The 57,671-nt window shown below is 40.4% G+C and carries 56 protein-coding genes (1 of these 56 running past the window's edge); 44 read left to right on the plus strand and 12 right to left on the minus strand.

Annotated elements, in window-relative coordinates; genetic code table 11:
* Positions 1–253: 253 nt before the first annotated feature.
* The 7 genes from P5G49_RS15625 to dnaA form a co-directional block, all read right to left on the minus strand.
* Positions 254–1,342 (minus strand): HD-GYP domain-containing protein, encoded by a 1,089-nt coding sequence (locus P5G49_RS15625; RefSeq protein WP_301245297.1) that lies wholly within the window; start codon positions 1,340–1,342, stop codon positions 254–256.
* Positions 1,343–1,469: 127 nt separating this feature from the next.
* Positions 1,470–4,004 carry a DNA gyrase subunit A gene (gyrA, locus tag P5G49_RS15630; protein ID WP_301245298.1) on the minus strand — a complete coding sequence of 845 codons (2,535 nt, stop codon included), beginning with the start codon at positions 4,002–4,004 and terminating at the stop codon, positions 1,470–1,472.
* A gap of 96 nt (positions 4,005–4,100) precedes the next feature.
* Complete coding sequence (gene gyrB / locus P5G49_RS15635) at positions 4,101–6,029, minus strand: DNA topoisomerase (ATP-hydrolyzing) subunit B (RefSeq protein WP_301245299.1); 1,929 nt, start codon at positions 6,027–6,029, stop codon at positions 4,101–4,103.
* Positions 6,030–6,118: 89 nt separating this feature from the next.
* Complete coding sequence (gene recF / locus P5G49_RS15640; protein WP_301245301.1) at positions 6,119–7,249, minus strand: DNA replication/repair protein RecF; 1,131 nt, start codon at positions 7,247–7,249, stop codon at positions 6,119–6,121.
* Entirely contained in the window at positions 7,239–7,478 is a 240-nt protein-coding gene (gene yaaA / locus P5G49_RS15645) for a S4 domain-containing protein YaaA (protein ID WP_301245303.1), read from the minus strand. The genes recF and yaaA overlap by 11 nt, the downstream gene beginning before the upstream one ends.
* A 176-nt stretch (positions 7,479–7,654) precedes the next feature.
* Positions 7,655–8,791, minus strand: coding sequence for a DNA polymerase III subunit beta (gene dnaN, locus P5G49_RS15650; RefSeq protein ID WP_301245305.1), 1,137 nt, complete (start codon positions 8,789–8,791; stop codon positions 7,655–7,657).
* A gap of 171 nt (positions 8,792–8,962) precedes the next feature.
* Entirely contained in the window at positions 8,963–10,312 is a 1,350-nt protein-coding gene (gene dnaA, locus P5G49_RS15655) for a chromosomal replication initiator protein DnaA (RefSeq protein WP_301245306.1), read from the minus strand.
* A 532-nt stretch (positions 10,313–10,844) separates the two neighbouring features.
* On the opposite strand from dnaA, the gene rpmH reads away from it, so the two are divergent.
* The 11 genes from rpmH to P5G49_RS15710 all read left to right on the plus strand — a co-directional run bounded on the left by rpmH (position 10,845) and on the right by P5G49_RS15710 (position 21,036).
* Positions 10,845–10,979 (plus strand): 50S ribosomal protein L34, encoded by a 135-nt coding sequence (gene rpmH / locus P5G49_RS15660; RefSeq protein WP_147060480.1) that lies wholly within the window; start codon positions 10,845–10,847, stop codon positions 10,977–10,979.
* 177 nt (positions 10,980–11,156) lie between these two features.
* Positions 11,157–11,501 carry a ribonuclease P protein component gene (rnpA, locus tag P5G49_RS15665; protein ID WP_301245308.1) on the plus strand — a complete coding sequence of 115 codons (345 nt, stop codon included), beginning with the start codon at positions 11,157–11,159 and terminating at the stop codon, positions 11,499–11,501.
* Positions 11,502–11,571: 70 nt separating this feature from the next.
* The gene (gene yidC, locus P5G49_RS15670; RefSeq protein WP_301245310.1) at positions 11,572–12,342 is read left to right on the plus strand and encodes a membrane protein insertase YidC; all 771 of its coding nucleotides are present in this window, start codon (positions 11,572–11,574) and stop codon (positions 12,340–12,342) included.
* Positions 12,339–13,115 carry an RNA-binding cell elongation regulator Jag/EloR gene (gene jag, locus P5G49_RS15675; RefSeq protein WP_301245312.1) on the plus strand — a complete coding sequence of 259 codons (777 nt, stop codon included), beginning with the start codon at positions 12,339–12,341 and terminating at the stop codon, positions 13,113–13,115. The genes yidC and jag overlap by 4 nt, the downstream gene beginning before the upstream one ends.
* Before the next feature lie 222 nt (positions 13,116–13,337).
* The gene (mnmE, locus tag P5G49_RS15680) at positions 13,338–14,723 is read left to right on the plus strand and encodes a tRNA uridine-5-carboxymethylaminomethyl(34) synthesis GTPase MnmE (protein WP_301245314.1); all 1,386 of its coding nucleotides are present in this window, start codon (positions 13,338–13,340) and stop codon (positions 14,721–14,723) included.
* A gap of 30 nt (positions 14,724–14,753) precedes the next feature.
* The gene (gene mnmG / locus P5G49_RS15685; RefSeq protein ID WP_301245315.1) at positions 14,754–16,643 is read left to right on the plus strand and encodes a tRNA uridine-5-carboxymethylaminomethyl(34) synthesis enzyme MnmG; all 1,890 of its coding nucleotides are present in this window, start codon (positions 14,754–14,756) and stop codon (positions 16,641–16,643) included.
* Positions 16,644–16,703: 60 nt separating this feature from the next.
* On the plus strand, positions 16,704–17,420 hold the full coding sequence (gene rsmG, locus P5G49_RS15690; RefSeq protein WP_301245317.1) for a 16S rRNA (guanine(527)-N(7))-methyltransferase RsmG: 717 nt from the start codon (positions 16,704–16,706) through the stop codon (positions 17,418–17,420).
* Positions 17,421–17,618: 198 nt separating this feature from the next.
* On the plus strand, positions 17,619–18,482 hold the full coding sequence (gene noc, locus P5G49_RS15695) for a nucleoid occlusion protein (RefSeq protein ID WP_301245318.1): 864 nt from the start codon (positions 17,619–17,621) through the stop codon (positions 18,480–18,482).
* A 191-nt stretch (positions 18,483–18,673) separates the two neighbouring features.
* Entirely contained in the window at positions 18,674–19,435 is a 762-nt protein-coding gene (locus tag P5G49_RS15700; protein ID WP_301245319.1) for a ParA family protein, read from the plus strand.
* The gene (locus P5G49_RS15705) at positions 19,428–20,264 is read left to right on the plus strand and encodes a ParB/RepB/Spo0J family partition protein (RefSeq protein WP_301245320.1); all 837 of its coding nucleotides are present in this window, start codon (positions 19,428–19,430) and stop codon (positions 20,262–20,264) included. Before P5G49_RS15700 ends, P5G49_RS15705 begins: the two co-directional genes overlap by 8 nt.
* Before the next feature lie 64 nt (positions 20,265–20,328).
* Complete coding sequence (locus P5G49_RS15710; protein WP_301245322.1) at positions 20,329–21,036, plus strand: DUF554 domain-containing protein; 708 nt, start codon at positions 20,329–20,331, stop codon at positions 21,034–21,036.
* On the opposite strand, the gene yyaC is transcribed toward P5G49_RS15710, so the two are convergent.
* Positions 21,011–21,583 carry a spore protease YyaC gene (gene yyaC / locus P5G49_RS15715; protein WP_301245325.1) on the minus strand — a complete coding sequence of 191 codons (573 nt, stop codon included), beginning with the start codon at positions 21,581–21,583 and terminating at the stop codon, positions 21,011–21,013. The two genes, P5G49_RS15710 and yyaC, sit on opposite strands and share 26 nt — an antisense overlap.
* A gap of 95 nt (positions 21,584–21,678) precedes the next feature.
* Here yyaC and P5G49_RS15720 point away from each other — a divergent pair, with 95 nt between their 5' ends.
* The 3 genes from P5G49_RS15720 to ychF all read left to right on the plus strand — a co-directional run bounded on the left by P5G49_RS15720 (position 21,679) and on the right by ychF (position 23,988).
* Entirely contained in the window at positions 21,679–22,572 is an 894-nt protein-coding gene (locus P5G49_RS15720) for a mechanosensitive ion channel family protein (RefSeq protein ID WP_301245327.1), read from the plus strand.
* A gap of 23 nt (positions 22,573–22,595) precedes the next feature.
* Positions 22,596–22,799: a DUF951 domain-containing protein gene (locus P5G49_RS15725; protein WP_301245329.1), complete on the plus strand. Its 204-nt coding sequence runs from the start codon at positions 22,596–22,598 to the stop codon at positions 22,797–22,799.
* 88 nt (positions 22,800–22,887) lie between these two features.
* On the plus strand, positions 22,888–23,988 hold the full coding sequence (gene ychF, locus P5G49_RS15730) for a redox-regulated ATPase YchF (protein ID WP_301245331.1): 1,101 nt from the start codon (positions 22,888–22,890) through the stop codon (positions 23,986–23,988).
* Between the two features lie 39 nt (positions 23,989–24,027).
* On the opposite strand, the gene P5G49_RS15735 is transcribed toward ychF, so the two are convergent.
* On the minus strand, positions 24,028–24,588 hold the full coding sequence (locus tag P5G49_RS15735) for a DUF3267 domain-containing protein (RefSeq protein ID WP_301245333.1): 561 nt from the start codon (positions 24,586–24,588) through the stop codon (positions 24,028–24,030).
* A gap of 407 nt (positions 24,589–24,995) precedes the next feature.
* Between P5G49_RS15735 and rpsF the strand changes: the two genes are divergently transcribed.
* From rpsF to rlmH, 16 genes are all read left to right on the plus strand, one after another.
* Positions 24,996–25,283 (plus strand): 30S ribosomal protein S6, encoded by a 288-nt coding sequence (rpsF, locus tag P5G49_RS15740; protein ID WP_301245335.1) that lies wholly within the window; start codon positions 24,996–24,998, stop codon positions 25,281–25,283.
* A gap of 55 nt (positions 25,284–25,338) precedes the next feature.
* Positions 25,339–25,848 carry a single-stranded DNA-binding protein gene (ssb, locus tag P5G49_RS15745; protein ID WP_301245336.1) on the plus strand — a complete coding sequence of 170 codons (510 nt, stop codon included), beginning with the start codon at positions 25,339–25,341 and terminating at the stop codon, positions 25,846–25,848.
* A 43-nt stretch (positions 25,849–25,891) separates the two neighbouring features.
* Positions 25,892–26,128, plus strand: a complete 237-nt coding sequence (gene rpsR, locus P5G49_RS15750; RefSeq protein WP_147059474.1) for a 30S ribosomal protein S18 — start codon at positions 25,892–25,894, stop codon at positions 26,126–26,128.
* A gap of 193 nt (positions 26,129–26,321) precedes the next feature.
* Positions 26,322–27,260 (plus strand): DUF2232 domain-containing protein, encoded by a 939-nt coding sequence (locus tag P5G49_RS15755; protein WP_301245339.1) that lies wholly within the window; start codon positions 26,322–26,324, stop codon positions 27,258–27,260.
* 12 nt (positions 27,261–27,272) lie between these two features.
* Positions 27,273–29,243: a DHH family phosphoesterase gene (locus P5G49_RS15760; protein ID WP_301245341.1), complete on the plus strand. Its 1,971-nt coding sequence runs from the start codon at positions 27,273–27,275 to the stop codon at positions 29,241–29,243.
* A gap of 2 nt (positions 29,244–29,245) precedes the next feature.
* Positions 29,246–29,692 carry a 50S ribosomal protein L9 gene (rplI, locus tag P5G49_RS15765; protein ID WP_301245343.1) on the plus strand — a complete coding sequence of 149 codons (447 nt, stop codon included), beginning with the start codon at positions 29,246–29,248 and terminating at the stop codon, positions 29,690–29,692.
* A 16-nt stretch (positions 29,693–29,708) separates the two neighbouring features.
* Positions 29,709–31,064, plus strand: coding sequence for a replicative DNA helicase (dnaB, locus tag P5G49_RS15770; protein WP_301245345.1), 1,356 nt, complete (start codon positions 29,709–29,711; stop codon positions 31,062–31,064).
* A 258-nt stretch (positions 31,065–31,322) separates the two neighbouring features.
* Complete coding sequence (locus tag P5G49_RS15775) at positions 31,323–32,786, plus strand: peptidoglycan DD-metalloendopeptidase family protein (protein ID WP_301245347.1); 1,464 nt, start codon at positions 31,323–31,325, stop codon at positions 32,784–32,786.
* A 242-nt stretch (positions 32,787–33,028) separates the two neighbouring features.
* Entirely contained in the window at positions 33,029–33,739 is a 711-nt protein-coding gene (gene yycF, locus P5G49_RS15780) for a response regulator YycF (RefSeq protein WP_301245349.1), read from the plus strand.
* 6 nt (positions 33,740–33,745) lie between these two features.
* Positions 33,746–35,569 carry a cell wall metabolism sensor histidine kinase WalK gene (gene walK, locus P5G49_RS15785; protein ID WP_301245351.1) on the plus strand — a complete coding sequence of 608 codons (1,824 nt, stop codon included), beginning with the start codon at positions 33,746–33,748 and terminating at the stop codon, positions 35,567–35,569.
* Positions 35,560–36,888, plus strand: coding sequence for a YycH family regulatory protein (locus P5G49_RS15790; protein ID WP_301245353.1), 1,329 nt, complete (start codon positions 35,560–35,562; stop codon positions 36,886–36,888). Before walK ends, P5G49_RS15790 begins: the two co-directional genes overlap by 10 nt.
* Complete coding sequence (locus P5G49_RS15795) at positions 36,875–37,705, plus strand: two-component system regulatory protein YycI (RefSeq protein WP_301245355.1); 831 nt, start codon at positions 36,875–36,877, stop codon at positions 37,703–37,705. The genes P5G49_RS15790 and P5G49_RS15795 overlap by 14 nt, the downstream gene beginning before the upstream one ends.
* Before the next feature lie 12 nt (positions 37,706–37,717).
* Positions 37,718–38,506 carry an MBL fold metallo-hydrolase gene (locus tag P5G49_RS15800; RefSeq protein WP_301245357.1) on the plus strand — a complete coding sequence of 263 codons (789 nt, stop codon included), beginning with the start codon at positions 37,718–37,720 and terminating at the stop codon, positions 38,504–38,506.
* Between the two features lie 164 nt (positions 38,507–38,670).
* Positions 38,671–39,936: a S1C family serine protease gene (locus P5G49_RS15805; RefSeq protein WP_301245359.1), complete on the plus strand. Its 1,266-nt coding sequence runs from the start codon at positions 38,671–38,673 to the stop codon at positions 39,934–39,936.
* A 188-nt stretch (positions 39,937–40,124) separates the two neighbouring features.
* On the plus strand, positions 40,125–40,289 hold the full coding sequence (locus P5G49_RS15810; protein ID WP_301245400.1) for a CxxH/CxxC protein: 165 nt from the start codon (positions 40,125–40,127) through the stop codon (positions 40,287–40,289).
* A 79-nt stretch (positions 40,290–40,368) separates the two neighbouring features.
* Positions 40,369–40,848: a 23S rRNA (pseudouridine(1915)-N(3))-methyltransferase RlmH gene (rlmH, locus tag P5G49_RS15815; protein ID WP_301245361.1), complete on the plus strand. Its 480-nt coding sequence runs from the start codon at positions 40,369–40,371 to the stop codon at positions 40,846–40,848.
* A gap of 148 nt (positions 40,849–40,996) precedes the next feature.
* Here the strand turns inward: rlmH and P5G49_RS15820 are convergent, their stop codons facing one another.
* Together P5G49_RS15820 and P5G49_RS15825 are read right to left on the minus strand one after the other, a co-directional pair.
* Complete coding sequence (locus tag P5G49_RS15820; RefSeq protein WP_301245363.1) at positions 40,997–42,049, minus strand: DUF4179 domain-containing protein; 1,053 nt, start codon at positions 42,047–42,049, stop codon at positions 40,997–40,999.
* The gene (locus P5G49_RS15825; protein ID WP_301245365.1) at positions 42,033–42,596 is read right to left on the minus strand and encodes a sigma-70 family RNA polymerase sigma factor; all 564 of its coding nucleotides are present in this window, start codon (positions 42,594–42,596) and stop codon (positions 42,033–42,035) included. The genes P5G49_RS15820 and P5G49_RS15825 overlap by 17 nt, the downstream gene beginning before the upstream one ends.
* A gap of 487 nt (positions 42,597–43,083) precedes the next feature.
* Between P5G49_RS15825 and P5G49_RS15830 the strand changes: the two genes are divergently transcribed.
* The 6 genes from P5G49_RS15830 (at position 43,084) to P5G49_RS15855 (ending at position 49,844) form a co-directional block, all read left to right on the plus strand.
* Positions 43,084–43,839, plus strand: coding sequence for an SDR family NAD(P)-dependent oxidoreductase (locus P5G49_RS15830; protein WP_301245367.1), 756 nt, complete (start codon positions 43,084–43,086; stop codon positions 43,837–43,839).
* Positions 43,840–44,111: 272 nt separating this feature from the next.
* Positions 44,112–44,867: an SDR family NAD(P)-dependent oxidoreductase gene (locus P5G49_RS15835; RefSeq protein WP_301245369.1), complete on the plus strand. Its 756-nt coding sequence runs from the start codon at positions 44,112–44,114 to the stop codon at positions 44,865–44,867.
* Between the two features lie 158 nt (positions 44,868–45,025).
* The gene (locus P5G49_RS15840; protein WP_301245371.1) at positions 45,026–46,291 is read left to right on the plus strand and encodes an amidohydrolase family protein; all 1,266 of its coding nucleotides are present in this window, start codon (positions 45,026–45,028) and stop codon (positions 46,289–46,291) included.
* A 48-nt stretch (positions 46,292–46,339) separates the two neighbouring features.
* The gene (locus P5G49_RS15845; protein ID WP_301245373.1) at positions 46,340–47,578 is read left to right on the plus strand and encodes an amidase; all 1,239 of its coding nucleotides are present in this window, start codon (positions 46,340–46,342) and stop codon (positions 47,576–47,578) included.
* Between the two features lie 55 nt (positions 47,579–47,633).
* Entirely contained in the window at positions 47,634–49,094 is a 1,461-nt protein-coding gene (gene allW / locus P5G49_RS15850) for an allantoin permease (RefSeq protein WP_301245375.1), read from the plus strand.
* Positions 49,095–49,178: 84 nt separating this feature from the next.
* Positions 49,179–49,844, plus strand: coding sequence for an RraA family protein (locus tag P5G49_RS15855; RefSeq protein WP_301245377.1), 666 nt, complete (start codon positions 49,179–49,181; stop codon positions 49,842–49,844).
* Between the two features lie 97 nt (positions 49,845–49,941).
* Here the strand turns inward: P5G49_RS15855 and P5G49_RS15860 are convergent, their stop codons facing one another.
* A complete protein-coding gene (locus tag P5G49_RS15860; protein WP_301245380.1) occupies positions 49,942–50,904 on the minus strand; it encodes an aromatic acid exporter family protein in 963 nt (320 codons plus the stop codon).
* Positions 50,905–51,004: 100 nt separating this feature from the next.
* On the opposite strand from P5G49_RS15860, the gene rbsK reads away from it, so the two are divergent.
* The 8 genes from rbsK to P5G49_RS15900 all read left to right on the plus strand — a co-directional run.
* The gene (gene rbsK, locus P5G49_RS15865) at positions 51,005–51,910 is read left to right on the plus strand and encodes a ribokinase (RefSeq protein WP_301245382.1); all 906 of its coding nucleotides are present in this window, start codon (positions 51,005–51,007) and stop codon (positions 51,908–51,910) included.
* 21 nt (positions 51,911–51,931) lie between these two features.
* Entirely contained in the window at positions 51,932–52,843 is a 912-nt protein-coding gene (locus tag P5G49_RS15870; protein ID WP_301245384.1) for a nucleoside hydrolase, read from the plus strand.
* A gap of 105 nt (positions 52,844–52,948) precedes the next feature.
* Positions 52,949–53,857, plus strand: a complete 909-nt coding sequence (locus P5G49_RS15875) for a DMT family transporter (RefSeq protein ID WP_301245386.1) — start codon at positions 52,949–52,951, stop codon at positions 53,855–53,857.
* A gap of 87 nt (positions 53,858–53,944) precedes the next feature.
* Positions 53,945–54,832: a TIGR01777 family oxidoreductase gene (locus P5G49_RS15880; protein WP_301245388.1), complete on the plus strand. Its 888-nt coding sequence runs from the start codon at positions 53,945–53,947 to the stop codon at positions 54,830–54,832.
* Positions 54,833–54,914: 82 nt separating this feature from the next.
* Positions 54,915–55,313 (plus strand): VOC family protein, encoded by a 399-nt coding sequence (locus tag P5G49_RS15885; protein ID WP_301245390.1) that lies wholly within the window; start codon positions 54,915–54,917, stop codon positions 55,311–55,313.
* Positions 55,314–55,529: 216 nt separating this feature from the next.
* A complete protein-coding gene (locus P5G49_RS15890) occupies positions 55,530–56,345 on the plus strand; it encodes a YitT family protein (protein WP_301245392.1) in 816 nt (271 codons plus the stop codon).
* Between the two features lie 91 nt (positions 56,346–56,436).
* Positions 56,437–56,715 (plus strand): hypothetical protein, encoded by a 279-nt coding sequence (locus P5G49_RS15895; RefSeq protein WP_301245394.1) that lies wholly within the window; start codon positions 56,437–56,439, stop codon positions 56,713–56,715.
* A gap of 157 nt (positions 56,716–56,872) precedes the next feature.
* Positions 56,873–57,671, plus strand: partial view of a DUF4317 domain-containing protein gene (locus P5G49_RS15900; protein WP_301245396.1) — the 5' portion only. Its footprint extends 389 nt past the window's final position; 799 of the gene's 1,188 nt are visible here — the first part of the coding sequence; the start codon lies at positions 56,873–56,875; its stop codon lies beyond the right edge, outside the window.

Genomic DNA, 57,671 nt, shown 5'->3' on the forward strand with positions numbered 1-57,671 from the left:
TATTTGTTGACGTTTTGCTGTTCAGTTTTCAAGGTTCATTTGTTAGCTGCTCTGTAAGAAGCAACTCTTATATAATACCATGCTGTATTTCCGATGTCAACAACTTTTCTCAAAAAGTTTTAAGCTATTTTGAAGTGGTTTGTTATTTATCGGAAAAGCAACGTTATCTACTATAACATCTCTTCTATTTGATTGCAATACTTCTTTTTAAAAAAGGTTTTGCCGTGTAATCAATACAACGGCTAAACCTTTTTCACTCTAAAATGCTATCAATCGTTATGTCACGATTCGTAGATAGGTCAATAATTAGACCGTCTGAATCCTTCTTTATCATCGGTCTTAATGGTGCATCCCGATGCAAGAACATGACCTCGCCAAATTCTCCATTGGTTAATTTCACCCTTGTTCCTATAGAAAGACTACCAACAAGATTTTGAAGTGCGTCCACCACTTTAATATCGAATTTACCAAACTCATCTTCTTTGATCATCTCAATTACTTTGAAAGGAGAATGTTTAGGTCTATACAATCTATCTGAGGTCATAGCGTGGAAGACATCCGCAACAGCTAAAATTTGAGAGAAGACTAATATCGTCTCCATTTTTTCCCCTCTTGGGTATCCACTTCCGTCAAGACGCTCATGATGCTGAAGGATTGCCAACTTCATATCCTGTCTGATTAAAGGCGAAAGCTGAATCATTTTTACGCTGAACAGCGTATGTTTTTTCACTTCATTGTATTCTTCAGGGGTAAGGAATGCCGTCTTTTCCACAATTGAAGGTGCAATTTTGGCCATACCACTATCAGCTAATGTCCCCGCAAGTCCAAGCTGAATGATGTCTCCCTTTTCGTACCCCATTTGCTGGCCGATCGCAGCCGAAAGTATTCCAACGGCAATCGGATGATGATAGATATATTCTTCTGGAGTAGAAAAATCATTTAAGAACGTCAGCATCCTTTTTTGGGCAATGAACTTTTCCAATAAGGGGATAATAAATGATCTGATTTTGGCTACATCAGGAAGTTGACCCGAACGCCAATAGTTGAATTCCCTCTTATAGTCCCGGACTGTTTTGTCATAGATATCCTTTAACCAATGCATACTGTTCGGTACTTTACCATTACCGTCCTCGGTGGCAGATGAATCAGAGGATGTTTCATCATTCTTCTCCAATCCTTCTAATACTCTAACCTGTGTCACTCCAAATGCACGGAGGACGTCTATATGCTCAAGTGTAAGCTCAGTTTCCTTTCGCATAATCGGGTATTTGGTTTTACTGAACACATCTTCTTTCAGTAAAGTTCCCGCCTGCAGTTCACTTATATTTTTAATTGACTCCATACTAAAGTCTCACCGCCTTCCGATTATCTCTTATGGACTATTATACTGAATTAAACGGAAATAAACGATAAAAAAAAGTTATTGAAACAGCATCCGCCATTTCAATAACTTTTATATTCAACAAATCTTATTCTTCTTCTTCTTGTTGTTCATTCTCTACTATCGAGCCAACTTCTTCAACGGAATCAGCTAAGTCCATGACCTCTTCACCGTTTTCTTCGTGTTCTTCTTCTTGTTCTTTTTCAACTTTTGCAACTGTCGCTACAAGCTCATCCTCACCAAGCCTGATTAAACGAACGCCTTGCGTGCTTCTACCAATAGAAGAGATATCCTCAATATCCATTCGGATAAGAATGCCATGGATAGTGATCAACATGAGGTCCTCAGTTCCATCGACCGTTTTCATTGCCACAAGTGGACCATTCCGGTCAGTGACGTTCAACGTTTTCAGGCCATAGCCGCCACGGGATTGGATACGGTATTCATCCTCCGGAGTACGCTTCCCAAAGCCATTCTCGGTAACGACAAGAATCTCATCGCCTTCCGAAACGGTATCCATGCCTACAGCGATATCACCTTCACGTAAACGGATTCCGCGTACACCACTTGCAACGCGTCCCATCGAACGGATATCTTGCTCATTGAACTTGATGAGCATGCCATCCCTTGTTCCAATAGCAATGTTTTGATCACCATTTGTCATTTTGACACCGATCAATTCATCATCGCCACGCAATGTGAGAGCTATTAAACCATTTGAACGGATATTGGCAAAATCAGCAACAGAAGTACGTTTTACGACTCCTTCACGAGTTGCAAAGAATAAATATTTCTCTGCCTCGAACTTCTCAACCGGAATCATCGCCGTTACTTTTTCGTCCTTATCAAAATCCAATAGATTGATAATTGGCAGACCTTTTGCCGTACGGCTGTATTCAGGTACCTCATACCCTTTTTTACGGAACACTCTTCCTCTACTTGTAAAGAATAGGATTGTGTCATGAGTGGATGTGTTTAATAAATGTTCGACAAAGTCATCGTCATTTGTACCCATCCCTTGAATTCCTCTACCCCCACGACGTTGGCTCCTGTATGTGTTAGCTGGAAGACGCTTAATATAACCGTTATGTGTCAACGTCAATACAGAGTTTTCTACAGGAATAAGATCTTCATCCTCAAGCATTTCTGCCCCGCCAGAAGTGATTTCAGTTCTACGATCATCGTTAAAACGCTGTTTCACTTCAAGCAGTTCCTCTTTGATGATATCGATCACTTTTTGTTCATCTGCAAGAATTGCACGCAATTCGGAGATTAAAACAAGGAGTTCCTGGTACTCATTCTCAATTTTATCACGCTCTAATCCAGTCAAGCGTTGGAGACGCATATCAAGAATTGCTTGAGACTGGCGTTCCGATAAATTAAAACGTTCCATTAAGCCGGTTTTGGCTTCGTCTGTTGTTTTTGAACCTCGGATCAATGCAATGATTTCATCGATATGATCAAGGGCAATTCGCAAGCCCTCCAAAATGTGGGCCCGGTCTTCAGCTTTTCTCAACTCATATTGAGTCCGTCTGCGAATAACCACTTTTTGGTGTTCTAAATAGTGATAAAGAATTTCTTTCAGTGCTAGTATTTTAGGCTGTCCGTCAACAAGAGCAAGCATGTTGATACCAAAGCTCGATTGAAGGGCCGTATGCTTGTATAAATTATTTAGTAATACATGTGCATTTGCATCCCTGCGTACTTCAATGACAACACGCATTCCAGTTCTGTCTGATTCATCGGCTAAATGGGTAATGCCTTCAATACGCTTATCACGAACAAGTTCAGCAATTTTCTCAACAAGGCGTGCCTTATTAACTTGGTAAGGTAATTCTGAAATGATAATCGTTTCCTTGCCGTTTGATTGCTGTTCAATTTCGACTTTACCGCGGATCACAATGGAGCCACGTCCAGTTTCATAGGCTCTTCTGATTCCGCTTCTCCCAAGGATTATACCCCCGGTCGGAAAATCAGGACCCGGAATAATCTCCATTAATTCTTCTGTCGTAATAGCCGGATTATCTGCCATAGCAAGTACGCCATCAATCGTCTCGCCTAAGTTGTGAGGAGGAATATTGGTTGCCATACCAACCGCAATACCTGACGTACCGTTAACTAACAAATTCGGAAAACGGCTTGGAAGTACAATAGGCTCCTTCTCTTGACCGTCGTAGTTATCTTGGTAATCGATTGTGTCCTTATTTATATCACGGAGCAACTCCATGGCAATGCGTGACATTCTGGATTCCGTATAACGCATCGCTGCTGCCGAATCCCCGTCTACCGAACCAAAATTCCCGTGACCGTCGACAAGCATATAGCGGTAGTTGAAATCCTGTGCCATCCTTACCATTGTGTCATAGACGGCACTGTCGCCATGCGGGTGATACTTACCGATAACGTCACCTACAATACGGGCCGATTTCTTATGTGGTTTATCCGCTGTGTTTCCAAGATCTTGCATCGCGTAAAGAATACGGCGGTGTACGGGCTTCAGTCCATCCCGTACATCCGGCAATGCCCTGGAGACGATAACGCTCATTGCATAGTCAAGAAAGGACGTCCTCATCTCAGTACTGATGTTGATCCCTTGAACACCACGTTTAGGCATATCTGCCATAATGTCAAACTCCTTTCAACTCAGGCGCCAATTTTTAGACAACCTGTTAACCGAACAAAGCTCCTCACTTGAAGGGCCATGCTTAAATTTAATTAATCAAGTATCTAAATTCTTTACATACATCGCATTTTCCTCGATAAATCTACGTCGTGGTTCTACCTCGTCACCCATCAATTGTTCGAAGGTGGCGTCTGCATCAAAAGCGTCCTCAAGGTGAACTTGAAGTAGTGTCCGCTGATCCGGATCCATTGTCGTCTCCCATAATTGAGTGGCGTCCATTTCACCAAGACCTTTATAGCGGGTGATGACTGGTTTTGGAGCCGCTGGTAGTCGCTCAAGTATCTCTTGCAATTGTACCTCATCAAAACAATATTCTTCATGCTTACCTTGCTTCACTCTATAAAGCGGCGGCTGTGCGATATAAACATAACCAGCCTCAATTAGTGGGCGCATGAAACGGAAGAAGAACGTTAATAATAATGTCCTGATATGAGCTCCATCCACGTCAGCATCCGTCATGATGACAATCTTATGATAACGGGCTTTTGAAAGATTGAATTCATCGCCGATCCCTGTACCAAGTGCTGTAATCATCATTCGTATCTCTGCATTTCCTAAAATACGGTCCAGTCTTGCTTTTTCAACGTTCAATATCTTACCGCGTAACGGTAAAATCGCTTGGAAATGACGGTCACGTCCGCTTTTTGCCGAACCACCAGCCGAGTCACCCTCAACGATGTACAGTTCACTAATAGCTGGATCACGGGAAGAACAGTCGGCAAGCTTACCAGGAAGGCTTGATACTTCCAATGCAGATTTACGACGTGTCAGTTCCCTTGCATTTTTGGCAGCAAGTCTTGCTCGTGCAGCCATAAGACTTTTATCAATGATTAAGCGTGCAGTAATAGGATTTTCTAATAGAAACCGTTGAAAACCTTCCGAAAACAAAGCATTTGTGATCGTGCTGACCTCAGAGTTTCCTAACTTCGTTTTTGTCTGACCTTCAAACTGCGGATCTGGGTGTTTGACTGAAACAATCGCCGTCAAACCTTCACGGACATCTTCCCCCGACAAATTTGGGTCCGATTCTTTCAACATCCCGTTCTTCCTTGCGTAATCATTTACAACACGGGTTAATGCTGTTTTGAAACCTGATTCATGCGTACCGCCTTCATACGTATTGATATTATTTGCGAAAGATAATAGATTTTCGGCGAAGCCGCCATTATATTGCATGGCAATTTCGATTGAGATTCCGTCTTTCTCACCCTCTATGAAAATTGGTTCCTCATGGATGGGTTCTTTATTCTGATTTAAGTGTTCAACGTATGACTTGATACCGCCCTCATAGTAAAACGTATCAGTACGGTTCTCTTCGCCTCGCTCATCTGAGATTGTGATACGTAGGCCCCTATTCAAATAAGCAAGCTCACGTATACGGTGAGCCAAAATATCGTATTCGTATTCAGTTGTTTCCTTGAAGATTTCAGGATCCGCTTTGAACCTTGTACGGGTACCTGTTTCTTCCGTCTCCCCAATGATTTCCAGTTCATGCGCAAGATTCCCGCGCTCAAACCTGATGTAATGGATTTTCCCATCACGATGTACATATACTTCCGTTGCTTCGGAAAGTGCATTCACTACAGATGCACCAACACCATGCAACCCGCCGGATACCTTATACCCTCCGCCGCCGAACTTACCACCTGCGTGAAGAACTGTCATAATGACTTCCACAGCCGGTCTGCCTGTCGACTCTTGTGTACCTACAGGAATACCTCGACCATTATCATCAACACGAATCCAATTATCCTTTTCAATTGTCACTTCAATGTGATCACAATGACCAGCTAAAGCCTCATCGATACTATTATCGACAATTTCCCATACAAGATGGTGTAGACCACGTGAACTTGTTGTACCAATATACATGCCCGGACGTTTACGAACTGCCTCTAACCCTTCAAGGACTTGAATCTGATTCGCATCATAGGCAGTCTGCAATTCTTTTTCTTCCAATGCCAAAATGTTCACCTTTCCTTTCCGAACATCAATCGTTAAACCTTTTTGGACACTTTTTCCACTTTATTTAGGGGAACGAGATTGACAGGTTGTCAATCCAATCGTTTTCCCTTATCTGAAACCCGACCTGCTGAGACCTCATACAATTCGGCTTTACGTATTGTTTCATGATCAAGTCCAGCGATGTTCGTCGTAGTAACAATCGTCTGGACCTCCCCTTGCATGGTGTTCAGCAAGTGCGATTGACGATAATCATCAAGTTCTGACAGTACATCATCCAATAACAGAACCGGTGTTTCTCCAACTTCCTGTTTAACAAGGTCAATTTCAGCAAGTTTCAGCGATAATGCTGTTGTCCTTTGCTGACCTTGCGATCCATACGTTTGGATATCATATCCATTCACAAAAAAATGGAGATCGTCACGGTGTGGTCCAATCAGCGTCATACCACGTTCCAACTCTCGACGTCTCGCTTCTTGCAATTTTCTATTGAGTATCTCTTCCATCTGTTCGACAGTCTGCCCAGATTCGAGCTCTTTTAAAGTCCCATATGTTACTTTAAGCTGCTCGATTCCCCGGGAAATCCCTTTATGGATAGGTTCTGCCCACTTTTGGAGTAATTCTACAAAATAATATCGTTTCCGAATAATTTGTACAGCCACTTGGACATATTGTTCTGTATAAATATCGAACATGACGTTCGAAAAATCCATTTTTCCACGATTCTCTTTAAGTATTGCATTCCGTTGCTTTAAAATCTTTTGGAAGGTCAGCAGATCATGAAGATAGACTGGGGATATTTGTCCGATTTCCATATCTAAGAATCTTCTTCGGACCTGTGGGCTTCCTTTTACAAGATTCAAGTCCTCCGGAGCAAACATGACAACATTGAGTTGACCGATATAGTGGCTCAAGCGGTTTTGTTCCAGATGATTAACCCGCGCCTTCTTGCCCTTTTTCGATATTGTCAATTCAAGTGGAAGACGTCCATACTTGCGTTGGATGTCCCCTTTTATTTTACCATACTCTTGTTCCCAACGTATAAGTTCACGATCATTTGATGTACGATGTGATTTCGCCATGGACAAGACGTATATCGCTTCCATGATATTCGTCTTGCCTTGTGCGTTTTCACCAATCAGTACATTTATTTGAGGAGAAAAAGACAACTCAAGGGAATCGTAATTCCGATAATCTGTCAGAGATAGGCGTTCAATGAACATCCGATTGACCATTTAGGGATGAGGTTATCTTGAACCTTCCTGCATTAGGAATAGTAACGACATCGCCATCGTAAATTTTCTTACCTCTTCGACGTTCTTCTTCACCATTCACGTAAACTGCATGTTCTTCCAAAAACCATTTGGCCATTCCACCAGAGCCAATTACATTTGTCATTTTAAGTAATTGCCCCAATGTAACGAACTCAGTATCGATTTGTATAACTTCCATCCGCTTCAATCCTTCTCAAATTAGTCTGTCTCTCTATTTTACCGAACTTTGCGCTGTAAGTAAAAAGGATAGCCAAAAAATTGACTATCCTTTCTTTCAATCGCTATGGAAACTGTAAGTTGTAAACATGTGGATAATGATTTCTTGGACATTTATCCACAGATTACAGAATTCAATTAAAATGTCCTGACTGGCAATATCAATTGCAGAATGGAGTCGCTGTCAATTGACTTTAAAATGAATGGCCGCATTGCACCCGTGAAATGGATGGCGATATCCTGGCCTTCAATCGCCTTCAATGCATCCATCATATATTTCGCGCTAAAAGAGATTTTTAAGTTTTCCCCTGTTACATCGATTGCTTCGATCAGTTCTTCAACTTTTCCTATTTCAGGTGAATTTGAAGAAACTTCAAGCATTTTTCCTTCATCAGCAGAAAATCGAACAATATTATTTCGTTCTTCGCGAGCAAGTAAAGATGCACGGTCAATGGCTTGTAATAACTGTCGTCCATTCACAGTCACCGTCGTCTTATATTCAGCTGGGATCAATCGTGACGTGTCCGGATAATTCCCTTCAAGAAGCCTTGAATAGAAAAGTACATTCCTGGACTTGAATAAGACCTGCTGATCTGCAATTACAATTTCAACAAGATCCGAGTTGTCTGGAAGAATTTTATTCAACTCTTGTAGACTTTTCCCTGGAATGACTACACTAAATGGGCTTTCAGGCATAATTTCTGGCGTAATTTCTCTTCTTGCAAGACGATGGCTGTCTGTAGCGACACATACAAGTTTTTCATTTACCGTTTCCCAATGGACACCAGTAAGTATCGGGCGTGTTTCTTGTTGAGATACCGCGAATACAGTTTCTTTGATAAGGGATTTCATCAAATCAGCTGGCAGAGAGAATCGATATTCGTCTTTTACATTCGGCAGCACAGGGTAGTCATCTGAATTGGATCCAATCAGATGGAATTCGGATTTACCAGATTTAATATGAGTTTGCATGCCGTTTTTAATTTCAATCGTAACTTCATTTGTTGGTAGTTTTCTTACGATTTCGCTAAAAACTTTTGCCTGAAGGATGATGGATCCTGATTCAATAACGCTAATTATTTGTTCACCATCTTCTTCAATCGGGATATATGTGCAGATTGTAATATCCGAATCACTACCGGTCATTGTCAATCCTTTTTCAGTAACTTCAATTTTTACGCCGGTCAAAATGGGATTCGCCACTTTTTGACTGATTGCTTTCATTACGTCATTTAATCCCTCGAGCAACCAATCTCTCATAATTTCAAATTTCATTTTGCACCCTCGCTTATATATTATTAATTAAGTAATAAAGATAGTAATAGTAATAGGGGCTGTGGAAATGTTGATAAGCCCTAAAAACCTATATTTTAGAAAGTTAAACACATGTGTATAACCTGTGCACAGTCTGTTCTGCATTTTAAGAGTTATTCACATGTGAAATTTTCAACCGCGACCAAGAATAATTTTGATATCTTGAATATCCTGTTGCAGATTCTTATCATCCTTCAATTGCTTAGCAATCTTTTCATGAGCATGAATGACAGTTGAATGGTCACGACCACCAAATTCTGATCCAATTTTAGGCAACGAAGAATCCGTCAATTCGCGTGAAAGATACATGGCGATTTGACGTGGGAATGCGATTGCTCGTGTTCTTTTTTTGGCAGAAAAGTCTTCAAGCCGGATATTGAAATGTTCTCCAACTGTTTTTTGGATATCTAAAATACTTACTGTACGCGGACGTGCATTTGGGATGATATCTTTCAATGCTTCGGCTGCAAGATCGGTTGTTATATCCATATTTACAAGGGAAGAATAAGCGACGACTCGAATAAGTGCACCTTCCAATTCCCGTATGTTTGTATCGATCTGGTTCGCAATGTATAACATCACATCATCCGAAATATCAATTAGTCCATCAGCTTTTGCCTTTTTACGTAAAATTGCAATACGGGTCTCAAGATCAGGCGGGGCAATGTCCGTAATCAAACCCCACTCAAACCTGGATCTTAAGCGATCCTCGAGTGTAGGTATCTCTTTTGGAGGTCGGTCACTCGAAATGATAATTTGTTTTGCTTCCTCATGTAACGTATTAAAAGTATGGAAAAATTCTTCTTGTGTTTGTTCTTTTCCAGCGATGAACTGAATATCGTCAATTAGAAGGACATCTACGTTACGATACTGGTTTCTAAAATCGCCGGCTTTGTTATTCATAATGGAATTGATAAATTCATTCGTAAACTTCTCAGAAGATAAATAAACGACTTTAGCAGAAGGGTCCTGTTCCATTATATAATGCCCAATTGCATGCATAAGATGGGTTTTCCCAAGACCGACGCCGCCATAGATGAATAGAGGATTATATGACTTAGCAGGGGCTTCAGCCACGGCTAACGAGGCAGCGTGTGCAAATCTGTTTCCTGAGCCGATAACGAATGTATCAAATGTATATTTGGGATTTAACATGACAGATGCTGATGGGACAGGCGTTTTATCAGCTTGTTTGACAACTGTTTTAGGTATCTTAAAATCACTTTCTTCCATTTCCTTTGGAACAACAAAATGGATGAGTCGGTCTTCACCGGTCAATTCCGATAGGATGCCGGTTATTAAATGCACGTAATGGGTTTCTAACCAGTCCTTCGCAAACGAATTAGGAACAGCAATCGTCACGTTTTCATCACCATAGGTCATTAATTTTGTCGATTTAAGCCAAGTTTCGAAACTTGGTCGCGAAACTTTATCTTCAACTTTCGACAAAACTTCGTTCCATAATTTTTCAAGCTGATCCACTCGTGGGCCTCCTTTACATAGAAATAAAAAAACACAGGAATATGTATTATACACAGAATTCCTTCGTGTGGATAAAAAATATCCCAAAGTGTTGAAAAAATTATCCACAACCTATCAACAATTGTGGATAATTGAATGGGCTTTTTAATTTGTTAACAGCAAAATCCTTTATATTGTATCAAGAATCTATAAGAATGACAAGGGATTCTATGAGTTATTAACAATAGCGGCAATTGTGGAGAATTACTTTATCCACAGGCTTTTGTATGTGCAAAAGGTGTAGATAAGACCTGTGCATAAAAAAACGATGAAAATTTCTATGAACATATTTTTCAGCAATCTACATTTTTCGATGTGGATAACTTTTATTGAAGATTTTTCAGGTCGAACGATGTCGAATGAAAATGAAACGTATCGAAAACTGTAATGAGCCAAATCGAGATAGAAAAAATAATTGACTTTGTTTGAAAAGCACTTTATACTATTCAAGACTCTCAGAAAGTATAGAGACAATGCAGGAGGTGTCTTTGAAATGAAACGTACATTCCAACCAAATAAACGTAAACGTAGTAAAGTTCACGGCTTCCGTGCAAGAATGAGCTCAAAAAGCGGTCGTAATATCCTCGCTGCTCGTCGTCGCAAAGGAAGAAAAGTGCTTTCAGCATAAGACCACTCTTAAAAGTGGTCTTTTTTTTTTTATAAAAAGCGGAGGCGGCCTGAATAGATGCGACAGGCATAAGGCGAAGATACGGAGTGGCGCCTTTTGCCACGCAATAGCTTTGACTTATGACCCGAGCAGTTAGCGCCCGAAGCTGGATTGAAAGTGATACAGGAGGTGAAAGGTTTGAAAAAACGTCAACGGGTGAAGAAGAACGATGACTTTCAAAAAGTATTTAAAAAGGGTAAATCTGTTGCAAATCGGCAATTTGTCGTTTATTCCTATATAAAAGAAGAACAACAGGAATTCAGGATCGGCCTGTCCGTCGGAAAGAAATTAGGAAATGCCGTAACGCGCAACCGCATCAAGAGATATATCCGTCAAGCCTTCCTTGAAATGAAAGAAGAACTGAAAAATGATAGGGATTATGTTATTATCGCCAGACACCAGGCGGCCAACCTTGACTTCCACGAAACAAAAAAAAGCCTGCAACATGTACTGAAGATTGCCAAGGCATTCAATAAGAAGTAGAACGTTATAAATGTTCATGATAAACTGAAATCAACGATAGATTCTATGGAATAGATTTGGGGGAAACAAGTTGAAAAAAAGAACCGCGTTAATACTTATGCTTACTGTTTTATCGGTATTCCTAGCAGGTTGTTCGGAATTTAATGAACCGATATACGATACGAGCGAAGGATTTTGGAATAAATACATCGTCTGGCCGATTGTATCTTTGATCGTAACCTTCAAAGAACTTTTAGGTACATATGGTTTCGGAATCATTGCCGTAACCATCATCATCCGCTTGATTTTATTGCCGCTTATGATTAAACAAGCGCAAAGCTCGAAGCGTATGCAGGAAATGCAACCGATTCTAAACGGTTTGAAAGAGAAATACAAATCAAAAGACGCTGTAACTCAACAGAAGTATCGGGAAGAAATGCAACGAGTGATGACAGAGCAGAAGATTAATCCTGCTGCAGGTTGTTTACCTGTTCTTATCCAGATGCCAATCGTCATCGGGCTCTATCATGCAATCAGCAGGATGAATGCGACCCCAGAAATCGATATCGGTAAATTCCTATGGTTTGAGCTTGGTACGCCGAGTATAACTCTCGGAATTATAGCGGGACTTATGCAATTCGCAGTATTGCGTACGGGTCCAGCGATGGACAACCCGCAAATGAAAGTAATGATGTACATCATGCCTTTCATGATCATGATTTTCGGTACATTCCTACCAGCAGCACTTGCACTATATTGGGTTATCGGTAATATCATTTCAATTATCCAGAATATCTTCATTTACAAACCATTCAAGAAAAAAGAAGTGGAACCTGTAAAAGTGGGAGGGAAAAAGAAATGACAAGGATAACGCGAAAGGGAGCGACAGTGGAGGCTGCAATTTCGGCAGCATTGCAAAAGCTCAATGTGACGCGTGATGAAGTGGATGTAGAAATAATTGACCCCGGGAAAAAAGGATTTTTAGGTTTTGGTGTCAGAGAAGCGGAAGTAATTGTTAGCATCATAAAGACAGAAACTCAACAACCGATTTCTTCTAAAGAAAAGGTTGAAAAGGTACAAGAACCAACCTTGGAAACGACAATAGAAGAAGTGGTAGACCAGTCTATTGAACCAGTGAAGGAAATTGTAGAGGTTATGATCGAGAATCCTGAGGTATCTGACCAACAGGCAATCGATGAAACAGCTGCGTATGTCAAGGCTATTGCTGAAGCAATGGGTATAGATGATTTGGCCATCACTCATGAAATGGAAGGGAAGTATATTTCATTCCAATTGGAGAGTAAAAAAGCTGCATTTCTTATCGGAAAAAGAGGTCAAACATTGAATGCATTGCAGCAATTGGCCCAGCTCGTTACAAATAAATATGCTGGCCAATTCAAAGTAGTACGTTTAGACGTGGGTGACTACCGTGAAAGACGCGAACAATCCTTAGAGCAATTTGCAGAACGCATGGCGGATCAAGCCGTCCGCAACGGAAGGAAAGTAAAATTGGAACCGATGCCTTCATATGAAAGAAAAGTCATTCACAATGCTTTATCGAACCGTTTAGATATCGAAACTTATTCGGAGGGTACGGATCCGCATCGATACCTTGTAATCGAACCTATTAATTGAATACGTGCAATAAAAACCCCGTGGATTTCACGGGGTTTTTTAATGCAAAAAATTGTTGCTTAAAATAGTTTTTTTCTCATAAAAGCATCCTCAATCTAACTTATCCACATTTTTTAGTTCAGCGACTATGAGAAATCGTGAATTTGTGATAATATATTATGTCAGATAGTCATGTCAAAACAGTTATCCACATGTGGGTAACAGGTCAGGAAGGTGATGAATATGCAATTTGATACTATAGCTGCCATATCCACTCCAATGGGGGAAGGGGCTATCGCCATCGTCCGGCTTAGTGGAGACGAAGCTATCGACATTTCAGATCGAATTTTCCGTTCTCCGTCCGGGAAAAAACTGGCGGATGAACAATCACATACAATACATTACGGACACTTGGTAGACCCATCCACAGGTGACATTGTCGAGGAAGTAATGGTTTCCATTATGAAAGCGCCAAAAACGTTCACCCGTGAAGATGTCGTTGAAGTGAATTGCCACGGCGGTGTGGTGGCAGTAAACCGTGTCCTCAACCTCGTTTTGAAAGAAGGAGCTCGCCTCGCAGAACCAGGCGAGTTTTCAAAGCGTGCATTTCTAAATGGACGTATCGATTTATCTCAAGCGGAAGCGGTCATGGACTTGATTCGTGCAAAAACCGATCGGGCAATGAATGTCGCCTTAAACCAAATGGAAGGGAAGCTTTCCAGGCTGATCGGCGAATTAAGACAAGCTCTTCTTGAAACACTGGCGCAGGTAGAAGTGAATATCGACTACCCGGAATACGATGACGTCGAAGAAGTAACCATTCCACTAATGATTGAGAAGGGGACATGGGTCAAACAGGAGATTGAGAAACTCCTTCGAACCTCTTCCCAAGGAAAAATCTTACGGGAAGGATTATCTACTGTCATCATCGGAAGGCCGAACGTCGGGAAATCTTCTTTACTGAACAGCCTCGTTCAGGAGAATAAGGCCATTGTCACTGAAATTGCCGGAACAACCCGCGATATAATTGAGGAATATGTCAATGTCCGTGGAGTACCTCTACGGCTTGTCGATACAGCAGGCATTCGTGAAACGGAGGATATCGTTGAAAGGATCGGTGTAGAAAGGTCTCGACAAGTACTAAAAGAGGCAGATCTCATTCTCCTTGTCCTAAATAGCTCCGAGGAGTTATCAGAAGAGGATATCCGTCTATTTGAAGCAACAGCAGAGATGGATTTAATCGTCGTTATTAATAAAACCGATCTCCCTCAGAAAATTGATATGCAAAAAGTGCATGAATTAGCCGGAAAAGGTACAGTTGTCACTACATCCATCCTTAAAGAAGAAGGCATTGATGAACTTGAAGAAGCAATTGCGAAGCTCTTCTTTGAAGGAACACTTGAAGCCGGCGACCTCACATATGTATCCAACGCCCGACATATTGCATTGCTTCATAAAGCGCACAAGACGATCCAGGACGCTATATCCGCCGCAGAGGCAAGCGTACCAGTCGACATGATTCAAATCGATGTTACGCGCACGTGGGAGCTCTTAGGCGAAATCGTTGGAGACACAGTCCAAGACAGCCTCATCAACCAATTGTTCTCCCAGTTTTGTTTAGGGAAATAATAATCTATAAAATAGGAAGGATGAACGAACATGCCACAATTTGAAGCAGGCACGTTCGATTGTATAGTCATCGGAGCGGGGCATGCCGGCGTAGAAGCAGCATTAGCCTCAGCGAAGATGGGTGCATCGACATTGGTGCTTACCATGAATCTTGACATGATTGCTTTCATGCCGTGCAATCCATCTCTTGGTGGTCCTGCGAAAGGGATCGTCGTACGGGAGATTGATGCACTCGGCGGAGCAATGGGGAAAGTCATTGATAAAACGCATATCCAAATGCGGATGTTAAATACAGGAAAAGGCCCGGCCGTACGTGCACTTCGTGCGCAAGCGGATAAAGTCCTTTACCAACAAGAAATGAAACGTGTTCTTGAAGAACAGGAAAACCTAACACTTCACCAAGGAGTCGTCGAAGAATTAATCGTCGAAGACAACGAAGTGAAAGGACTCATCACTCAAATTGGCGCAGTTTATCGGGCAAAAACAGTAATTATCACAACAGGAACTTTCCTTCGCGGGGAAGTCATTATCGGTGACTTGAAATACTCAAGCGGACCGAATAACCAAATGCCAGCCATCAAGCTTGCAGAAAACTTGCAAGAACTCGGATTGGAAACGGTTCGATTTAAAACAGGTACTCCACCGCGGATTAATGGCAATACGATCGATTACAGCAAAACTGAAATTCAACCAGGTGACGAGGAGCCACGTGCATTCAGTTATGAAACAACGGAATTCATTATGGATCAATTGCCTTGCTGGTTGACATATACGACACCGACAACACATGAAATCATCAATGAAAACCTTCATCTATCACCGATGTATTCCGGGATGATAAAAGGGAAAGGGCCAAGCTATTGCCCTTCGATTGAAGATAAAATCGTTCGTTTTGCAGATAAATCACGTCACCAGATTTTCCTCGAGCCGGAAGGTCGAAATACGAAAGAGTTTTATGTACAAGGACTTTCAACAAGCCTGCCTGAACACGTTCAACGGAGATTAATTGAAAGTGTTCCAGGACTTGAAAAGGCGGAAATGATGCGTGCTGGTTATGCGATTGAGTATGATTCCATCATCGCAACACAGCTTTGGCCGACACTTGAAACGAAGAAAATTAAAAACCTTTATACAGCCGGCCAAATTAACGGGACTTCCGGTTATGAAGAAGCAGCTGCACAAGGCATCATGGCTGGTATAAATGCTGCAAGAAAAGCACTTGGCAAAGAGGAAGTCATTTTGGGAAGATCGGATGCTTATATCGGTGTCCTTATCGATGACCTTGTAACAAAAGGAACAAGCGAGCCATATCGTCTTCTTACATCAAGAGCTGAATACAGACTTTTGCTGCGTCATGATAATGCGGACTTGCGACTTACAGAAATTGGATACCAACTTGGAATGATTAGCGAAGAGCGCTATGAAAAATTCCTTGTGAAAAAGCAGCAAATTGAACAGGAAATTGATCGACTTCGCAAAGTGACGATCAAACCAAGTGAAGCCGTTCAAGAAATTATCCATCAATCCGGGGGAACGGAGCTTCGTGAACCTATGAAAGCTGCCGACCTGTTAAAGCGACCTGAAATGAAATACGAACAAATCATAACAGTTGTTCCAACCGAGGAAGAGCTATCTGCCGAAGTGGCCGAACAAGTTGAGATTTTCATCAAATACGAAGGTTATATCGAAAAATCAATGCAACAAGTGGAACGAATGAAGAAGATGGAGAACAAAAGAATTCCGGAAAACATTGATTACCATGCAATCAATGGAATTGCAAAAGAGGCGAAAGCTAATCTTACAGCAGTAAGACCACTTTCAATTGCGCAAGCTTCAAGGATTTCAGGCGTTAATCCTGCTGATATTTCTATTCTTCTTGTTTATATTGAGCAAGGTAAAATCGCAAAAATATCTGGTTGACATCATGTGACTGATGTGGAGTATAAGTCCGCATCAGTCTTTTTTAAAAGGAGGATCCAAGTGAACGAAGAACAATTTTTAGAGGCATTGAAAAAACAGGGAATTAGCTTGACGGAGTTCCAGGTGCAACAGTTCAATACGTATTTCAAAATGTTGGTTGAGTGGAATGAAAAAATGAATTTAACAGCAATTACGGATGCACCTTCTGTTTATCTCAAGCATTTTTTTGATTCAATAACTGCTGCGTTTTACACTGATCTATCGGGAAATAAGTCTATTTGTGATGTAGGAGCAGGGGCAGGGTTTCCTAGCATTCCATTAAAGATCTGTTTTCCTGAACTATCGGTAACAATTGTTGACTCGCTTAACAAACGAATTACTTTTTTAAACGAACTTTCGAAAGAGTTGAACCTTAATAACGTTAATTTTGTTCACTCCAGGGCTGAAGAGTTTGGTCAAAACCCGAAGTACCGTGAGCAATTTGATATCGTTACCGCACGTGCTGTCGCCCGTTTGTCAGTACTCTCAGAGTTATGCATACCCCTTGTTAAAGAGGGTGGAATTTTTATTTCCATGAAGGGTGCAGCAGGTGAAGAAGAATTGATAGATGCCAAAAAGGCGCTTTCAATATTAGGGGCTGAGATACTTGATAAGTATTCTTTTAATTTACCTGTAGAAGAAAGCGAAAGAAATATATTCGTTTTTAGGAAGGTTAAGAAAACTCCTAAGAAATATCCCCGCAAACCGGGTGTACCAAATAAAACACCAATTACTTAATTGTTCCACGTGAAACATTTCTTTTATGACTTGTAATGTAGATCGGTAGTATAGTTGATGGTATATGGATATATTTCTGTATACTATCTAAACTACATTCTATTAATCTACCCTTTAATAAGTACCAAAGAGGATATATAATAGATATGGCGAATATACAATTAAAGACGAGCAGTTTTATATAAAGGTGGTGCGGGGATGAAAAATACGTTTTCACGGTTTTTTGGCAGTACAGAAAAAGAACCTGAAATACAACAAATCGAGGACACTCCATCCGAAAAAGTCGATCAAGTAAAAATAGACTTGATAAAACCAAATAAATATCAACCGCGAACAATTTTTTCTGAGGAGAAAATCGAAGAGTTAGCTAGGACAATTCATACGCACGGCGTTATCCAACCAATTGTTATCCGGAAAAGTGATGATGGATATGAAATCATCGCAGGTGAACGTAGATACCGCGCTATGAAAAAATTGGGTTGGGAAGAAGTACCTGCAATTATTCGTAATCTTGACGATAGAGAAACAGCTTCCATTGCATTGATCGAAAACTTGCAGCGTGAAGAATTGACAGCGATAGAAGAAGCATATGCGTACGAAAAATTATTAGAGTTGCACTCTTTAACTCAGGAAGCATTGGCTCAACGATTGGGAAAAGGTCAGTCAACAATTGCTAACAAACTTCGTCTATTGAAACTTCCTAACGAAATAAAAGATAAAATCCTTACAAAGGAATTGTCAGAAAGGCATGCAAGAGCATTAATTTCTGTTAAGGATGCCGATTTACAAACAAAGCTTTTTAATGAAGCAATCGATGAGCAGCTCAATGTTAAGCAATTGGAGGAACGAATCCATCTTGCGTTAAATCCAGTTGAAGAAGAAGAAAAAGAAAAGAAAAAGCCAGTCAGAAGAAAGTCTGTGAGCAAAGATGTGCGAATAGCCTTGAACACAATACGCCAATCATTGGCTCTTGTAACGAAAAGCGGCATTAATGTGAAGACCGAGGAAGAAGACACAGAGGATTTCTATACGATAACTGTCAAAATCCCAAAAAAGAAATAGTGAATCTATAGATTATAAGAGTACTGACTCTTGCTTGAGAGAAGCAGGAGTTTTTTTTATGCGATACATTACCACGACCATCGTTTTTTTGATAAACTATAATAGAATGAAAGAAATAGATCAATAAATTGTCAATCAATATAAAATAAGCATTATTTTTTAGTATGATGAGTGAGAAAGCAGGTGCAAGTGTGGGTAAAATTATTGCAATCGCTAATCAAAAAGGAGGAGTTGGAAAGACAACCACCTCAGTTAACTTAAGTGCTTGCCTTGCACATATCGGCAAAAAGGTATTATTAATTGACGCCGATCCCCAAGGGAATGCCACAAGTGGGGTAGGGGTCAATAAGGGTGATGTACATCAATGTATCTATGACATGTTAATAGACGATGTCGATATAAAAGAGGTCATACACCACACCAAAATGGAAAACTTGGATATTGTTCCAGCGACTATTTCTTTGGCAGGTGCTGAAATTGAACTTGTGTCAACGATTTCAAGGGAAGTTCGGATGAAGCATGCGATTCAAAATGCAAAGAATTCTTATGACTACATTATTATCGACTGTCCTCCGTCCTTAGGATTATTAACTATCAATTCATTGACTGCAGCTGATTCAGTCATCATTCCGGTTCAATGCGAATATTATGCGTTGGAAGGTTTAAGCCAATTGTTAAGTACGATTAGGCTTGTACAAAAGCATTTGAATGAGGCACTAATGATTGATGGTGTTTTATTAACGATGTTTGATGCACGAACAAATTTAGGTATTCAAGTCATTGAAGAAGTAAAGAAATATTTTCAGGATAAGGTTTACGGAACAATTATTCCCCGGAACGTTCGGTTGAGTGAAGCGCCGAGTCATGGAGAACCGATCATTATGTATGATGCAAGATCGAGGGGCGCGGAAGTTTATCTAGAGCTGGCAAAGGAAGTGGTGCACAATGGCTAAAGGTCTTGGAAAAGGGTTAAATGCTTTATTTCCCGATGAGTCATTAACAAAAGCAGAATCAATTGAGAACATTCAATTGAAAAGCATAAAAGTGAATCCATATCAGCCAAGAAAAATATTCGACGAGAATGCAATCCAAGAGTTAAGTGAATCAATTAAAGAACACGGCATATTACAACCGATTATTGTCCGTAAAGTCGGGACAATGTATGAAATAGTAGTAGGTGAGCGACGTTTTCGAGCAGCAAAGATTGCAGGACTTAAAGAGATTCCGGCAGTCGTCCGTCAATTGTCGGATGAAGAATCGATGGAAATGGCTATCCTTGAAAATCTGCAGCGCGAAGATTTGACGCCTATAGAAGAAGCTGAAGCCTACCAGAAGTTGATGGATAATTTAGAACTTACGCAAGAGCAACTTGCTTTCAGGCTCGGTAAAAGCCGTCCTCATATCGCTAATCATATTCGATTATTAAGTTTACCGGATAAGGTGCGGGCTATGATTACTGATGGAAAATTATCAATGGGTCATGGGAGGACATTGCTTGGGCTTAGAAAGAAAGAGCAAATTCTATTGACGGCTGAAAAAACTATAAATGAAGGTTTAAACGTCAGGCAATTAGAAAAATTAGTTCATAGGATGAATGAAAATGTTCCACGTGAAACAAAGGTAAAAGAGAAAAACATCTTCCTTCAAGAACACGAATCTAATTTACGGGAATATTTCGGCACTAACGTTACGATAAAAAAGTCGAAAAATAAAGGTAAAATAGAAATTGAGTTTTTTACTGAAGAGGATCTTGAAAGAATATTAGAGTTGTTGAATGATTAAGCATGTACCTATTTTGCTCATACTGCAAAATAGGTATTATTTTTAATAGGCGGAAGTGAAAACCATGGTATTGTTTGGTTCGGTTGTAAATGTTGTTTTAATCATTGTTGGTTCGTTAATTGGGCGTTTTTTAAATAACATCCCGGAACGTATGAAAGAAACAATAATGTACGGAATTGGGTTGGCTGTTGTTGCAATAGGGATTCAAATGACATTTGAGAGTACACAAATACTAATTGTCATTATAAGCATTGTAATAGGTGCTCTTATCGGTGAATGGATGGATCTTGATGGGAAGATAAATCGGTTAGGAAATTACCTTGAAAATAAAATGCCAACAAAAAAAGAAGGTCCAGGCATAGCACAAGGATTTGTTACAGGGACTTTAATATTTGTTGTTGGCTCGATGGCGATAATAGGGGCTATCGACAGTGGACTTCGTAATGATCATGATGTGCTAATTATGAAGGGTGTGCTTGATGGATTCACTTCCATCATTTTAAGCTCAACATTAGGTATTGGTGTGGCGTTTTCAGCTGTTCCTGTATTCATTTATCAATCAATTATCACATTATTCTCAACGCAAATAAGCCGCTTTGTGCCTGATGAATTATTACAATTCTTCATTTCTGAAATGACGGCAACGGGCGGCCTTATGATTGTTGGAATTGGATTGAACTTGATCGGTATAACAAAAATGCGTGTTGCGAATTTCATTCCAGGAATTGGTGTTGTAGGAATCGTTGTTACAATCGTTCATTATCTGTTTTGAATCTCCCGTAAGCCAGTTGAAGTGAACGGGAGATGACCCGGCTCATTTCAAAGGGAAGATGGAGTCGAGTACTTTGAAGGACGGCCTGTTCCATAAACCCAGAAACATTAACAACCCCTTTAATGGATAAATTTCCGACATGCGGTAGAGCTTTTCCAACAGCTTTACCTGGTTGAAGTGGTCCATTATGCAATAATAGTTGTCCAATCGAGTCGTTTTTTCCTAAGCATGCATCAATTGCTACTATGAATGTTGATGGATCCTCTTCAAGTTTTTCATCCAAGTGTTGTTGTAGATTAAGAGCATGTAAAGGCTTTTCAAGTGTTCCTATTATGGAAAAAGGAAACAACAATGATTCAGACAAGTGAGAACCTGTCAGGGGACCCAGTGCGTCGCCAGTGGATCGATCGGTTCCAATGCAGAAGAATGAAATTGAATCTTTGTGAAAGGGAATATTCTTAAGGAAAAATGAACTTAGATTCCAAACGGCGCCAGTAGCGTCATAATGTATCCGGAAATCATAATCCGTAGAAAGTGCTGTGTGCATGACAAAAACTCCATTCTTGTATTGTAGTCAAAATGATTGATTGTTTAGCAGTATACGCGACTACAATGAAATTTATACAGAAAGGAAGTTTGTAAGTGACGAAGGAAAATATGGAGAAGTTAATTGAACTTTTTTTCAGTGATGACACTGAAAAGGTAAGCAAAATATTTTTTAATGAACAGGTTTGGATTGGCCTTCTAATAATTGCTGTTAGGATTGCTTTTATTATCGCTATTGCCTTCATCGTTGTACATGCTGGGAAATTCATCATTAGGCGGTTGTTCAGGATTAAATTGAAAGGTCCGATACGCAGGGAGGAACGGCGTGAAAGGACTTTACTGAAGCTTTTGGAGAATACACTTAGCTATGTCGTCTACTTCTCTGCAATTTTAGCTATCTTGCAAGAGTTCAACATAGATGTCAAAGGGCTTCTTGCTGGAGCAGGGGTCTTGGGCCTGGCTGTTGGTTTTGGTGCGCAAAGCTTAGTAAAAGATGTCATTTCAGGTTTTTTCATTTTATTTGAAGATCAGTTTTCTGTAGGGGATTACGTGAAAATAGGTGCAGCAGAAGGTATGGTAGAAGAGATTGGTCTCCGAACGACAAAATTGAAAAATTTCACAGGTGAAATTTTCATTTTACCAAACGGTACAATTTCACAAGTCGTTAACTATTCCATGAAAAACTCATTGGCAATAGTAGATGTAACGATACCATTTGAATTAGGTATAGAGAATGTTGAAAAATTCATTGACGAATTCCTACAATCATTTAATAAGGATAATCCAGATTTGCTCGGAAAACCTAAATTAATTGGTGCACATGATTTTACGGAGAACTCCGTAATTGAACGAATCATCGTAGAGACGAAACCGATGCGTCATTTTGATACAGCAAGAAATATAGGGATTGGTTTGAAAAAGTATTTAGGACAACAAGGAATCGAAATCCCATATCCAACACTTGTTACAAAGTCATTTGATAATCAATAGAGATGAAAGGGGAAGTTGAGCATATGGCGGATAAATTTTTTCAATTGAATGACGTGGTTGAGATGAAAAAGCCGCATCCATGTGGGAAGAATGCCTGGAAAATCATTAGAATGGGCGCGGATATCCGTATCAAATGCGAGGGTTGCGGGCATAGCGTCATGCTACCTCGTAATGAGTTTGCAAAAAAGATGAAAAAGGTGCTTGTAAAAGGCGAAGCTGAACATTAATTAGACAGAGGCGCAAACAATTCTTATAATAGAAGAGTTGTAAAGATTATTTTGATGAAATTGACCTATACGAAAGGTTGGGAAATAAATGGCGTTAACAGCAGGAATCGTCGGTTTACCAAACGTCGGAAAATCGACTCTATTCAACGCAATTACGAAAGCTGGGGCAGAAGCTGCAAATTACCCGTTCTGTACAATCGATCCGAATGTTGGAATAGTGGAAGTGCCAGATGAGCGACTTCAAAAATTGACAGAATTAGTTGTTCCAAAGAAGACAGTGCCAACTGCTTTTGAGTTTACGGATATTGCAGGAATCGTTGAAGGTGCAAGCAAAGGAGAAGGGTTAGGGAACAAATTCCTCTCCCATATCCGTGAAGTAGATGCGATTTGCCAAGTAGTCCGTTGCTTCAATGATGAAAACATCACACATGTATCTGGGAAAGTTAATCCAATTGACGACATCGAGGTCATTAACCTTGAACTAATCCTTGCCGATATGGAAAGCGTGGACAAGCGATTGACACGTGTATCCAAGATGGCTAAACAGAAAGACAAGGAAGCAATGGCTGAAGAACCCGTGTTGCTGAAACTGAAGGAAGCTTTTGAGAATGAAAAGCCTGCACGCTCAGTGGAATTGACCCCTGAAGAGTTTCAACTAATTAAAGGAATGCATTTATTAACGATCAAGCCTATGCTTTACGTTGCCAATGTTTCCGAGGATGAAATTGCTGAAGCCGAGTCAAATGAATATGTAAAAATGGTCCGCGACTTTGCCAAACAAGACAATGCAGAAGTGATTGTTGTTTGTGCGAAAATTGAGGAAGAAATGGCCGAATTGGACGAGGAAGAGAAAGCGATGTTCCTTGAAGAGTTGGGCATTAAAGAATCAGGCCTCGACCAGCTGATCAAAGCCGCTTATCATTTATTAGGATTGGCCACTTATTTCACGGCAGGAGTTCAAGAAGTACGTGCATGGACGTTCCGTAAAGGAATGAAAGCACCACAATGTGCTGGCATCATCCATACAGACTTCGAACGCGGCTTTATCCGTGCGGAAACAGTCTCGTATGATGCACTCGTTGAAGCGGGCTCAATGGCAGCTGCGAAAGAAGCGGGTAAGGTTCGCTTGGAAGGAAAAGAATATATCGTTCAGGACGGCGATGTAATGTTGTTCCGTTTTAACGTGTAAAATAAACAACCGGTTAAGGGAATCCTTATCCGGTTGTTTTCATTGTATATGTTTGTTAGGTTCAAACAAGTATAATCTCGGCAACTCAGGATCATCTCTCACAAGCCAATCATCAGGAAGTTTTTGCAACTCCTTATGCATCGCAAAATCACCAGCAGCCCCACCAATAAGAAAAGCAGCCAAAGTGATCAAAACCCCATCCCCTATAACCAAGCCAATGACCGCGGGCAACACGCCGGTCATCCAAAAAGGAAGCAATAAAGCCCTCCTGATAGCCCGGTTCGTCATTGGGACATCCGTCGTCGCATATGCAATGCCTAACTTTAGATTCAAACCAACAATCATTCTTTTCCAAGGAACCTTCCCGAAAATTCTGAAACCAAGCAAGTGAAAAAGTTCATGAAGAACAATCAAAATCACATACCCGACCACAAAATATAAAACACTCCAAATAGTGATGGAGAATGAAAGCCGGCCTTCAAAAACCATTTTCAAAACAAGCAATGCAAGAAGAGAAAAAAATGAAAGCCACAAACCTCTCTTAGCCACTTTAGGTAAATCAATTTCAATTACCTTATCCGGCACCCCAAAATTCCCCATACAATCACCTCTAAAATCAGTATACAACATTATATCAGGCAATTTTCATTAAACAGTCCTTGCTAAGAATTGAAGCGTAAGGCGGCGACTCCTGCGAACGCCGTTACGAAGAACGGCGTTTGCGAGTAAAAGCGTAGCGTTACGAGCAGGAATTGCAAAACGGATGCCTTAATTTCTGCAAAAACCACAGAAATACGGCAAATCGAACTCTTCGTGGTTCGATTGGCTGAAGCCATGCCCGCGGAAAGCGTCCGCCTGTAGCGGAAATTCGTTTTCAAAAAGAAATTAAATTAAAAAGTTGAATATCCGAACATATCATGCTAAAATATGATGATGTGAGTAACAAGATTACTTACTCCTTGCCCGCCGTAACAAGTGGGCCAAAGTCCATAAGGAGGTGACTAAAGATGAGAAAGTACGAAATCATGTACATCATCCGTCCAACAGTAGAAGATGAAGCTAAAAAAGCGTTGATCACTCGTTTCGATGACATCCTAACTTCTAACGGAGCGGAAATCATCGAGTCGAAAGAGTGGGGCAAGCGTCGTCTTGCATACGAAATCGACGACCTACGTGAAGGCTTCTACCAATTGGTAACAGCTAACGCAGGTACTGAAGCTATCGATGAATTCAATCGTCTTGCGAACATTAATGAAGATATCATTCGTTATATGGCTGTTCGTATTGACAACTAATCCATAAAGAACTAAAAGTCTGTAACTTGAAATTGATGAGGGAGGTTGCAATCTGATGATTAACCGAGTCGTTTTAGTTGGCCGATTGACAAAAGATCCTGAACTCAAGTACACACAGGGCGGCGTAGCGGTAACACGCTTTACGCTTGCGGTGAATCGGACATTCTCGAACCAACAGGGAGAGCGTGAAGCTGATTTCATTAACTGTGTCACATGGAGAAAACAGGCAGAGAACACTGCGAACTTTTTGCGCAAAGGAAGTCTTGCCGGTATCGAAGGTCGTATTCAAACGAGCAGCTTCGATGGACAAGACGGTAAACGTGTCTTTATGACGGAAGTTGTAGCGGATAGCGTACAGTTCCTTGAGCCACGCAGTGCAAACTCTGAAAAATCTGGAGCTGCTTATGGTAGTGCACCACGAAACGAACAGCCTTATTATCAGAACCAGCAGCCAAATCAGCAATATCAACAACCAACACAACAAAATTATACACGCACTGACAATGACCCGTTCGCTACAGGCAGCGGCCCGATAGAAGTATCGGATGACGACTTGCCGTTCTGATAAGGCATTGCCATTGACGTAATCATGAAGGAGGGAAAGCGATATGGCACCACGCCGTGGAGGTAAAAGACGCCGTAAAGTCTGCTATTTTACATCGAATAACATTACACATATCGATTATAAAGATACTGATCTACTTAAGAAATTCGTTTCTGAACGTGGAAAGATCTTGCCTCGCCGTGTAACTGGTACAAGCGCAAAATATCAGCGTAAATTAACGACTGCTATTAAACGTGCTCGTATTATGGCACTTCTTCCGTTCGTAGCGGAAGAAAGATAAAAAAACATTTTTAACCGCCTTGTGAAACGGGTTTTCCCGGTCCAAAGGCGGTTTTTTATTGGCCAAAAGATGCATGCGTACAGTCTTTGGTTTAATGGTTCCAATCGTGATACAATTAAAGGAACTCACATTCAATAAGGCAACGGACAAAGACGAGTAAATTAGTCTGGTTGTTGGACGGAGGAAAAGACTGATGCAAGACCCATCAAAGAAAATTAAATATGGTGCAATGATGATAGCATTGTTCACTATACTTTTGGCGGGAGCTTTTTTTATCCCGCTGATTGGACTACTTATCATGATTTTTCTCCCACTGCCGATTATCTTATATCGGTTACGGGAAGATAGGAGTTCGACAGCTCTTGTTGTTTTATCAACCGGCATACTTGCCTTGCTATTAGGCGGCCTAACATTGCTGCCTTTTGTCCTTGGTTTTGTGGTTTTAGGATTTCTGATTGCAGAGTTTATAGTACTTGGGAAATCCAAGCTATATATTTTCATGGGTTCCGGCCTTTTTTTGATTGTTGTTGGAATTTTAACCTACTTAGTGCTGGCCCTGTTCTTCGAGGTCAATATCATAGATAGTTTAATGGCAATGTTGAAGGAGTCCGAGGAACAATTCAAGGCTTCACTAAACGGATTCAGTGCGCTACCGAAAGGCTCTGAAAACGTAGTTGCTGAGGCCTTCATGTTGTACCGATCCTCCATTCCAGCAGTATTTATCTTATCCGTGTATGTGTTTACATTCATCGTGGTAATTCTGAATTTCATGTTGCTTCAAAGACTTGGTCATGATGTACCAAAATTTCCACCGTTTCGTGGAATGAAATTACCTGTAATCACTATTTTTATTTATGGATTGTTCATTCTATTGCCCTTTGTGACGAAAATGACGCCGGATTCTTCGACATATTTGATTTACGTCAACGCGACAATTATCTTAAGGGCATTGTTACTATTGCAAGGTCTAGCATTGGTTCATTATCTTATGTTCAGGATGAAGTTGCCAGGGATCGTTACGTTTTTCTCTACAATTTTAGCCTTGTTATTTAATCCAATTACTATACTTCTTGGCATACTTGATATAGGCGTGAATATCCGGGCTTGGATCAGGAAGGACAATTCGAAGTAAGGGGATGAGACAATGAAGTCATTTTTTAGAAGAAGGGCTATCCGTTATCCATTGGTTGTCATATCTCTCCTTGGATTGATAGCCGCGGTCCTGATATTCTTTTTGAACTTCTGGGCGGGCCTTGTATTCACGATCCCTTTTATATTGGCGGTAGGATTCGCCTATAAGCTCGAGGAGCAAACTTATATCGAGACGGAAAAACACATTGAATCCCTTTCCTATCGGATGAAGAAGGTTGGGGAGGAAGCGCTCTTAGAACTACCGATCGCAATCATTCTTTTTAATGAGAAGCATCTCATCGAGTGGGCTAACCCCTTCGCTGCTGCAATTTTTGAAAAGGACACGTTGATTGGGGATGAATTGTTTCATCTCTCTGAAACGTTCCATTCAATCCTGAAGAATGAAAATCAAAAGACCCCAACATTAAGGGTTGGGGTTTCAACGTTTAAGGTCATCTATAAGCCGGAGGAAAAACTCCTCTATCTGTTTGACATTACTGATAAAGTAAGTATTGAGTCCCTTTATTATAAAGATAGAACTGTACTTGGACTTATGCTTGTCGATAATTATGATGAACTTTCCCAAACGATGGATGACCAGACAAGGAGCCAGTTGAATTCCCTTGTTACGTCCTTAGTGAATGACTGGGCAAATGCGAACGGTATTTTTGTGAAAAGGATTGCTTCAGACCGTTTTATGGCAGTATTCAACGAAGGGATACTATCCAAACTGGAAACTGCTAAATTTACGATACTCGATGATATTAGGGAAAAGACTGCGAAGCATAATGCCGGCTTGACGTTAAGTATTGGGGTCGGGACAGGATCTGCTTCACTTACCGAGTTAGGTGAGCTCGCTCAGTCCAGCCTGGATCTTGTATTGGGACGTGGTGGGGATCAGGTGGCGATTAAGCATACCGATGGCAAGCTGAAGTTTTACGGTGGTAAAACCAACCCGGTGGAAAAAAGGACTCGTGTACGCGCCAGAGTTATCTCACATGCGTTGCGGGATTTAATCCAGGGGAGTGATAAGGTGTTGGTCATGGGTCATAAAATGCCGGATATGGATGCGATAGGGGCATCCATCGGTGTACAGAAGATGGCCCGGATGAACAATATCGAAGGTTATGTTGTTTTGAATTTCGATGAATTGGACGGAAGCGTAACTCGATTAATGGATGAAATAAAAGGGAATGATGAGTTGCTTGAGCAATTCATTGACCCTGAAAACGCATTATCGATGATGACGGAAAAGTCCCTACTCATAATCGTTGATACACATAAGCCAAGCATGGTAATCGATGAACGACTGATTGGCAAGGCAGAAAAGGTTGTTGTTATCGATCATCACAGACGTGGTGAGGAGTTCATCAACAATACGATGCTCGTCTACATGGAACCTTACGCATCGTCTACAGCTGAACTTGTAACGGAATTGCTTGAATACCAACCGAAACACGAAAAGTTGACGAAGTTGGAGGCAACCGCCTTGTTAGCAGGTATCGTAGTCGATACGAAAAGCTTTACTTTACGGACAGGAGCGAGAACATTCGAAGCTGCTTCCTATTTACGGACAAATGGAGCCGACACAGTTCTTGTGCAGCGTCTTCTAAAGGAAGATATTGACACGTATATTGAACGTTCAAAAATCATAGAAACAGTTGAGCTAATACCGCCTGGTATTGCAATTGCGAAAGGCCAGGATGGACTAACATATGGTTCAGTGTTAATTGCACAGACTGCCGATATCCTTTTGACGATGAAAGGGGTAGTTGCTTCTTTTGTTATTGCCCCCCGTGCGGATGGAAAAATTGGCATTAGTGCGCGTTCACTTGGCGATCTTAACGTTCAACTTGTCATGGAAGAAATGGGCGGCGGAGGACATTTGACCAATGCAGCCTGCCAGATGGAAGTAGAAACAGTAAAAGAGGCGGAGGATTTATTGAAAGCCGTCATAGATGATAAATTGGAAAGGGGAAAATGACAATGAAAGTGATTTTATTGAAAGATGTTAAAGGTCAAGGTAAAAAAGGTGAAGTAAAAGAAGTATCGGTAGGATACGCACAAAACTTCTTATTGAAGAATAAGTTAGCAATTGAAGCCACTCCGGCAAATCTTAGTCAGCTTGATGGTCAGAAGAAACGTGCTGAGAAAGATGCAGCACAGGAATTGGCTGAAGCTAAAGAGCTGAAAGAACTTATCGGTGAAAAGACAGTTGAAATGAAAGCAAAATCCGGTGAAGGTGGACGCTTATTCGGATCTATTACAACTAAGCAAATTGCTGACGCTTTGGAGAAAAATTATAAAATCAAAGTGGATCGTCGTAAGATGGAACTGCCTGATGCAATCCGGTCACTTGGTTTTACAAATGTGCCGATTAAATTGCATCCAGAGGTAACAGCGACGCTTAAGGTCCATGTAACCGAAGAGTGATAGGGAGCGATAATTGATGGACCAGATGTATGATCGCGTTCCCCCGCATAACAATGAAGCAGAGCAGTCGGTCATTGGGGCAATTTTTTTACAACCAGAGGCACTAATTACGGCTTCCGAACTTCTGCAACCCGATGACTTTTACCGGACAGCGCACGAGAAAATCTTCAATACAATGCTTATTCTAAGTGACAGAGGACAAGCAATAGATGTAATTACTGTAACCGAAGAGCTATCCGCGAAGAAGGAGTTGGAGGACGTTGGTGGAATTTCGTATTTAACCGAAATTGCCAATTCAGTCCCCACTGCAGCGAATATCGAGTATTATGCGAAAATCGTTGAAGAGAAATCCATCTTGAGGCGCCTAATTCGAGTGGCAACGAATATCGTTGAAGAAGGCTTCACGAAAGAGGATGAAGTGGAAGCGGTCCTTTCCGAAGCGGAAAAAAGGATCATGGAAGTTTCCAATCGGAAAAATGCCGGTGATTTCAAGCATATTAAAGATGTCCTTGTAGAGACATACGATAATATCGAGCTCCTTCATACTAGAAAAGGGGATGTAACGGGTATCCCAACCGGATTCCGTGATCTTGATAAGATTACGGCCGGTTTTCAACGAAATGATCTAATTATCGTAGCTGCCCGTCCTTCCGTTGGTAAAACGGCGTTCGCTTTGAATGTGGCGCAAAATGTCGCGACCAAAACGAGTGAAAACGTTGCGATTTTCAGTTTGGAAATGGGTGCAGAACAACTCGTAATGCGTATGCTTTGTGCTGAAGGAAACATTGACGCTCAAGTATTGCGGACAGGGAATTTGGAAGCTGAGGATTGGCGAAAATTGACGATGGCAATGGGATCGCTTTCCAATGCCGGCATTTTTATTGACGACTCACCCGGCATCCGGATTAACGAAATCCGTTCCAAATGCAGACGTCTCCAACAAGAGCATGGGCTTGGCATGATCATGATTGATTATTTGCAGCTCATCATGGGAAGCGGCCGTTCCGGCGAGAACCGTCAGCAGGAGGTATCCGAAATCTCGAGGTCCCTTAAGGCGTTAGCCCGGGAATTGAAAGTGCCAGTCATTGCACTTTCCCAGCTCTCCCGTGGTGTTGAACAACGTCAGGATAAACGACCTATGATGTCTGACTTAAGGGAATCAGGGAGTATCGAACAAGATGCCGATATTGTCTCTTTCCTTTATAGGGAAGATTACTATGATAAAGAGACTGAGAATCAGAATATGATTGAAATCATTATTGCGAAGCAGCGTAATGGCCCTACAGGAACTGTCACCCTTGCTTTCGCCAAAGAATATAATAAGTTCTTGAATATTGATTGGAGTCAGCATGAGATGCCATCCTACCAATAATAGAAGCCTCGATTAACCTGTTAAATAGGTTAATCGAGGCTTCTTTACTGTTTCAGGACTTTATAATCAGACGAGTTATTACATATTTCAACCTAACTTTTGGAAAATACTAAGAATAATTGGATACAATATCACAGTTTCATTACAAAATGTCGGAACCTGACAAGTTAGCCTACAGATATGTTAAATTAGAGTAGCCTGAAAACTTTCAGTATGATGGGTGGTTTATAGACATCTAATCGGAAGGAGTCTTAAACGATGTTATTCAAGGGGAAAGAAATGAAGGAACAGAAAAATAGAAGTTTCCTATATAGAAAGATACAAATGGTTGGCATCATCACCGCTTTATTTGCAACGATTGGAATTGGATCAGGGTTTGCCTTCGAAAAGGCTGAAGATGCATCCATACATACAGTGTTTCATGTCTATTCAGATGGCAAGTATATTGGAGTGCTTTCTGATGAGAAGCAAATAGAACAGGTAACGGAAAAAATGTTACAGAAAGCAGCCTCCGAATTCGAAGGCCTCCCATTAACAATAGGGACTGAGTTATCTGTCGTTCCGGAAAATGTATTTACCGTAGAAACAGATGACAAACAAGTTCTTGAAAAACTTCAGGACAAGCTTACCGTGGAGGCGGAAGCAATCGGCATTAAAATCGGTGAAGAGACACCACTCTTCGTCAAAGATATGGCCGAGTACAATGAAGTGATCAAGACACTTATGCTGCAAACAGTCTCTCAGGAGGAACTTGCAGAATTCGAAGCTCGCAACGAATCTACTGAACCTTTACCACCTTTAAAGGAAGATGAAACACGACTTGTGAAAATTCACTTCAGTGCAGACTTGCAACCAGTCGAAGGACAAGTTGCTCCGGAAAACGTGAAAAGTGTACAAGAGGTTGTAACTCTTCTAAACAAAGGAACCCTGGAAGAGAAAAAATATGAAGTTCAAGCAGGGGATGTATTAGGGAAAATAGCGAGTGCCCATAATATGACTACCGCGAAGCTCATGGAGCAAAATTCAGGGGTGACAGAAGATAGCTTATTACAAATCGGCCAGGAATTGAATGTAACTGTCCTTGAACCCCTTATCCAAATGGAAGCACATTATGAGTCGAAAAAAATCGAAACGATTGAATTCAGTCAGATGACCGAAAAGGATGAATCCCTATTTAAAGGCGAGAAAAAGTTGAAACAAAAGGGATCGAACGGTAAAAAAACGGTCACACAATTAATCCGAAAGAAAAACGGGACTGTAATCGGTAGATCTATTGTAGACGAGGACATTTTAGTGGAATCTGTCCCGGAAATAACATTGGTCGGAACGAAAGTGATTCCGTCACGTGGAACCGGTAAATTCATGTGGCCTGCCGACGGTGGTTATGTCTCCAGTCAGATGGGGAAAAGATGGGGAAGGGTACATCAGGGCATCGACATTGCTCGCCCGTCTTCGCGCTCAATTTTTGCAGCGGACAATGGTGTGGTTACTAGTGTTGGTCGACATGGTACGTACGGAAACAGAATTATCATCTCACATAATAATGGATATAAAACTTTATATGCCCACTTGGCTAAGATTGATGTTAAAGTGGGACAAACAGTACCTAAGGGTACAAGGATCGGTGTAATGGGATCCACAGGCCGTTCTACGGGTATGCATCTTCACTTCGAAGTGTTCAAAAACGGATCCAATATCAATCCGTTAACTGTGTTAAGATAAGGAATAGGGATGGAGACGCTACAGTATTCTGTACCGTCTCCTTTTCCTTTTAAGGTTTGGATTACCCGGGAAATAATTATGAAAGTACGGGAAATATATAGAAGGTAATCTTAAGGTCTGCATAGAATATAGTTAGAGGGTCATTTGTGGTTTAGTAGCGAATTATATGCTTAATTGTAGAAGAAATGATAAAGTGATAGAACAAAAAAGATCGCCTATAAATGCGGGAAAGGAAAGGGAATATGCAAAACAAAACGATTCTTGTAGTAGATGATGAAAAACCGATTGCAGATATATTGGAGTTTAATCTAAAGAAGGAAGGCTTTACCGTTTATTGTGCGTATGACGGGGACGAAGCGCTTGAGAAGGTGGAGGAAGTACATCCTGACATCATGCTGTTAGATATCATGCTGCCGAAGCGGGACGGTATGGAGGTATGCAGGGAGGTAAGGAAGAAGTACGACTTCCCAATCATTATGCTAACCGCAAAGGATTCGGAGATCGATAAAGTATTGGGATTGGAATTAGGTGCGGATGATTATGTGACGAAACCATTCGGTACACGCGAATTGATCGCAAGGGTGAAGGCGAACTTACGTAGACACTCAAAAACAGTATCAGAGGAGCAGGATGAGGCAACTAATGAAATTACTGTTGGCAGCCTTATCATCCAACCTGATGCTTATTTAGTTCAAAAGCGGGGAGAGTCTATCGAATTGACACACCGTGAATTTGAATTACTGCATTACTTGGCAAAACACATTGGACAAGTGATGACAAGAGAACATCTATTGCAAACAGTTTGGGGCTACGATTACTTCGGGGATGTGCGGACTGTCGATGTAACGATACGCCGCTTGCGCGAAAAAATCGAAGACACCCCAAGCCATCCAACTTGGATTGTAACAAGACGTGGTGTCGGTTATTATTTGCGTGATCCAGAACAGGAGTAAAAAGAAATGCAGAAAGTCGGTTTTTTTCGATCCATCCATGTAAAATTCATACTCATCTATATCATGCTGATCATCGTGGCAATGCAAATCATCGGTCTTTATTTCGCAAAGGAGCTTGAAACCACGTTAAAGGGAAACTTCACGAATTCCGTTGTCGACAGGATGAATCTTGTTGAATTCAGCGTACGTGAAGAGTTGATAAAGGACCGTTCACCGGATGATCCAACGGTTGAACAAAGTCTCCAAGCGGTCCTTTCGGGATTCAACTCTGAAGATATCAATGAAATACGCGTTATCGATTCAAAATACCGTATTCGTGCAACATCGGTGCTGGACAATCAATCAATGGTCGGTCAACGCTCGATGGAAGATAGTGTGAGACGAACGATTTCTTCTGAATCCATCTCAGATATGATCAATCTTGATCCGACTTCAGGGAAGCGCGTTATGGTGCGTGTAACTCCAATCATAAGCAATATGGAAGTGGTTGGGGCACTGTTTGTAACGGCTAATATTGAAAGAGTGTTTAAACAGATTGATGAGATTAACCAAATACTTGCCGGGGGGGTCGCAGTTTCTCTGACCATCACAATCATCATCGGTATTTTCATTGCACAAACCTTCACGAGACCGATTTCAGATATGAGGCGCCAAGCCCAGGCAATGGCGCAGGGTAATTTCTCGAGAAAGGTACATGTTTATGGAAACGATGAAATGGGACAATTAGCAATTGCTTTTAACCATTTGACGAATCAGTTGCAGGAGTCGCAATCGACAACTGAAAGTGAACAGAGAAAACTGGCATCAGTGCTTGAAAACATGACCGATGGCGTAATTTCCACGGATCGTAAAGGACGTGTCAGCCTTATCAACGATTCTGCACTGATGATGCTTCGTATGACACGCGACCTTGTGTTAAACCGTCCTATTGCAACCATTTTAGGTTTGGATCAAGATTATACATTTGAAGATCTCATTCAAATGAAGGATTCCATAGCACTTGATTTCAGTACAGAAAAAGAGCCTTATATCCTCAGGGCTACATTTTCAGTGACACAACGGGAAACAGGTTTTGTAAATGGCTTAATTGTCGTTCTTCATGATAATACGGAACAGGAAAAAATCGATATGGAAAGACGGGAATTCGTATCTAATGTTTCCCATGAGCTCCGTACTCCATTAACTACGATGCGTAGCTATTTGGATGCTTTAGCAGAAGGTGCATGGCAGAATGAAGAAATTGCACCATCGTTCCTTCGTGTAACGCAAACTGAAACTGAGCGAATGATTCGACTGGTTAACGATCTATTGAAACTTTCAAGAATGGATAGTAAAGAATATGAATTGAACACTGAATGGGTAGAATTCAATCACTTCTTCAACTCCATTATAGAGCGCTTTGAATTCTCGAAGTCCCAAAACGTACAATTCAAGCGGTTACTTTCTTCAACTGATATGTTCGTTGAAATTGACACGGATAAAATGACACAAGTCATCGACAATATCATTTCCAATGCCCTCAAATATTCCCCGGATGGCGGGGATGTCCGTTTTGGAGTAACTACTTCCGGGACTTTCATTAAAGTAATGATCTCAGATGATGGCATGGGAATTCCCAAAGCAAACGTCAATCGTATTTTCGATAGATTTTACCGGGCAGACCGTGCAAGATCAAGGGCAATGGGTGGAACTGGTCTCGGGCTTGCCATCGCACGGGAAATGATTGTTGCGCATGGTGGGGAAATATGGGCGGAAAGTGAAGAAGGGAAAGGGACGACCATATTCTTTACGTTGCCTTTTGAACAACAAGAGGATGGTGAATGGGATTGAAGTATATTGAACCGATTAAATCGATCATATTACTATTGCTCGTTCTTTTGAGTGCTACGTTCACCTTCTCAATTTGGACATATACACCAAGGCTGGATCCGATTGAACCTTCGTCAACAGTGGACATTTCCATTGGGGAGCGCAAGGATGTGAAGGATATCATTAAGCCATATAAGTTGTTGATAAAATATGACGGGATGCTCAAAGGAACAACCAATTCAAGTGAAATTGATAATGTGTTGAATGAAATGAGCCGTTGGAAAGTTTCACAATTGGTCACTAATTCAACTGAGATGAATAAAGAACAGATGAAGACCTTCTTCCAACAACCTAATCAATTTACGTTGTATTTTCAGGGTTTAGTTCCGCTTCCCGTTTATGATGATATTGTACCTATCGAGGACAGTGTGATTCCCCAATTCAGTTTTGATCGCATTGTCGTTAGATGGAATCCGAGAGAGATTGCATTCGATATTCATTTCATCAACCAAGCATCAGGCTTGCACTATTCAGGAAAAGTAACACCGGTGGACACGGATACGATGACATCCTATCGTGCAATTGTACTTGGAGGAGAAAATTTTAGTGAATATGCGGAAGTGAATTCCCAGGAATCGACCTATATTGCAGTTCCCGTTAAACCGGTTCATATGATTCGCAGCACATATTACCAGGAAGAACTTAGTCCAACCCGTTTCCGTGATGCGCTATTCAATGACCCGAATGCAGTGAGACGCAGTCAAGTGAATGCCACTCATGAGGAGTTTGGGGATGACCATGCGCTTTTGACCGTAAACACGCAGTCGAAAATGTTGAATTTCGTTCATCCAGCTGCTGAGAGTAGAGAACCAACTTTACCTTCAGACCTGTTATACGACGTTATCGAGTCCATTAATGAGCATGGGGGATGGACGGATACATTCCGGTTTTCTTATATAAATGCTTATTCTCATTACGTTAGATTCCAGCTGTTCAATAACGGCTACCCCGTATTCAGTGACGTTGCCGGTACGACTGAGATTGTCCAATTTTTCGGGGAAAATCGGGTTTTCCGTTATATCCGACCGTACTATACTCTGGAAGTTATATTTAGTGAGGAGATGGACCTCCCGGCAGGCACGGAAATTGCTAATGCGCTAAGTAAGTCGGATAAGTTAGATTTTGGTGCGGTTGAAGATATAACGGTAGGATACATGATGAGACATGATTTGGAAAAGCGTATTTTTGTAATGGAACCTGCCTGGTATTACTTGATGAAAACGAAGTGGCAGCGTTACTCACCAGAGCAAAGCGGAGGTGAGCATATTGGATTGGAATAAAACGAAAACCATTTTCATTGTTGTCTTTTCAATTTTAAACGTTTTCCTTTATTCATTATATGTGAAGCAGCGTACCGATGCGTTAAATGTGCAAGTAGTAGGAAAAACGTCTATTGAAGAAGTAATGAAACAGGAAAATATCACGTACAATCTCTCGCAAGAGACTAAAAATGATTTCTACTATGTTTCCGCGAATATTAAAATGTTCACGAAGGAAGAATTGGAATCATTGAAAAGCCAGTCCATTGTAATTTCGGATAATACACGAATTACTTCAGAGATGAGCACGCCGGTATCCATCCTGAATGCAAAAGGGGATTATCATTTTACTGAGTTCCTTACGAAATATGTATTGAATGGAATGGATTATGAACAATGGGAAGTGAATAAGGAAGAGAAGAAGGCCATTTTCTTTCAAAAAGTGAACGGAGAACCTATCTTCTACAGCCCAAATGCCATGTTAACTGTTCATTGGGATGATAACTATGATGTTACCCATTATGAACAACGAATGCTTAAGGAATTCATCAGTTATAACCGTAAGAAGGATTTGTTGACACAGAACGAGGCGGTTGGTTCTTTGGCAACGCGGGGGTATTTAAAGCAGGATTCCAAAGTGTTGAGTGTGACAGCCGGATACTCTACCCTTATGCAGTTAACGGAAACCCAAGTATTTGCTCCGACATGGAATATTCGTGTAGAATTAAAGGACGGTAAAATTGAGGATCATTTTATTAATGCAATTGAAGGTAAAGTGATAGAGTTCAAGTTGGATAAAACCGAAGTGGATAATCCCACAGAAGTAGAAGAAGAATAAGGAGTTTTTATCATGCGTTTTAGTGTGCTCGCTAGTGGTAGTACGGGCAATTCTATATATGTTGAAACCGATAAACATGCATTTTTAGTTGATGCTGGATTAAGTGCGAAACGAATGGAACAACAGTTAGAAAGCATAGGGCGTTCGATGGCAAATGTGGACGGGATATTTGTTACTCATGAGCATAGTGACCATATTAAAGGAATCGGTGTGTTGGCAAGGAGGCACAAGGTTCCTATCTATGCAAACGAAAAAACATGGAATGCGATGAATGGCCTTGTCGGTGAAATTCCGTTAGAGCAACGTTTCCATTTCAGTATGGAAACCTCCATGACTTTCGGAACGCTCGATATCCAGTCATTCGCCGTTTCACACGATGCTGCGGACCCGATGTTCTATGTCTTCCATGAAAACAATCGGAAACTATCAGTCATCACGGATACTGGTTATGTCAGCGAACGGATGAAAGGGCATATCGCAGCTTCGGATGCATATGTTTTTGAAAGTAATCATGATGTAAGCATGCTTCAAATGGGTAGGTATCCATGGTCTGTCAAACGTCGTATACTTAGTGATGTCGGGCATGTGTCCAATGAGGATGCAGCGGTTGCGATGAGTGAAGTTGTTGCCGAAAAAGAGACAAGAATCTATTTGTCACATTTAAGTAAGGATAATAATATGAAAGATCTCGCAAGGATGAGCGTTTCGCAAACATTGGAAGCATGCGGTATCCGTGCCGGTGAATTCTTGCATTTATATGACACCGATGCGGAAAAACCGACAGAGCTTGTCACTGTTTAATAGTAAGTTTAAGAAACCTCGCCTTCGGGTGAGGTTTTTTTCGTTTAAAAGTGGCTCCGCTTCAAAGAGACCATCGATTCATGAAAAGTTCATCACACCATTTGATTCTAAAAACAAATAATGGGGTAAAGTGAGTGTAACTGTCTATAGAAAGGGAGAGGAGAATGGACGAATTCAATCAAGGTCCTCGGAATGAGGAAGAGAAGCCGATTATACATGAACCTGAAAAGCCTGAGGAACGGCTACACTACACAGGGCGTTCACCAAAACCGAAACGCCAAGGAGGATTTCTTCCTGCCCTTTTCGGTGCGATTCTCGGGGGACTCATTGTCTGGTTTCTCATGAATTCAACAACTGGTAACAATAAAGGCACACCATTAGTCGAACGTGAACAATCAGGCGTAGACAATTTGACGAGTGAAAGGGTATCTGTCGATATCAATACGGATGTCACGGACATCGTCGGGCAAGTCGCCGATACAGTAGTTGGCATTACAAATTTACAAACCGTACGTAATTTCTGGTCCTCCACTGAAACGACAAGGGAGACTGGCAGCGGATCCGGCGTCATCTATAAAAAGGAAGGCGGCAAAGCATATATTGTCACGAACCATCATGTCGTTGAAAATGCGGAAGGTCTTGAAATTACGTTCGACAATGGGACAAAAGTAGACGGTAAACTGGTCGGAAGTGATATGTGGACTGATTTGGCAGTTGTTGAAATCGACGGATCACATGTGAACACCGTCATTCAATTTGGCGATTCTGACGCATTAAAGCGCGGCGAAACAGTCATCGCCATCGGAAATCCACTTGGCCTCGGTTTTGCAGGTTCTGTTACGATGGGCATCGTGTCTGGAAAAGATAGGTCAATTCCAATTGATTTCGATAAAGATGGAACAGTCGATTGGCAGGCTGATGTCCTACAAACAGACGCAGCCATCAACCCTGGAAACTCAGGTGGTGCACTTATCAACCTCGCGGGTCAGCTTGTCGGTATCAACTCGATGAAGATAACGCAAGAGACCGTCGAAGGTATCGGTTTAGCCATTCCGATAAATATTGCTGTTCCAATCATTAAGGACCTTGAAATGACGGGAAAAGTCAATCGACCGACAATGGGCGTCAGCCTAATGAATTTACGGGATGTCCCTTCTTCACAACAAGAACAAGTATTGAAGTTGCCGAAGGATATCACGGATGGAGTCATCGTTACCCAAGTATTGCGCAATACACCAGCTGAAGTTGCCGGCGTTAAGCAGTATGACGTGATTGTTGAAATGGACGGAAAGAAAATTGATGACATGGTCGGGCTACGGAAGCATCTTTACAATGACAAAGAAGTTGGGGATATGATGAAGATGAAAGTGTATCGTGCAGGTGAATTGATAGAAATTGAAATGGAATTAAAGGATGGTAATACATTCTGATGTCGAAAAAGTGTGCAGAGAATGTTACAATTTTGACAGGGCTGTAATATTTTTTATCCACAACAGGCAGCATAGCTGAACAGCGGCTATACTGCCTTTTTTTCTTCACCAATTATGAACATGTGGATAAGAAAATAAAAACGTGCATAACTTTGTGTGTAAAATATTGAAAGAAGGAAGTGTAATTGATGAAAATAAATAGCTGTGAAACCCATATAAATCATGCGCTTGACGTGTTTGTCGCCGAAGAGGAAACATTTCCGATAATGGAGAAATTGGAAAGTGATAAAAAGATATCCACAAAATGCGATTACTGCGACACGCCCGCAACGTATATTGTGGCGAACGAATAGTCGGGCACAATATATAGAGATTTATGTGGATATGTGTATAAGTTATGTGGATAACATTATAAAGAAGGTGGAAAACCCTGTGAATATTACAATTGTGTCAGTTGGCAAACTAAAAGAAAAATATTTGAAAATGGGCATCGATGAATACGCCAAACGGCTCGGTTCTTATGCAAAAATCGATCTCGTTGAAGTGGCAGATGAAAAAGCACCCGAATCATTGAGTGATGCGGATATGGAAATCGTGAAGAAGAAGGAAGCGGATCGGATCTTAGCGAAAATAGGTGCGGATGCATATACAATCGCACTTGCGATTGAAGGGAAAATGAAGACAAGTGAGGAATTGGCTGCAAGCATGGAATCGTTGATGACATATGGTCGAAGTAAAGTTGTATTTGTTATCGGTGGATCGCTTGGTTTACATGAAGACGTTCTGAAACGGGCGGATGAGTTATTGTCTTTTTCGAAAATGACGTTCCCGCACCAGTTGATGAAGTTGGTGCTGTTGGAGCAGATTTATCGGGGGTTCCGCATTATGAGAGGAGAACCGTATCATAAGTAAGTGCGTTTTTTATAAGTAACTAGTCACGGCAAAGGAAAATATAAATGGTGCTTTTAGGAGGCGGAAGCTGTATATAACTTCATAAACCACTCAAAGCATTTTCAATAATGCTTTGAGTGGTTTTATTCTATCCTATTTCGAACGAGTTTTATCTCTCAATTTCTACAATGATATCGTCTAGTTGCATTGTTTCAACCGACTCATAAATGTTGTCTAAGTTTTTAAAGTGGAATACTGGCCTGAAAATTAAAGTTTTTGCATCAGGTTTTAGCTGGCCAAAAGAAATCATATAATTGGTCACGCCTAAAGAGCCTTGACCGCCGTTAAATTTCGATTTATACGAATTTCCTAAGTCATCCTTTACTAGTAATTCTGAATAAATTACGTTATATTTTTTATTTAGCATTTCATTTTGTACGCCTTCTTTGTAATTAACAATAAATGAGTATGGTGTATACGTAATCTTGTTGATTTCCACGTTTAGATTGTTCTTTTCTGATTTAGGAACATCAATTGTTTGTACAAATGTATCAGAGGCTTCCGCATAAATTTCGAAATCCCATTCGCCTTGAACGACTTCACCGTTTTCAGGATTAGATAATTCACGGATATTGAATTGGAACGTACCTTCATCAATGGAATGTGATAAAGGTAAAATAGCTGTTGTCATACCTACATATTTATTGTGAGCGATTTTATAAATGTCATGCTCTGCATGAAACAAGGAGTTTTGCTCACCATTTAATGTGAAGCTGCCGTCGATTAAAGCAATTGGGCCTAAATCTTTGTCTGTTTCAATCGAGTAGCTAACCAAGAGCTTTTTACTGTCTAATAATGTTTCGGTAATTGTAATTGTCGTGCCATTACTTTCAACCTTCATATTTTCAGCTTCTGCAAATTTGTCATAGCCAACTAACGTTGTGCCATATTCTTTTTCAGAAAACAGCTTAAAAATACTATTTACGAACGGAATTTCCTGTGCAAATGTTGTGTATGAAAGTCCAACCAATGAAGCGGCACTAATACCAATAGTTAGGCATGCAGCTGCAATTCCTTTCGTCCATTTTTGAGAGCTATTACTTTTGATTTGTTTTCTCAAATTCTTTTTAAATTGTGCCCTTTCAAACTCCGATACCTCCATCTCTTCAAATTCATTGATATTTATATCAATTTCATTAAAATAATTAAATAATTTCTTCAATTTGAATACCTCCTAATGATTTTCTAAGCTTCTTTTTTCCGTAATAAAGTCGATTATCAATAGCAGACTTTGTCATTTGAAGCTGACGTGCGATTTCCACTGTGTCAAAGTCAAGTAAGTATTTCATAATAAATATTTTTTGATCGACTGGTTTTAATTTCGAGATAATAGAATAAATATTTTCGTGCTCTTCAAGTAGCGTATTTTTTTTGTACGTTAATTCATCTGCTGTGAAGTCTAAATTAAGAGAAATGTTCTCTTTTTTTCGCATTTCGGTACGGATGTAATCGACTGCCTTATATTTTGCAATGACACAAACCCATTTTTGAAAATCCGTAGGCCCACCCGTAAACTTTTTGGCATTTTTCCAAATCGACAATAAAATTTCGTTACAGCATTCCTTAGACAGATCATTTTTATTAAGTGGTCCTAATGTTTTTACGACCACTCCTCTAATAAGCGGTAAATAATGATCAATTACATAATCAAGAGCCTCTTCTTTGCCGGCTTGAAGAAGGGCTAAAAAATTTTGCTCGTTAATTTTCATCCGAATCTCCTTTCCTAAAACGATCGTGTAAAAGCTTTTACACTTTATATAACGTTTAGATGCGGACAGTTTTCGCAAGTAAAAGAATTTTGTTTTAAAAAAATAGAAATCAATTACTTCATTCATTCTCGTTAAGATGAAAATTCCCTTTATATTGTGCGAATGACCGTATCATAAATAAAGAAACTTGAAAGGGCCTATTTTACTTTCTAATTAGAAAATATTTTATCTTTGTTCAAAGTGAACAAAGGCTTGTTAGAAAGTAATGTAATATTTAAATTGTTATGCATGTTAAATAGTTTGTACCTGTTTCTTTTGTTCATTGAGTATATAGAACTTGTTGAAATGGCTATATATAATAAAAGAAGAGAAGTTTGAAAGCGGTTTCGCTTTATCTTACTAATACTGTGTTGATGTTTTGTTAGGATAGTTTTGTGATTTTAATATTAAAAATAGGAAGTAAGGGTTTAAATTTAGGAGGGGTATTATGTTATTGCAAGGGAAAGTTGCATTAATTACAGGTGCTGGGTCAGGACTAGGTAGAGCACAAGCAATTGAGTATGCAAAAGAAGGTGCGAAGGTCATCGTTAATGGTTTGAATGAGGAGCGTTTAGCTGAAACAGAGAAACTTATTAAAGATAATAATGGAACTGTACTTAGTATTAGTGCTGACGTTTCTAAAAAAGAAGATGTGCAGATGATGATTAATAAAGCTCTTGAAGAGTTTGGAACAGTTGATATCTGTGTTAATAATGCTGCTATTTTGGCAGATTTTAAAGCATCTCTTGATATTGCTGAAGAAGAATGGGATAAAATCATGGCTGTAAACGTTAAAGGTATCTATTTACTTACAAATGAGCTTTTACCACATATGCTTGAAAAAGGGCAGGGAACATTTATTAATGTTGCTTCAATTGGTGGAACAATTGCTGGTGTTGGAGACGCAGCATATATTACTTCTAAGCACGCTGTTCTTGGATACACGAAACAGCTAGCTTTCAATTACGCGAAAGATGGAATTCGTGCTGTTTCACTTTGCCCAGGATTAATCGATACTCCAATGGTTCGATATGCAATTAATGAAGAGCATCCTGCAGTTGTTCGACAAATAGCCTCTATTCCGTCCGGACATATCGGTAGTTCAGAAGATGTCGCACAATTTTCGGCATACTTAGCAAGTGACAAAGCTAAACATATTAACGGTGTTGAATTGAAAATTGATGGTGGACAATCCATTGGATAATATGAAAGTGTATCTCTGAGTAAATGCTAAATTCCAAAGGTGATGCTTTTGGGTAAAAAAACGGTTTGACTTAAACCGTAAATATTAATTGTTAAATCCCGTTCAAATTTTTGTTTGATTAGGTGCTTGGGCTGCAAATAAATGAGGGTAAATTATAGATGTAAACGTTTTAACTAGAATTATCTTTTGAATAGAAGAGGTTTTCTATATAAAAGACTCAGAATAAATACTAGTTGACAAATAATTGCGGGTATAAAATTAGGAGGGTTATTATGTTGTTACAAGAAAAAGTTGCATTAATTACGGGCGCTGCGTCAGGACTAGGTAGAGCACAGGCTATTGAGTATGCAAAAGAAGGTGCTAAGGTAATCCTTAATGATGTGAATGCGGAAGGTTTAGCTGAAACTGAGAAACTGATTAAAGATAATAATGGTACTGTACTTAGTATTGTTGCTGACATTTCTAAAAAAGGTGCCGTGCAGAATATGGTTAACAAAGCATTGGAAGAGTTTGGTACAGTAGATATTTGTGTTAATAATGCAGCTATCTTGGCAGATTTTAAAGCATCTCTAGATATTAGTGAAGATGAGTGGGATAGAATCATGACTGTGAACGTTAAAGCAGTCTATTTACTAACAAATGCGCTTTTGCCACATATGCTTGAAAAAGGGAAGGGAACATTCATTAATGTCGCTTCAATTGGAGGAACAATTGCTGGTGTTGGAGACGCAGCATACATTACTTCTAAGCACGCACTTGTTGGATACACGAAACAACTTGCTTTCAATTATGCGAAAGATGGAATTCGTGCTGTTTCACTTTGCCCAGGATTAACAGATACTCCAATGGTCCGCTATGCAATTGATCAACAACATCCGGCAGTTGTTCGACAAATAGCTAGTATTCCATCTGAACGTATTGGTCGCTCTGAAGATGTTGCTTATTTCTCAGCCTACTTAGCAAGCGACAGAGCTCAGCATATTAATGGTGTTGAAATGAAAATTGATGGTGGACAATCAATCGGATAACTAGTTTTTCCAAACTATGGGGCAATTCCATGGCTCGGTAAAGTTTTACCGAGCTAAGGGACAGGCCCTTTTTTTAGAAAACATTTTAGTGATTTTATATCACAATATAATTTTTTTCGCGTAAGATATATGAATTTTATTACAGGGGGTATTTTTCCATGGGTAATTTAATTATACGAAATGCACATATCAAAGATGGAGAAACTCAAAAAGATATCAAAATTATTGATGGGAAAATTGTAGAAATAGCCGCGCACATTCAAAATGACGAAACCTACGAAGAAATTGATGCAAAAGGAAATGCTGTGTTACCAACTCTAATTGAAAGTCATATCCATCCTGATAAGGCATTTCTTGAAGATCGCAAACCTAATCTATCAGGTACATTAGAGGAAGCATTGAGGAATACGGCAGAATTAAAGAAATTATATACTTATGATGATGTGAAAAAACGAGCTGAAAAAGTATTAAGGTGGTCGGTGTTAAACGGAACTACAATAATGAGAGCGCATCCTGATGTGGACCCTTATGAGAAGACACTTGGAGTAGAAGTACTTTTAGATTTAAAAGAAAAGTATAAAGAAGTACTAGATATGCAAATCGTTGCATTTCCTCAAGAAGGCATTGTTCAATCTCCAGGCGTATTGGAGATGATGGAGGAGTCCATCAAAATGGGTGCTGATGTGGTTGGTGGCTGCCCTTATAGTGAAAGAACAATGGAAGATACTATAAAACAATTAAATATCGTTTTTGATTTGGCGGAAAAGTACAATCTGCCAATTGATATGCATGCTGACTTTGGCACGAACGCTGATGATCCACAAAATACATGTATTGAACTGATTTGCGATATGACGATTGAACGTGGCTACCAAGGTAGAGTTGCAATCGGACATGTTACAACATTAGGGTCACTTGATCCAGAAGTGGCAGCACCTATTTTTGACAAAATTGCTAAGGCGGATGTTTCAATCGTTCCTTTACCAGTAACGGATATGTTTATGACTGGCCGCACTGAGAGAAAAAATATTCCTCGTGGTATGGCACCTGTACTGTCAATGATGGAGCGCGGAGTAAATCTTGCATATTCTTCCAATAATATTCGCAATGCATTTACACCATTCGGTAATGCGGACTTAATCGCTGTTGGCTACTTATTGCAGGTTTCACAACAAATGGGTTCTGCGGATCAACGTCGTGCAGTATTGGATATGGTCACTTATAACGCTGCGAAGGCAATAGGGGTCAGGGATACTTATGGCATAGAAGTCGGTAAGAATGCTGATATCGTTATCTACGATTGTGATGATTTGAGCAACTTAATCAATGATCAACCTTTAGTCCGCTATGTTATTAAAAATGGTAATGTCATTGTCCAAAATGAATTATCACGTAAGATGGCATCTGTTTTAATGGGAGATTAATAAGCCTATTTGTTTCTATCTACTACTAGTTCAGGAAAGGTGATAAATATGGTTTCTACTAACATGTTAAATAATGCTCGCTTAACTGTCTCTGATCAGCCACCTTATGATGCGCTACAGTCGTTTGTTCGTGACAACCACATCGCTATGAAAGGGTCTGGAAAAGGGAATCTTGAAGGACTTGTATTTGGAGTTAAAGATGTTTTTAAAATCTTAGGAAGCACTTATAGTAATGGCCACCCAGAATGGTTGCGGACTAATGGTCCAGATGATTTTACTTCTAGTATTGTCACTAAAACGTTATCTGCAGGAGCAGATTTAGTTGGGAAAACGATTTGTGATGAGCTTTGTTACAGTATAAGCGGTGAAAATTGGAATTATGGATCTCCGATCAACCCTCACGACCCAAGACGCTTTACAGGAGGTTCCTCGAGTGGGACAGGGGCAGCTACAGCTGGAGGTTTAGTAGATTTTGCTTACGGAAGCGACTGCTTAGGGTCTGTTCGGGTCCCCGCAAGTTACAATGGAGTATTAGGTATTCGTCCTACTTATGGACGTGTTGCCAATGATGGAGAGGCTCCGTATTGTGAGAGCATGGACGTTCTTGGATATGTTGCTGGAAATTCCGATATTTTTAGACGGGTTTCTAAAGAAGTATTAGGTAATGACAGTAAAAAAGTGACGTTTAATAGGTTGCTAATCGCTGATGATTGTTTTGATACGATCAACAAAGATGTTGTAGAGGCATTACAGCCTGCTGTCAACCATCTTAAACAACATTTTGAAGTAGTTGAAAATATAAAAGTGAGTCCGAATGGTTTGGAAGAATGGACGGAAATATTTAGAATTATTCAAGGATATGAAGTTTGGGAAAGTTACGGTGGTTGGGTAAGGAAATACCGTCCAAATCTTTCATCAGGTCCAAAAGAACGATTAGAGTGGGCATCTACCATTACGATGAGTGAGTATACTGAGGCATTGAATAAAAGACAAGCTGTTATTGAGAGAGTTAAAGATATTTTACCAGAAGGTACACTACTATGCTTACCTACAGCTGCCTCTGTAGCACCTTTAAGAAGTAGTTCATTAGATGAAATAAATGCAACACGCGCACAATCGAGTAAATTATTATGTATTTCACCTTTATCCGGTACACCGCAAATTACACTACCATTAGTTAAGCAACACGAAGTGCCACTTGGTATTTCTTTAATTGGAGCTCATGGTTGTGATTTACAGTTAGCCGAGTTTGCCGCGGATGTAGTCGATAGTTATAGTAAAGTTTAGCTTTTAATGACAAACAAAAAAATATAAAAACAGCCTCTAGGAGGTTTATTTCGATATGGGTAAGGAACATATTAGTGTAACTCAAGAAGAAGTTAAGTTATTCAAGTCAAGAGGTTACGATAACGAGGATTTATTACCGAAAACTGAAGATAAACGAACTATGAAAATTGGTAACTATTTCACGCTGTGGATGGGTAATTTGCATAATATACCAAACTATGCTGCAGCTGGTGGTTTCTTAGTTTTAGGTTTAGCTCCTATCAACGTCATGCTTGCTTTAGTTTTAGGTGCCATACTTACGGCAGTATTTATGGCCTTTAATGGAAAAGCTGGTTCTAAATACGGTATTCCATTTTCGATGCATTTACGGGCAACTTACGGAGAGGCCGGAGCTAAGATACCCGGTTTCTTAAGAGGCATCGTAGTTGCAATAGGTTGGTTTGGTTTACAAACTTTCGTAGGATCCCAAGCCCTGCTCATCATTATAGGTAAACTTTGGCCTAAGTTTTTAGAAATTGGTGGGGACTTTACTTTTTTTGGCATCGGTATGCCAGGGCTAATTGCATTTATCATCTTTTGGTTAGCGAATCTTGCGTTAGGTATTAGTGGAAGCAGTTTCTTAAATAAATTTAATACCTTATTAACGGTCTTAATTTATGTTCTATTTATCTCCATGGGAATTTGGGGAGTCATTGTTGGTGGCGGTTTTGGTAATATTTTAAGCCATTCTATTGAAGGAACTAACCAAAATATAAGCCCTCTATTTGCCTACTTGATGATCATTAATGCTGTGTTAGCATTTTGGGCAGCACCAGGGGTCAGCGCTGCTGATTTTACACAAAACGCAACTTCAACTAAAGATCAAATGGTAGGGCAAGGATTAAGCTTGATTGTTGGTTACGTTATTTTTGTTTTTACAAGTGTCTCTATTCTTATTGGTAGTTCTATTCATTATGGAGTGGAACAATGGGATGTGCTAAATGTTATTAATCATTGGGATAGTTTACCGGCCATTCTTTTTGCAATGCTAATCCTATTGTTGATCACTGTTAACTCGAATGCTACGGCTAACATTACTCCAGCCGCATATCAGCTAACAGCACTCTTCCCTAAATGGATAAATTATCGAAGAGGCGTAATAATCGCTTGCTTGTTGGGATTCGCGATTATGCCGTGGAAGTTGATGGAAAATCCAGATAGTATTTATACTTTCTTAAACGGAATAGGTGCTATTTTAGGTCCTGTATCTGGTGTAATGATTTATCAATATTTCTTTGTTTTTAAACAAGAGATCAATCTTAACGAGCTATATTATGATATGAAAGATACGAAAGCTATCAATAAATTTCGCGGAATTAACAAGAATGCATATATCGCAACAATCCTTGGGGTGTTAGTATCTCTAAGTGGGAATTTCATCTCGACATTTTCCATTTTTACTGATCTTTCTTGGATAAGTGGTTTTATCGTGGCATTCGTAGCGTATGGGATTCTTGTAAAGTTTTTTAAAAAATAAATAAAAAAATGTTGGTATTGGGAGGGAAGAAATGCTAAGCATTTACTCCCTCCTTCTATTTAACAAACAAAAGGAGTGTTCACGTTGGATTTACGTATCGAACCTTCAAATGCAAAACTACCACAAGAAATAATCGATGGGTTAGGTGCTATAAGTACTACGATCATTGCCGATGCAATGGGTGTATTTAATGCAATGATAGGAGTTGCACATTTTAATAATCCGGATGTTCAAATGGTTGGGCAGGCTTTGACAGTCAAAACAATGCCTAAAGACAATTTGATGTTTCATAAAGCGATCGAGTTAGCATCGCCCGGCGATGTTATTGTTGTTGAAGCCGGTGGAGATGCAAGTAGCGCGTTATTAGGAGAAATGATGTGCATGATTGGGAAGAGATATCGCATTTCTGGCTATGTAGTAGATGGAGCGATCAGAGATGCGGAAGCGATAAAACAAATCGGCTTTCCCGTTTTTGCAAAAGGCGTGAACCCTAAGGGTCCTTTCAAAGAAAGTCCAGGACAAATCAATGTTCCTATTAGCTGTGCTGGAGTTTCAGTGAATCCGGGTGATGTCATTGTAGGTGATAACGATGGGGTAGTGGTTGTCCCTTATGAACAGGCGGAAAAGGTGCTAAAAAGAGCAAAAACACTATACGCTCATGAACAAGAGATGATCACTCAAATCGAAGCGGGTACATTAGACAGAAGTTGGATAGACGAAACATTAAAGAAGATAGGGTTGAAATTTTAAGTTGGGCCAGTTCCTCAGTTCAGTAAAGTTATACCGAACTGGGGGTCTGGCCATAACCCAATAAGTCGAAAAACTTGTCAATGTGGCTATTATGTTTTTAATTCTTACTTCTGTTAAAAATATTCTTCTTAATAATCAAGTAGTTCTTAATCTCGAAGTTTAAATAAAATAGATTTGCTCTAACTTCAAATTCTTCCCTTGTCTCCGGTAATTCTGTTTCACGAATGGACTCTTCGTATTCCTCTAATAGCTTTAGTGCAACGGTTGTATCGCCTGAATCCACATGTTGACTTATATTCAGAAAGATATTAGCAAGCATTCCTTTTTGTTTGACATCTAACTCTGATGAGGAAACAATATCTAAGATGGTTACCATCTGTTTTAGGATGCCTAATTGATCCTCTCGCATTTCGAAATAATAATAATCCTTATTTTCTTTTCTCAACAGATGATTTTCTACGTCTTGTATAGTAATGTTTTTAGCGTTATTAAGGATATTTTCCGCTTCGAGTAATTCTTTACCGTCCCACTTTTTCTCACTATCTTTTAATAATGCAGAGAATTGGTATAAAATCACGCTGAATTTATTTTCAATTTCCATTTTATATTTTTCGATTTCTTTCTTAAGGCTTGGCATAATACTGTTTACAAGTAAGGCAATTCCTATACCAATGAAAATAATATAGAGTTCATTCAACAAGTTCGCCAAATTGGCTTCCTTGACTGTATAGATATGCATAATAACAACTATGCTTGTAACAAAACCTTCCTGAATTCGTGCTTTCATAAGGATTGGGACAAGCAATAGGATGAACAGCGTTAAGACTAAGGGATGATACCCCAATATTTCAAAACATAACGAACCAAGAATTAAAGATAATAAAGATGCGAAAAACTTTTTCTGGATGGAAATTAGTGTCTTTCTTTTTGTCTTCTCGATACACATGATAACGATGATGGCAGCAAATGATCCAAACTCCAAGTCGAATAGACTCGTAATCCAAATTGCTAACCCCGCCCCTATTGCAGTTTTAATTGTCCGGTATCCCATTCCGACCATAAGCATCACCCTCTTGATTTCTATATTTTATTATACCCAAGTTCGAGCAAAAACAAATATTAGTAACGTTGCCCTAAAAATGTAAGGAGTTGGTGGTCGTATGTCTAAAAGTAAAATAACGGTGATTGGGAGCATTAATATGGATTTGGTGACAAGCACAAGCCGAATTCCCAAGGTGGGTGAAACGTTGCTTGGTGATTCGTTCCATACGATACCAGGTGGAAAAGGTGCGAATCAGGCTGTTGCAGCGGCGCGGCTTGGCGCAGACGTGACAATGATTGGTGCGGTAGGTGATGATTCGTTTGGTGAAATGCTAGTGAGCAATTTAACGAATCAAGGCATAAATACTGAAAACATCATAAGAGTCCAGGATTGCTGTACTGGAATAGCATCTATAACAATATCCGATAGAGACAATAGTATCATTGTCGTACCTGGAGCAAACAGCCATGTAACTCCGGATATGATCGAAAAAAATGAAGATAAAATCAAAAATAGCGATATTCTTTTATTACAATTGGAAATTCCGCTTGAAAGTGTTATTAGGGCTGTAGAGCTTGCGAAAAAACACAACACGCTTACAATATTAAATCCTGCTCCTGTTATGGAGCTTCCTATGGAGTTATTAGGAATGGTGGATTATTTAACACCTAATGAACATGAACAAATGCTACTTTTCGCTTCAACGGACGGGACTGAAAAAGAATTAGAGAAACTAAAAGAAAAGTGCATTGTAACAAAAGGATCCAAAGGGGTTATACTTTACAGCAACGGCAATGATGTAAAGATTCCAAGCATCCCTGTTGAAGCTGTGGATACAACAGGCGCGGGTGATTCCTTTAATGGAGCATTGGCCTTTTCTTTATGTGAAGGGATGAAAATTGAAGATGCCTGCCGGTTTGCCAATGTTGTCGGGGCAATTTCAGTTACGAAGCTTGGAGCACAAAATGGGATGCCGACCAAAAAAGAGGTTGAGGAATTTTTAGAGGCTAATAAATTAATTTGAACTGAAATGGAGAGATGACGTATGAAGCCTATTATTTTGGACGTTGATACTGGAATTGATGATGCATTAGCAATTACATATGCCTTGAACTCCCCTGAGTTAGATGTAATCGGTTTAACAACATGCTTTGGAAATAACTCACTTGAGAATACAACCCGCAGTACGCTTGTGATTTTGGAAAAGGTCGGGAAACCCGTACCTGTCTATATGGGCGCGGATAAACCGCTAAAACGTGGGATAAATAAATTCCCTATCCATGTTCACGGGGAGTATGGATTGGGTAACAACTTTCCTGACGAGCCTGTCAGGAAACCAGAGGCTAAAAGTGCGGCGGATTTTATTATCAGCCAAGTAAAAAAGCGACCTCACGAAATTACAATAATTCCGGTCGGACCGCTTACTAATCTTGCTCAAGCGATTATAAAGGCACCTGAAATTATCCCTCTTTTCAAAGAAGTCATCATTATGGGTGGTGCAGTCTTTGCTCCCGGCAATGTCACACCCTATAGCGAAGCAAATATATTAGCCGACCCCGAAGCAGCGGATTATGTGTTTTCCTCAGGGCTGCCAGTAACTATTGTAGGTCTTGATGTTACGATGAAGACTCTCTTACCAGCAGCAACTTTAGACGACTGGCGGGCAATGGGAACGGATGATGCACGTTTTTATGCCGATATGACAGAGTTTTATATACAAGCATATGAAGAATTTGAACCCGGATTTGGGGGCTGTGCCCTGCATGACCCGTTAGCTGTAGGCGTCGCTATAGATCCTAGTTTTGTTAGAAGAGAGGAATGGAATGTAAAGGTTGTTCTTGAAGGAGAAGAGACCGGTAGAACAATAGCATCTCCCGAGGGTGAATTGAAAGTTCAAGTGTGCACTGAAGTTAAGGCGGATCAATTTTTAAAGCATTTTCTTGGTCGTATTTTATAATTGCTATAAAATAAAAGTGTTGCTCACGCTATTTTTATGAGTGACACTTTTTTTAATATGGTAGTATAAAGTTAAAAGACTTCATAACAACGGTGGTAATGGCGAATGAATCGACTTAAAGGTATTTTAATGATAATAACGGGAGCAATGATGTGGGGGGCGACGGGGCCGATGATGGAATGGATTCTCTCAACGAGCGATATGACCATCTCCTTCATGCTGACTGTCCGCTTAATAGTTGCGGGCTTTTTTGTTTTACTTTTTTTGAAAATCAATGGCAGGGATATTTATCAGCCGCTGCGACATAAAGTCTGGCTACGGCAAATGGTCATTTTTGGGGTATTCGGCATGCTTGGCGTACAGCTCACGTTTGTCGGGTCCATTAACGCAAGTAATGCGGTCATTGCGACATTATTTCAGTTTTTAGCGCCGATTTATATTATTTTATTCGTTTCAGTTCGGCACAAGGTCTTGCCGCCAATAGCGCAAGTGGCCGGAATGATTGTGACGATGGTAGGTCTCTTTTATCTTTTGACGAATGGTTCGCTCTCCGGATTCGCATTAAGTTCCGGGGCGGTCGCCTGGGGTATTTCTGTAGGTTTCGCATTTACGGTCTATACGCTTTATCCCGCAAGTTTAATGAAAGAATGGGGCGTCCTTCTATCTGTCGGTTGGGGAATGCTTATAGGCGGCGGGGTATTATTCCTTGTAAGTGTTACGAAACTACAGGCCGGAATAGTAACCCTCGGCGATTGGAAAATCACCTTGATGCTTTCATTAGTTATTATAGTCGGTACGGTGGCCTTCCTATTATTCTTAGGGAGCATGAAGTACATATCACCTGTCGAAACGAGTCTTCTATCAAGCTTCGAACCACTGACTGCAATGATCATCTCTGTCATCTGGTTTGGCAGTGTACTTGGCAAATGGCAGCTTGCCGGAGCAATAATTATGCTCATTGGTGTCACAGGGTTATCGATAGCGGGAGGTAAGGTGAAAGAGGAACAAGGCTAGGAAAGATTAATTTAACGGCAAATTCTGTAACTTCCCCCCCACATCTGCGTCCTACAAAGTAGTGAATATATGGAAAGAGTGGATGAGATGAAAAGGAAAATTGTGATGGCGGGGGGCACTGGTTTCATAGGAAAGTTTTTTGAGAATAGATTTACGGATTCTGGATATGAGGTCGTCCACATTTCAAGACGGCCGCAGCATATTGCCTGGACTGATACTGAAAACATTGTGAAAGCGTTGGATGGAGCGGAAATGCTCATCAACCTTGCCGGAAAAACAGTTAATTGCCGTTACAACGACAAAAACAAGAAGGATATCATGCAATCCAGGACAGAGACGACCGAGATCCTTGGTCATGCAATCGAAAAATGTGATAATCCTCCTCCGCTATGGATCAATTCAAGCACCGCAACCATTTATCGGCATGCGGAGGACAGACCAATGACGGAGGCGGACGGAGAGATAGGTACCGGATTTTCCGTAGATGTGGCAAAAGCCTGGGAAGCATCTCTTTTTGCATTCAAGCTTCCACACACGAGACAAGTTGCGTTACGGATTGCCATCGTATTAGGCGAAGATGGTGGTGTCATGGAACCTTACGTGAATCTTGTACAATTTGGACTTGGCGGAGTACAGGGTCCTGGCAACCAAATGTTTAGCTGGATCCATGTTGAAGACTTATATCGTATCGTCCTCTTTCTAAAAGAGAACGAGAAGCTGTCCGGAGTTTTCAATTGCGCAGCACCTTGTCCCGTTACAAACCGAGAGTTCATGGCGGAATTGCGTAAGAGGATGAATCGTAGTTTCGGCCTTTCCTCTCCAAAATGGATGCTCGAAATGGGGGCTGTCTTTATAGGCACGGAAACAGAGTTGGTTTTGAAGAGTCGATGGGTTGTGCCTGATCGATTGGAGAAGGAAGGGTTTAATTTTACATTTGACACGATTGATAAGGCACTTTTGCAAATCTTGAAGTGACAAGGATAAGAAATTGGTTTGTTTAATCGGGAATAGATATACTCATAATATAAATATACAGTAGGCAGGGAGACGATTAACCATGGGAAAGGTTTTACCTTTTTTAATGTTTCAAGAAGGCAATGCAGAAGAAGCGATGAACTATTACACGTCCCTCGTTAACGATTCAGAAATTCTGAGCATTGTCCGCTATGGTGCAGAAGGACCGGGAGATGAAGGAACAGTAATGCAGGCCAGGTTCACTCTAAAAGGGCAGGAATTCATGTGTATTGACAGTAATATAAAGCATCAGTTTACGTTCACACCGTCCTTCTCCATCTACGTTACTTGTGATTCGGAAGAAGAGCTTACGAATCTATACGAGACACTGCTTGAAGGCGGCCAAGCACTTATGCCGATAGATAATTACGGGTTCAGTCAGAAGTTTGGTTGGGTCAATGATCGATTTGGTGTTTCCTGGCAAATTGATCTACCTTTTTAAAAGCATAATTAGAAATAGTTCCAATAATGTTATATTAGTAAAATGTATTGACAACCCTAAATTCCTTTTGGTAGATTACTTCTAATATAGAAATCGAAGACGGGAAAGAAACCTCTTTTATCCTATAAACTCGTCCCTGTTACGGGACGAGTTTTTTATTTTAAGAGGTGAGTAGTTTCATAGGTCTTCTTTCGCGAAAGGGAGGTTTACGTAGGGATGAAAAATTTGGTTGTCGTTGTAGGATCACTAATTGTTGCATTTGGGTTCAATTTCTTTTTGGTACCGTATGGAATTTTAAGCAGTGGCATAAGCGGGATTGCCATTTTGATTGGCCTTGTCACCCCATTTGATATTGGGTTAATGAATCTCTTGCTCAATTTACCGTTGCTTGTTTTAGGGTATATTAAGCTTGGCAGAACGATAACAGTCAATACACTTGTTTGCGTAGCTTCCCTTTCAGTTTTTTTATATCTACTACCGGTCATTCCTGTCACAGATAATATCCTTCTTTCTGCCATTTTTGGAGGCATCATTGGCGGTATTGGTGTGGGGCTGATCTTAAAGTACTCAGGCACTTCTGGCGGATTGGATATTATTGCAATCATTCTTTCCCGAACTAGTAATGTCAGCGTAGGCCTTCTTCTGACTGGGATGAATGGAATTATCGTTTTGATTTCTGGTGCAGCTTTTGATTGGAATATTGCATTATATACATTATTATCCATCTACTTAACGGGTAAAATGATTGATACTCTCCATACAGATCACATTAAATTAACGATGCAAATTGTGACGACAAAAGGAGAGTCCATACGGAAAGAATTGCTGGATTCCGTCTATCGAGGCATTACGATCACAGAGGGCTTTGGAGGGTATACTCAGGAAACAAAGCATATTTTAATGATGGTTGTGACAAGGTACGAGACAATGCAGATTAAGTCAATTGTCCGTAGTCATGATGAAAATGCTTTCATTAATATATTTGAAACAATCGAAGTCGATGGTCAGTTTGCAAAGACAAGAACGAAGTGATTGCCCGTTAATCCCAAACCGCGCATAGTTTCAGGATATTTTACAATACTAAGCACGCCGTAAAATATCTAATTTGCAGGAGGGAAGATAAATGACTAAAGATTCAGGGCCAAGCTGGAAAAATAATCATCCAAGTACTAAATTAAGCAACTCTGTGCAAAAGGCAGATCGTTCGGTGAAACAGGCGATGTCACACCCTGAGGAAATGGCTGTTGAGCATGCATTTAACTCAATTGAACGTGCCGAAAATGCTTACATGAATGCAGAGGAGCACAATGAGCATCTGGACACAGTTCAACAAAACAAAGAACAGATAGACATGTTGAGACGTCAATTGGATGATGTCCAGGAGACGTTGGAAGAGGAGTAAGAACGGAATCACCCCATAGGTTTTTGAAGCTTATCGGGGTGATTCACCCTATGCGTATTATTCCTGTTATCCTAATAATTATTGCTATAATCAAAGAGTGTCCGAACTATGGTTTGGGCTCTCTTTTTTCATATTTTCGGGGGAGTTGGAATGATAAATGAATAAAAAGGCAATTGCGGACATCCGCAAACGTTTTAAATTGGATACAGATCTACTGAAGATCAATGATATTTATAATGTATATATTAGGCAGGAAGGCAATGAAATCTATCACGAGGTAAACCAGCCGTTTGCTATGTTAGACCGAGAGCAGCAGGAGTTATTTTTGAATAACTTTAAAAAGGTGTTAGGTGGGAAATTGGATGCGAAGCTGTTTGAGGTGAAGTTTCGACGTCAATCGGAGGAGCAAACAGATCATACACAGAAGCTCCTATACGATGCCCTTCATGCAGAAGAAGTAACGGAATGGAAGGAAGGTATGCAAGGAATTGCCCAGAAAATGGTGCAAGACGTTCAATATGAAAAGGATATAGTTATCACTTTCATTCGCGGGAACTACTACAAACCGACGAAACGGGGAAGTGAAGAAGCAGAAATTGCGTCTCGGGACGAAGTATATAAGAATCCATTTATTCTTTGCAGTATGAACCAGACAGTGGAGCCGAAGCGGTCGCTCGTGTTCGATTTCAATGAAAAGGAGTTCAAGTCCAGTTTTGTGGCGGACCCTGTCATTAACCTGACATCTCCGATCGCTGGGTTCTTATTCCCGACGTTCACTGATAATGCTGCAGATGTGAACCATATTCTTTATTCTGCAGGGAAAGCGAATAAGCCCAATTATCATTTTATCGAGAACGTTCTTGATGGCGAGGAAATCATGACAGCTGAGGAAGATAAAGTCGTTTTTGAAGAAATTGTTAGATCGGTCGCAGGTAACGAACTGGCTACAAAAACAC

Source organism: Sporosarcina highlanderae (genome assembly GCF_030433715.1).
GTDB classification, from domain to species: domain Bacteria; phylum Bacillota; class Bacilli; order Bacillales_A; family Planococcaceae; genus Sporosarcina; species Sporosarcina highlanderae.

What these genes read in the sequence shown, in the direction of transcription:
- P5G49_RS15755 (WP_301245339.1), top strand. Translation starts at nt 26,322, where the DNA reads ATGCAAGACCCATCAAAGAAAATTAAATATGGTGCAATGATGATAGCA.
- P5G49_RS15810 (WP_301245400.1), top strand. Translation starts at nt 40,125, where the DNA reads ATGAAAATAAATAGCTGTGAAACCCATATAAATCATGCGCTTGACGTG.
- P5G49_RS15805 (WP_301245359.1), top strand. Translation starts at nt 38,671, where the DNA reads ATGGACGAATTCAATCAAGGTCCTCGGAATGAGGAAGAGAAGCCGATT.
- noc (WP_301245318.1), top strand. Translation starts at nt 17,619, where the DNA reads ATGAAAAATACGTTTTCACGGTTTTTTGGCAGTACAGAAAAAGAACCT.
- P5G49_RS15800 (WP_301245357.1), top strand. Translation starts at nt 37,718, where the DNA reads ATGCGTTTTAGTGTGCTCGCTAGTGGTAGTACGGGCAATTCTATATAT.
- rplI (WP_301245343.1), top strand. Translation starts at nt 29,246, where the DNA reads ATGAAAGTGATTTTATTGAAAGATGTTAAAGGTCAAGGTAAAAAAGGT.
- P5G49_RS15705 (WP_301245320.1), top strand. Translation starts at nt 19,428, where the DNA reads ATGGCTAAAGGTCTTGGAAAAGGGTTAAATGCTTTATTTCCCGATGAG.
- P5G49_RS15790 (WP_301245353.1), top strand. Translation starts at nt 35,560, where the DNA reads ATGGGATTGAAGTATATTGAACCGATTAAATCGATCATATTACTATTG.
- mnmE (WP_301245314.1), top strand. Translation starts at nt 13,338, where the DNA reads ATGCAATTTGATACTATAGCTGCCATATCCACTCCAATGGGGGAAGGG.
- P5G49_RS15760 (WP_301245341.1), top strand. Translation starts at nt 27,273, where the DNA reads ATGAAGTCATTTTTTAGAAGAAGGGCTATCCGTTATCCATTGGTTGTC.
- yaaA (WP_301245303.1), bottom strand. Translation starts at nt 7,478, where the DNA reads ATGGAAGTTATACAAATCGATACTGAGTTCGTTACATTGGGGCAATTA.
- P5G49_RS15710 (WP_301245322.1), top strand. Translation starts at nt 20,329, where the DNA reads ATGGTATTGTTTGGTTCGGTTGTAAATGTTGTTTTAATCATTGTTGGT.
- P5G49_RS15735 (WP_301245333.1), bottom strand. Translation starts at nt 24,588, where the DNA reads ATGGGGAATTTTGGGGTGCCGGATAAGGTAATTGAAATTGATTTACCT.
- walK (WP_301245351.1), top strand. Translation starts at nt 33,746, where the DNA reads ATGCAGAAAGTCGGTTTTTTTCGATCCATCCATGTAAAATTCATACTC.
- P5G49_RS15775 (WP_301245347.1), top strand. Translation starts at nt 31,323, where the DNA reads ATGTTATTCAAGGGGAAAGAAATGAAGGAACAGAAAAATAGAAGTTTC.
- P5G49_RS15840 (WP_301245371.1), top strand. Translation starts at nt 45,026, where the DNA reads ATGGGTAATTTAATTATACGAAATGCACATATCAAAGATGGAGAAACT.
- P5G49_RS15860 (WP_301245380.1), bottom strand. Translation starts at nt 50,904, where the DNA reads ATGGTCGGAATGGGATACCGGACAATTAAAACTGCAATAGGGGCGGGG.
- P5G49_RS15875 (WP_301245386.1), top strand. Translation starts at nt 52,949, where the DNA reads ATGAATCGACTTAAAGGTATTTTAATGATAATAACGGGAGCAATGATG.
- P5G49_RS15825 (WP_301245365.1), bottom strand. Translation starts at nt 42,596, where the DNA reads ATGAAAATTAACGAGCAAAATTTTTTAGCCCTTCTTCAAGCCGGCAAA.
- P5G49_RS15625 (WP_301245297.1), bottom strand. Translation starts at nt 1,342, where the DNA reads ATGGAGTCAATTAAAAATATAAGTGAACTGCAGGCGGGAACTTTACTG.
- rbsK (WP_301245382.1), top strand. Translation starts at nt 51,005, where the DNA reads ATGTCTAAAAGTAAAATAACGGTGATTGGGAGCATTAATATGGATTTG.
- recF (WP_301245301.1), bottom strand. Translation starts at nt 7,249, where the DNA reads ATGTTCATTGAACGCCTATCTCTGACAGATTATCGGAATTACGATTCC.
- rpmH (WP_147060480.1), top strand. Translation starts at nt 10,845, where the DNA reads ATGAAACGTACATTCCAACCAAATAAACGTAAACGTAGTAAAGTTCAC.
- P5G49_RS15885 (WP_301245390.1), top strand. Translation starts at nt 54,915, where the DNA reads ATGGGAAAGGTTTTACCTTTTTTAATGTTTCAAGAAGGCAATGCAGAA.
- allW (WP_301245375.1), top strand. Translation starts at nt 47,634, where the DNA reads ATGGGTAAGGAACATATTAGTGTAACTCAAGAAGAAGTTAAGTTATTC.
- rpsR (WP_147059474.1), top strand. Translation starts at nt 25,892, where the DNA reads ATGGCACCACGCCGTGGAGGTAAAAGACGCCGTAAAGTCTGCTATTTT.
- P5G49_RS15870 (WP_301245384.1), top strand. Translation starts at nt 51,932, where the DNA reads ATGAAGCCTATTATTTTGGACGTTGATACTGGAATTGATGATGCATTA.
- ychF (WP_301245331.1), top strand. Translation starts at nt 22,888, where the DNA reads ATGGCGTTAACAGCAGGAATCGTCGGTTTACCAAACGTCGGAAAATCG.
- gyrA (WP_301245298.1), bottom strand. Translation starts at nt 4,004, where the DNA reads ATGGCAGATATGCCTAAACGTGGTGTTCAAGGGATCAACATCAGTACT.
- P5G49_RS15895 (WP_301245394.1), top strand. Translation starts at nt 56,437, where the DNA reads ATGACTAAAGATTCAGGGCCAAGCTGGAAAAATAATCATCCAAGTACT.
- rpsF (WP_301245335.1), top strand. Translation starts at nt 24,996, where the DNA reads ATGAGAAAGTACGAAATCATGTACATCATCCGTCCAACAGTAGAAGAT.
- P5G49_RS15835 (WP_301245369.1), top strand. Translation starts at nt 44,112, where the DNA reads ATGTTGTTACAAGAAAAAGTTGCATTAATTACGGGCGCTGCGTCAGGA.
- jag (WP_301245312.1), top strand. Translation starts at nt 12,339, where the DNA reads ATGACAAGGATAACGCGAAAGGGAGCGACAGTGGAGGCTGCAATTTCG.
- yyaC (WP_301245325.1), bottom strand. Translation starts at nt 21,583, where the DNA reads ATGCACACAGCACTTTCTACGGATTATGATTTCCGGATACATTATGAC.
- P5G49_RS15880 (WP_301245388.1), top strand. Translation starts at nt 53,945, where the DNA reads ATGAAAAGGAAAATTGTGATGGCGGGGGGCACTGGTTTCATAGGAAAG.
- P5G49_RS15830 (WP_301245367.1), top strand. Translation starts at nt 43,084, where the DNA reads ATGTTATTGCAAGGGAAAGTTGCATTAATTACAGGTGCTGGGTCAGGA.
- P5G49_RS15725 (WP_301245329.1), top strand. Translation starts at nt 22,596, where the DNA reads ATGGCGGATAAATTTTTTCAATTGAATGACGTGGTTGAGATGAAAAAG.
- yycF (WP_301245349.1), top strand. Translation starts at nt 33,029, where the DNA reads ATGCAAAACAAAACGATTCTTGTAGTAGATGATGAAAAACCGATTGCA.
- P5G49_RS15845 (WP_301245373.1), top strand. Translation starts at nt 46,340, where the DNA reads ATGGTTTCTACTAACATGTTAAATAATGCTCGCTTAACTGTCTCTGAT.
- dnaB (WP_301245345.1), top strand. Translation starts at nt 29,709, where the DNA reads ATGGACCAGATGTATGATCGCGTTCCCCCGCATAACAATGAAGCAGAG.
- dnaN (WP_301245305.1), bottom strand. Translation starts at nt 8,791, where the DNA reads ATGAAATTTGAAATTATGAGAGATTGGTTGCTCGAGGGATTAAATGAC.
- mnmG (WP_301245315.1), top strand. Translation starts at nt 14,754, where the DNA reads ATGCCACAATTTGAAGCAGGCACGTTCGATTGTATAGTCATCGGAGCG.
- ssb (WP_301245336.1), top strand. Translation starts at nt 25,339, where the DNA reads ATGATTAACCGAGTCGTTTTAGTTGGCCGATTGACAAAAGATCCTGAA.
- P5G49_RS15890 (WP_301245392.1), top strand. Translation starts at nt 55,530, where the DNA reads ATGAAAAATTTGGTTGTCGTTGTAGGATCACTAATTGTTGCATTTGGG.